The sequence below is a fragment of the Amycolatopsis tolypomycina genome (genome assembly GCF_900105945.1).
Classification (GTDB): Bacteria; Actinomycetota; Actinomycetes; order Mycobacteriales; family Pseudonocardiaceae; genus Amycolatopsis; species Amycolatopsis tolypomycina.
Genome location: NZ_FNSO01000004.1, coordinates 4432514 through 4487631 on the forward strand (window position 1 = coordinate 4432514; position 55118 = coordinate 4487631).

Here is a 55118-nt window from a genome sequence, read left to right on the forward strand (position 1 = left end):
CGGGCGGTGAGCCGGGCCGGGTAGCCGTAGCCGATGCGCAACAGCGTGTGCGGCTGCCCGGCCCCCGCGAAGAGCCGCTCGAGCGAGGCCCGGGTCCGCGGGGTCTCGAACGGCTGGGACAGGAACGACGTCGCCAGCCCGTCGGCCGTCGCGGTGAGCAGGACCCGCTGCATCGCCATCCCGGCCCGCACCTCCGCGTGCGGGCCCCGGTCCCGCGTCAGCACGGCGGCGAGCAGCGGCTCCCGCTCGTACTCGCGGGCGGGCAGGTCCTCGTTCTCGTGCGACGCGCGCAGTGAGACGACGCCGCTGCCCTGCGGCGGCGGCCCGGACGCGATCTTCGGCACCCCGTCGGGGCTGTCCGGCCCGCGGTGGGTCCAGAACGCCGCCTCCGCGCGGAACGCGTGGTCCGTCTCCTGCAGGGATTCCGCCTGCCGGACCAGGGACGCGACCGGGGTGTAGCGGCCCGAGGCGTCGAGGTATTCGATCTGCCCGCCCTCGTGCAGGGCCGCTGCCTTGAGCGCCGCCCGCGCGGCCGGCGGCACTTCCTTGTCCAGCAGCGGCCGCCGGTTCGTGTGCCGGCGGAACACGGCCTCGGCGAGCCGGCGCTCGGCCGCGGTGGACTTCTGGTTGCCGTCGAGCCGCAGCACGGCGACCAGCCCCGGCTCGGCCGGGTCGGGCAGCAGCCGCACGACCGTGGCGAACCCGTTGGCCCGCAGGCAGATCTGCAGGTTGAACGCGGCCGCGCCGCAGGCGAGCCGCGCCTCCCGAGCGTGCGGATCGGCGACGGCGAGGACACGCTCGCGGTCCAGCCGGACTTCGATCACGTCGTGCTCGAGGACGAACCGCCAGGGCTGGGTGTTGTGCGGCGAGGGCGCGCGCACGGCCGAGGCGAGGGCCTGGTCGAGCACGCTGGGCAGTGGTCGGCTCATCGTCGGGCTCCGGTATCGGGGGAACGGGCACTCGCCAGCATCACCGGAGCCCACCGGACACCGCGACGGCCACGGGTCACGTCCGGCGAGGACCAAAGGCCTCAGTGACCGGGTCGCGCGGGAACAGCTCGCCCGGTCGCCGGCGGCCGCCACCAGAAGCCCGCAGCCGACGAGCCGGGGCCGTGCAACCCCGAGGCCGGGTCGTTCCGTCCGGGAGGCACCGGAACGAAGGAGGTACCGCCCGTGCGCCGGCTGTCCGCTGTCGTGCTCCTCGTCGCCCTGGGCACCGTGGCCTGCGGCCGCAACCAGCAGGTGCCCCGGACGGCGGAGGCGCTGTGCTCGCCGTCCTACGAGCCGCGGGAACTCGTCGTCCGCGGGCCGCTGTACCCCGCGTTGCCCTCCCTCACCGGACGTGCCCCGGCCGAGGACCGCACCACCGACGTGGCCGCGATCCGGAACGTCGCCGCCGCCGCGTGCGGACTGCCGGAACCGCCCTCGAACGTGGCCTGCACCGCCGATCTCGGCCCCGGCTTCGAACTGAGGTTCCTCGACGCCCGGGGCCGGACGACCACCGTCACGGCCGCCGGCTACGGCTGCCAGTTCGTCGAAGGCCTGGGGCCGCGGCGGTTCGACGCGCGCCCGCTGTGGGCCGCACTGACCGCGGCCGGCCTGCCGGCGCCGCACCCACGCTGACCACCGTCCACAGTGGATGGGCCGGCCGGTTCCGGCAACGACGTCTACTTGACGTGCTCCGGGACCACGACGACCTTGCCGTGCACCCCGCCCGCCGCGGCGCGCGCGTGCAGCTCGGCCAGGTCGGCCAGCGGCACCCGCTCGGCGACGTCGATCCGCAGCTCGCCGCGGTCCACCTGGGCCACCAGCTGCGCCAGCTGGCCGGCGTCGCTGCGGACGAACAGGTCGATGCCGCGGACGCCGCGCTCCTCGTCGGCGGGGGCGGGCATCCACACCGTCGTGTTGACCAGGACCCCGCCCGGGCGGACCACCGTGACCAGGGCCGCGAGCTGTTCCGGCGCGACCGGGGCGAGGTTGAGCACGACGTCGACCGGCTCGGTCACCGCCGCGACCACGTCGGTGGCCGTGTGGTCGACGACCTCGTCGGCGGCTTCGAGCGCGGCGCCGCCGCGCGGGCCGGCGGTGGCGATCACGTGCGCGCCGGCGTTCTTGGCCAGCTGCACGGCGTAGCCGCCGACCGCTCCCCCGGCGCCGTTGACCAGCACGCGCTGCCCGTCCGTCAGCTTGCCGTGGTCGAACAGCGCCTGGTGCGCGGTGAGTCCCACCAGCGGCAGCGCGGCGGCGTCGGCCAGGGGGACGCTCGTCGGCGCCGTCGTGAGCGCCTCGGCCGGGGCGAGGACGTACTCCGCGGCGGCGCCGGGGCCGTCCATCGGCAGGAAGGCGACGACCGGGGTGCCGGTTTCGAACCCGGTGACGCCCTCGCCCCGGGCGTCGACCGTGCCGGCGACGTCGATGCCGGGCGTGTGCGGCAGCACGACCGGGATCGGGCCCTGCATGAAGCCGCCGCGGATGTTGCCGTCGACGGGGTTGAACGACGTCGCCGCGACCCGGATCCGGACCTGCCCGGCCCCGGGAACCGGCAGCTCCACGTCCTCGTAGCGCAGGACGCCGGGATCGCCGTACTCGTGGAACCGCACTGCCTTCATCGGGTTGCTCGCTTTCGTCCGTGATCCACTTCGCCCCCAGGATCGCGGCCGCGCGCCGGATCAGCCTGGGCCGGTTTGGCCCACCCTGACGACGGACGGCGGCCCGGCGGCGGTGACGAGCTCCCCGAGCCGGGCCGCGTCGCGTGACCCGGGTGCCGCGGTGAGGACCACCACCATCAGGCCGTCCGCCGGCACTTCCAGGAGGTTGCCGTCGAGGGCGAGGTCCGCACCGTCGGGATGCCGGAACACCGCCCGGTTCTCGTACGTGGTGACGGTTTCCGGCGTCCGCCACAGGGTGTCGAACGGCCGGCTCGTCGTCCGCAGCTCGTCGACGAGCCCCGCCAGCGACGCGTCCGCGGGGTAGCGCAGGGCCGTGCCCCGCAGCCGCGCGGCGAGCATCGCCCGGAACCCGGCGGCGCTGTCGTCGTCCCGGCTGATCCCGCGGGGTGCGTTGCGGAACGTGCGCCAGGCGACGTTCCAGTCCCGGTCGTGCCCGGCCGGGCCGCCGGTCTGCAGCGCGAGCCACGCACCGTTGACGGCGACCGCGTTCCACGCCGGGTCGGCCAGGAACGCGGGGGTGCCGCCGAACCGTTCCAGCAGCCGCAGTGCCGCCGCCCCGGGCTCGCGCGGCACCTGCCCGTCGACCGCGGCGTACCCGGCCAGCGCGCAGAGCCGCTCGTAGTCGGCCCGCCCGAGCCGGAGGGCACCGGCGATGGCGGTCACCACCCCGGCGGACGGGTGGCGGCGCCCCTGTTCGAGCCGCCGCACGTAGTCGGCGGACACCCCGGCCAGCTCGGCGAGCTCCTCCCGCCGCAGCCCGCGCGTCCGCCGCCGTCCGGCCGGCAGCCCGGCCGCGGCCGGGTCGGTGTTTTCGCGCAGCCGGCGCACCGCCGCGCCGAGTTCGTGCAGAGCCATGGCACCAGGGTGCCAGTGTTCCTCCGGCGGGCGGGCCGGGTCGCCGCGCGGCGACCCGGCCCGTCCGGCCACAGTGGACAGGCGAGCGTCAGCTCACCTGCAGGTCGATGCAGGCGTAGAAGGCGTTCGTCGTGTCCGCGATGTTCCACACCGCGAGGACCGTCTGGCGGCCCGTGCGGTTGCCGAGGTTCACCGGGTGCGCGACCGTGGCCGGCGGCTGCTGGTTGTTGCCGCTCACCTCGGCGATCTTCTGGCCACCGATGAAGTACTGGTAGTTCGACGTGCGGTGGCGGGCCGTGAACGTCCAGGTGAAGGTCACCGTGCGGCCGACGCCGGCGGCGCGCCAGCCCTTGCTGTTGTCGTTGAGCTCGGCGAACCGGGCCACGCCGCCGTTGCAGGACCGCAGGCCCTTGGGCCCTTCGACGCTCTGGGGTTCGTACTGGATCGCCCCGCACGACACGACGTGCTGGGCGCACTGCGCCTGCCGGCTGGCCGGCGAGCTGACGTAGCCGTGCGCGCTCGCGATCCCGGCGGGGTTGAGCACCACCAGTACCGGGGCCAGGAGGACACCCGCCGCGGCGGCGACCAGTTTGCGGTTCATACCAGCTCCTTCGGGGACGGGCTCACATCCCGCCGCCGGGCACGGCGAGGCCGCGGCCCCGGCCTCGCTGAAGAGGTCCGCCGCGACGGGAAGGGTTACGAGCGAAGGAAAATTGTGGTCTAGACCATACGTCTCTTCGTTACCGAGGTCAACGGATCGCCAAGTAACGAATGCTGTTGGTAAGGAGCCAACTGTCACCCGCCGTTCCGGTGAGCGGGACCGCGACCCGGGGACCGGGCGGCGACGGGCCGCCCACTGCCCCTAGGATCACGCCCGTGACCACCTACGACGACACGTTCGAGCACCTCGACCCCTCGGCCCTGCCGGAGCGGCAGCAGCGGATCCTGGTCGCGATCCGGGACTGGGTGGTCCAGCACGGCTACTCCCCCAGCACGCGCGAGATCGGCGAGGCCGTCGGCCTGCAGTCGACGTCGTCGGTGTCGAAGCACCTGGCGAGCCTGGAGGACAAGGGCTTCCTGCGCCGCGGCGCCACCGTGTCGCGCCCGATCGACGTCCGCGCGTTCCTCAACGGCTCGGCCGCCGCCGAGGACGGCGACTCGGTGCCGGTGCCCGTGGTCGGCGACATCGCGGCCGGCACGCCGATCTCGGCCGTCGAGCACACCGACGACGTCCTCAAGCTCCCCCGCGACCTCACCGGCCGCGGCACGGTGTTCGGCCTGCGCGTCCGCGGCGACTCGATGATCGACGCGGCCATCTGCGACGGCGACATCGTCGTGGTCAAGCAGCAGTCCGAGGCCCACTCGGGCCAGATCGTCGCGGCGATGATCGACGAAGAGGCGACGGTCAAGGTCTACCGCCGCCGCGACGGCCACGTGTACCTCGAGCCCCGCAACCCGGCCTACGACGTCATCGACGGCGACCGCGCGGTGATCCTCGGCGCGGTCGTGTCGGTGCTGCGGAGCGTCTGACTCACCAGGTGACGGGCAGCTCGTACACGCCGTACACCGACCCGTCGTGCTTGAACGGGACCTGCCCGACGTCGGTGGCCAGCGCCAGCGTCGGGATCCGCCGGTAGAGCGTGCTGTAGACGACCTGCAGCTCCAGCCGGGCCAGCGGCTGGCCGAGGCACTGGTGCACGCCGAACCCGAAGGCCACGTGGCGGTGCGCGTCGCGGGTCAGGTCGAGCCGGTCGCCGTCGGGGAAGACGTCCGGGTCGCGGTTGGCGATGTCGTTGGCCATGATCAGGCCCTCGCCCGCACGGATGGTCTCGCCGGCGATCTCGATGTCCTCCAGCGCGAGGCGGCGACGTCCGTTGTGCGTGATGTTCAGGTAGCGCAACAGTTCCTCGACCGCCGACGCGACCAGCGCCGGGTCGTCGCCCTCCCGCAGGAGCGCCAGCTGGTCCGGGTGCTCCAGCAGCGCCAGCGTGCCGAGCGCGATCATGTTCGCCGTCGTCTCGTGGCCGGCGATGAGCAGCAGGACGCCCATCTGCGCAGCTTCGGCCCGCGTCAGCTCCCCCGCCGCGACGCGCGCGGCCAGCCCGGACAGCAGGTCGTCGGCCGGGTTCTCGAGCTTGGCCCCCACCAGCTCGTCGAGGTAGCCGATCAGGGCCCGGTGCCCGGCCGCCCGCTCTTCCGGCCCGGCGTCGCGGCGGATGATGACCTTGCTGTTCTCCTGGAAGAAATCGTGGTCGGCGTACGGGACGCCGAGCAGCTCGCAGATCACCAGTGACGGCACCGGCAGCGCGAACGCCTCGACGAGGTCCACCGGCTTCGGTCCGGCCAGCAGCTCGTCGATCAGGTCGTCGACGATCTTCTGCACGGCCGGGCGCATCGCGGCGACCCGGCGGATGGTGAACGGCGCCGTCACCATCTTGCGCAGCCGTGCGTGCTCGGGGTTGTCCATCAGGATGAAGCTGATACCGGTGCCACCCTTCGGCAGCGGCGCGGGGCTGGGGTAGCCGGGCCGGGTGACGTCGGCGCTGACCCGCGGGTCGGCCAGCAGCGCCCGCTGGTCGGCGTGGCGGGTGACGAGCCACGGCGTGCTGCCGTCCCACAGCCGGACGCGCGCGAGCGGGGCCTCTTCCTGCAGCGCGCGGGCCGCGGGCGGCGGGTCGAACGGGCAGCCCGCGGCCCGGGGCATCGGGAACTCGGGGAGCTCGGCGGTCGTCGTCATCGTTCCTCCGCGGTGGCCATCGGTTCGTGATCAGTCAACCGAAGACTGCTACGCTAAGTCAAGCGACTGATTTAATTCGATTTCCGGAGGACCGCACGTTGCCCGAGCCATCCAGAGCCGCCGCCGAGGCGTCGCCGCGCGCGAACCTCGTCGTCGCGGTCCTCGCCCTCGCGGGCATCACCGTCTCGCTGATGCAGACGCTGGTCATCCCGCTGATCCCGGCACTGCCCGGGCTGCTGCACGCCTCCGCCGCCGACGCCACCTGGGCCATCACCGCCACCCTGCTCGCGGGCGCGGTGGCGACGCCGACCATGGGCAGGCTCGGCGACATGTACGGGAAACGGCGGATGCTGCTCATCAGCCTCGGCGCGCTGGTCGCGGGCTCGACGATCGGCGCGCTGTCGGACACGCTGGTGCCGATGGTCGCCGGCCGGACCCTGCAGGGCCTGGCCGCCGGCGTCATCCCGCTCGGGATCAGCATCATGCGCGACGAGCTGCCCGCCGAGCGGCTCGGTTCCGCCACGGCGCTGATGAGCGCGTCGCTCGGCGTCGGCGGCGCGCTGGGTCTGCCCGCGGCGGCGCTGCTGGCCGAGAACGCCGACTGGCACGCGCTGTTCTGGACCGCGGCCGGGCTCGGCGTGGTCGTCACCGCACTGGTCGTCGCGCTGGTGCCGGAGTCGCCGGTCCGCACCGGCGGCCGGTTCGACGTCCCCGGCGCGGCCGGGCTCTCGATCGCGCTGGTGTGCCTGCTGCTGGCCATTTCAAAGGGCGCCGACTGGGGCTGGGGCAGCGCGGCGACGCTGGGCCTGTTCGCCGCGGCCGCCGTCGTGCTGCTGCTGTGGGGCCGCTGGGAGCTGCGCACGGCGCGGCCGCTGGTGGACCTGCGGACGACGGCCCGGCGCCAGGTGCTGCTGACCAACATCGCCTCGGCGGTGTTCGGCTTCGCGATGTTCGCGATGTCCCTGGTCCTCCCCCAGCTGCTGCAGCTGCCGACGGCGACCGGGTACGGCCTCGGCCGGTCGATGCTCGCGGTGGGCCTGGTGATGGCACCGTCGGGTCTGGTGATGATGGCACTGGCCCCGGTGTCGGCCCGCGTTTCCCGCACCCGCGGCCCGAAGACGACCCTGATGCTCGGCGCGGTGGTGGTCGCGGCGGGCTACGCACTGGGCATCGTCCTGATGAGCGCAACGTGGCACCTGGTACTGGTGTCGAGCATCATCGGCGCGGGCATCGGCCTGGCGTACGGCGCCATGCCGGCCCTGGTGATGGGCGCGGTCCCGGTCTCCGAAACAGCGGCGGCCAACAGCCTCAACACGCTGATGCGGTCAATCGGGACATCGGTGTCCAGCGCAACGGCAGGCCTGATCCTGGCCCGCTTGACGATTTCGTTCGGCCCGGCGACATTGCCATCCCAGAACGGCTTCCGCCTCGTGCTGGGCATGGGCGCGGCGGCGGCGTTGCTGGCATTGGCGATCGCGGCATTCCTGCCCCGGCACGCGCCGGCCGCCGCGGAGGTGACCCAACCGAAGCCCGCGACAACAGCCGGCCGCTGACGACGCTGGGCTTCCCGTGTCATGAAAGAGTCGTTCATGACCTCAGACGCCATGAACGACTCTTTCATGACGTTCTCGAGCCGGCCTCGCCTGACAGGACCCAGCGCGCGCCCTTCCCCGGCGGCCGGCCGGATTACTTGCGGGCGGCCAGGCCGTCGAGGTGGAGCACGCCGCCCGCGTGGTGCTCCGCGACGTACTCCGGGCCCTTCGTCACCAGGCGGGCGATCGCCGTGGCGTGGCCGTGGCCGAGGCCGTGGTCCGCCTTCAGCCAGGCGACGATCTCCCCCGCCTTCGTCAGCTTCTTGCCCGCCGCCAGGTCCAGGAAGCCGCGTGGGGTGATGCCGGTCTGCTTCTCCGCGTTGTCGAGGTACGCCTGAAAAGACATGGTTGCTCCGGGGTTCGGCCGAACGAAGTCGGGTTCTTCGTGGATAACACCACCGTCTCACCGACAACTTTTCTTGTCAAGCCTTCGGCGCCACCACCGCCAACGTCGTGTACGGCAGCACGAAGCTGCCGCCGATCCCGTCGATCGCTGCGCCGACTTCGGCCAGCACCTCGGCCAGGGCGTCCGGCGGCAGTCGCGTCAGGCCGCCCGTTGTGGGCAGGAAGTCGAGCCACTCCTCGCGCGTGTACGTCCGCTCCCACGTGAACCGTCGGCGCTCCGGGGCGCCCAGCCCGGGGGCTTTGCCGATGGCGTCGGCGAAACCGGCGAACATCACGTCGTAGATCTCCGCCGCGGGGCGGGACTCCCCCGCGAACGGCAGGCCGGGCAGCACGCGCCGGCACGCCGCCACCAGGGCGTCCGCCACCTCCGCGGGCGGCTGGAACACGTGCGCGAACACCGCCAGCAGCCCGCCGGGGCGCAGCACCGCCGCCGCCTTGGCCGGGCCCGCGACCGGGTCGACCCAGTGCCAGGCCTGCCCGGCGACGACGGCGTCGAACGTCCGCCCGGCCGGGTCCCAGTCCTCGAACTTCGCCACCTCGACGTCGATCCCGGCGCGGCGGGCGAAGGCGGCCATCCGCGCGTCGGGGTCGACGCCGAGCACCCGGCAGCCCGCGGCGCGGAACTGCCGCGCCTCGATGCCGGTGCCGCAGCCGACGTCGAGGAAGTCGGGGCCGGGGCTTTCGGCGACGAGCCGGTCCACCAGCTCGCGCGGGTACTCGGGGCGGGCCCGGTCGTAGCGTTCGGCGTCACTACCGAAGGATTCGGCCATGGCACGGGCTTCGTGCGGTTGAGTGGGCATGCGCCCACTTTAGTGGGCACTTGCCCACTCGGGCAACCGCGCGGGCGTTCGCGCCCGGCGTGCCGGAGAATGGGCGCATGCCGACCGGGGTCCATCTGCGCGACGTGCGCAAGCAGCTCTTCCACGCGGCCGAACGGGTCCTTCTGCGCGACGGCCCGGACGCGCTGACGAGCCGCGCGGTGACCACGGAGGCGGACGTCGCGAAGGGCGTGCTGCACCGGCACTTCGCCGACTTCGACGACTTCCTGGCCGAACTCGTCCGCGACCGCATCGCCCGCCTGGCGGACCAGTCGGCACTCCTGCGGGCGGCGGCGGGAACCCGTACGGTGGCCGAAAACCTGGTGGCCGCCCTGGCCGAGTTGTTCGATCCGGTCTCGGTGGCGTTGACGAGTCTTGTTTTCTTCCGCGACGGGCTCCGCACCCGCCTCCGCCAGGAGGGCGACGGCTTACCGCTCCTGACGGAAGCCCGCGAAATGCTCACGGGCTACTTGTCCGCCGAGCGCGAACAGGGTCGCATAGCGGCGGACGCGGAGGTGAATTCCCTGGCCCTGTCCCTGATCGGCGCGGCCCACCTCCTCTACGCGGGCCGCAGAAGAGGAACCCTCCCACCGGACAGCGAAGTGAAGAAGACGGTGGACACGATCATGGCCGACCCCCTCCAACGCCGCCTGCTGTGACCAAGCAGTCCGAAGTGGATCCCCCGGGCAGCCAACACGAAAAGGCGACCACGCGCCGGGGGTCCGGGGGCTTGCCCCCGGCGGGGGTGTGGGGGCTCGGCCCCCACAGGACACAACGAGAAGAGCCCCGTTTGCGTGTTCCGCAAACAGGGCTCTCCCGCGAAGATCGTGGGCGATACTGGGATCGAACCAGTGACCTCTTCGGTGTGAACGAAGCGCTCTCCCCCTGAGCTAATCGCCCGTATACTACGTCACGAAATCCGGGGGTGGACTCGTGGTGCGCGATACTGGGATTGAACCAGTGACCTCTTCCGTGTCAGGGAAGCGCTCTCCCGCTGAGCTAATCGCGCGCTGCGGAACTTGTTGATGGCAGAAGCATATCGGATGCCCCGCGGGGCCGTGCAGGGGGTCCGCTGTACGGAAAACCGCCTGACAGGCAGGCCCGGAAACGGGCAGACTGCGAAGGACGTCCGTGTTCGGCACGGCCGTCCCGGCCGACCAGGAGAGTCCCACCCCGATGACCGAAACCGTGTCCACCCCGCCCGCCGACGTGACTCGCACTCCGGCGCGTTCGGGACTCCTCATCGGGGTTCTCGTGCTGTCCGCGTTCGTGATGATCCTCAACGAGACGATCCTGAGCGTCGCGCTGCGCGACCTGACCGTCGACCTGCGGGTCCCGACGACGACGGTGCAGTGGCTGACCAGCGGGTTCCTGCTGACGATGGCGGTCGTCATCCCCACGACCGGGTTCATGCTGGAGCGGTTCTCGGCGCGGCAGGTGTTCCTGTTCTCGCTGTCGGCGTTCAGCCTGGGCACGGTGCTGAGCGCGCTGGCGCCCGGGTTCGGGTTGCTGATGGCCGGGCGGGTGGTGCAGGCGTGCGGCACGGCGGTGATGCTGCCGTTGCTGATGACGACGGTGATGCGGCTGGTGCCGCCGGAGCGGCGTGGCGCGACGATGGGCACGATCACGATCGTGATCGCGGTGGCGCCGGCGATCGGGCCGACGATCGGCGGCGCGGTGCTGTCGTCGCTGGGCTGGCGCTGGATGTTCTGGATCGTGCTGCCGTTGTCGCTGGCCGCGCTGGTGGCCGGGGCGGTGTTGTTGCGGCTGGACGGCGAACGCCGCCGGGTGCCGCTGGACGTGCCGTCGGTGCTGTTGTCGGCGATCGGGTTCGGCGGGGTGCTGTACGGGCTGTCGTCGGGCGGCGAGCAGGCCGGGGCCGAGCCGCTGGTGCCGGGCTGGGTGCCGATCGTCGTCGGCGTGGCCGCGCTGGTCGTGTTCACCTGGCGGCAGCTGAGGCTGCAGCGCCGGGATCGGGCTCTGCTGGACCTGCGGCCGTTCACCCACCGCAGCTTCGTCGTCGCGCTGGTGCTGACGGCGTTGCTGTTCGTGTGCCTGATCGGCGCGGCGGCGATCCTGTTGCCGCTCTACCTGCAGACGGTGTTGCACACGAGCACGTTCGTCAGCGGGCTGGCCGTGCTGCCCGGCGGGTTGGTGCTGGGTTTGCTGGGCCGGCCGGTCGGCGCGCTGTTCGACAAGGTCGGCGGGCGCCCGCTGGTGATCCCGGGCGCCGCGGCGATGGCCGCTTCGCTGTGGCTGTTCGCGGTGCTGGGCCCGGATTCGCCGCTGGTGGCGGTGATCGGGATCCACGTGCTGATGATGGCCGGGCTGGGCCTGATGATGACGCCGTTGTTCACCGAGTCGCTGGGGGTGCTGCCCGAGCACCTGTACTCGCACGGCAGCGCGATCCTCTCGACGCTGCAGCAGGTGGCCGGCGCGCTCGGCACGGCGATGTTCGTCAGCGTGGCGACGCTGGGCAGCCACGACGCGGCGGCGACCGGCCCGGACGCCGCGGGCCTGCGGGCGGCGTTCCTCGTGGCCGGGGTCATCGGCCTGGTCGCCTTCGCGGGCAGCTGGCTGATCCGCCGCGGCCGCCCGGCGGCACCGTCCACTTCGGAGCACTGAGTCCTGGAACGGGCGACGCGGTCGGCGGGGGTGTCGGAGCTGTCGCGGATGCACTGAAAGAGTCGTTCATGACGTCTGACGTCATGAACGACTCTTTCATGACGTTCGAAGCCGAAGCCGGACCGGACCTCGTGTCGTCCGGTGGGGTCAGGAGGGCGGGGTCACCGGGGCGAGCAGGAGGCCCGTCAGCGCGTCGATCAGGCCCGTGCCCGCGTCGTTCCAGCTCGCGCGGGGGGTGGCCGTGCCCTCGGCCAGTGCGCGCTCACGCTCGGCCGTCATGTGGATCATCAGCTGGCGGGCCATGTCGCTGCGCTCGGCGCGGACCTCGGCGGGCAGGCCGTCGAGGCAGCGGTTGAGGCCTTCGACCGCGCGGGCGAGGGCCGGTGAGGACAGTGACTCCTCCGCGATGATCGCCCGCAGGGCCGGGTCGGTCATCACCTGGGCGCTGAACCGCGCGAACCACGTCGGCGCGCCCAGCTCGTGCAGGTAGCTCGTGCTCGGCCGGACCAGGCACGCCACCCAGTCGCGCAGGTCGCCGTCGCCGTCGATGGCCTCGACGAGTTCCTCGCGCAGCCGCTCGACCCGCGCGGAGTGCTTGCGGGCGATCGCGCGCACCAGGTCGACCTTGGTCCCGAAGTGGTAGTTGACCGCGGCGTTGTTGCCCTGCCCGGCCGCCTCGCTGATGTGCCGGTTGGACACCGCGTGCACGCCGTGCTCGGCGAACAACCGCTCCGCCGTCACGAGGATGCTCTCCCGCGTGGCACTCGCGCGATCCGCCTTGACGTTCATCCACCCACCCGGTCCACCCGACGCCTTGCCGGCCCCCACCTTACGGAGCCGGTCACCGGAGACGGCCCAGCCACGCCCGCGCCGTCTCCAGGTAGCGGCGGGAGAACCCCGTCGACGGCGCCCACGCCTCGAACCCGTGCGGCCCGCCGGGCGCGAGGTGGAACGTCGTGGCGACGCCGGCCGCGCGCAGCCGGCGGGCGTACTCGGCGGCTTCGTCGTGGAACAGGTCGATGTCGCCAACGCCGATCCACGTCTCCGGCAGCCCGGCGACGTCGTCGCGGCGGGCGGGCACCGCGTAGTGCGGCACGACCGGCGCGCCGGGTTCGGTGCCGAGGTAGGCGCGCCAGCCGAAGCGGTTGAGGCGGTTGTCCCAGACCCGGTGCCGGGCGCCGTCGAGGGCGCGCCGGGCCGCGGTGCGGTCGTCGAGCATCGGGCAGAACAGCCACTGCGCGCGCGGCCGCTCCCCCTCGTCGTGCAGGCGCTGCACGAGGGCCGCCGCGAGCCCGCCGCCGGCGCTCTGCCCGCCGACGACCACCCGCTCCGCGGCGACGTCGCCCCGCAGCCACGTCCAGGCGGCGTGGCAGTCGTCGAGCGCGGCGGGGTACGGGTGCTCCGGGGCGAGGCGGTACTCGGCCGACACGACGGTGATGCCGAGCTCGCGGGCGGTTTCGGCGCAGAACCGGTCGTCCTGGACGGCGCCCCCGATGACCAGGCCGCCGCCGTGGATCCACAGGAGCGTCAGGTCGGACCGCGGGGTCCGCGGCCGGTGGACCCGCAGGCCGGGCCGCAGCTCGACGTCGACGTCCGGCAGCGACGGCGGCCGCATCCGCGCGGTCGCCACGCGCACCAGCCGCCGTACCCAGGCCCGCTCCAGGGGCAGGCGCGGCATCCGCCGGACCCGGGCCCGCAGCTCGGGCGCCACCGCGGACAGCGTCACCGGTTCCTCGAGGGTCATAACGGACAGCGTACCCCATTTTAAGTCAAGCGCTTGAGTTAAATCGCGGGCAGGTTGGTGCGCCCCGGACGGGGGTATCCGCCGGACATGACCGCCGACGTCGAACGCGCCGCGCACGCCTACTGCCCCCGGTGCCACCCGGATCCGCGGCCCGGGGACGTGATCACGGCGCTGTGCGGCGCCCGCCACCCGTACTACGGCCGCCGCGACCGCCCGGTCAACACCTGCCCCGCCTGTGTCACGCTGGCCTCGGCCAACGTCTACGCCTGCGGGCACCCCGGAGCCTGATCACCCGCAAATCGGGTGTTCCGGAACCACCTCGGAGGCCGACCACCTACGCTGACCGGCATGAAGAGGTGGGGGATCGCCACGGCGACCGCGGCGGTCGCCGCGCTCGCGCTGGCGCTCGTCCTCGGCCTGCTGGGCGGGACACCGACCGGCGCCGGGGACAACGGGGACGGCTACCGGTTGTTCTGCGGGCCCGGGCTCACGCCCGCGACGCCGAACCACAAGGCGAGCTGGCTGGGCGGGGTCGTGCTCGACTTCGGGCGCGGGACACCGTGCCCGGATCCGCAGCCCTCCAGCGCCGCGGTGCTGTTCGGCTCGGTCGCCAACGGGCACGGTTCGTTCAGCCTCCTCGAACTCGGCTGGCTGTACGTGCTGCTGGTCTTCCTGGTCACCCTGCTCGCGGCCTGGGCGCTGCAGGCCCGCGGCCACCAGCGGCTGCTGTTCCTCGTGCCCCCGCTGCTCCCCCTGCTCGAGCCGGCCTTCGCGCGGCTGTTCCTCTCGACGTTCGCCGAGCCGGCCGGCCTGTTCGGCGCGTACACGCTGATGTGCGGGCTCGCGGTCATCGCCGCCACCAGGGCCGAAGACGGCTTCGCGCGGCTGGCCGCCCTCGTGCTCGTCGCCGTCGGCGGGGTCGTGGGCGGGCTGGCCAAGATCGGCTTCCTGCCGCTGTTCGTGCTGGCCGTGCTCGTCTGCGCGGTCACCGCCGCGCGCCCGGGCCGCGGGAAGTGGTGGACCGGCCGGTTCGTCGGGCCGGCACTCGCGATCCTGCTCGTGCTGGAGATCATCGCCCCGATCCGCGCGAACCTGGCGTGGCAGGAACGCAACTACGCCGACGTCAACGCGGTCAACGTCGTCTACACCCTCGCGCTGGCCGAGGTGCCGGGCTCGGCGTCCCGGCTCGGCCTGCCCGAAGCGGCGCAGGACAGCGCGGGGCACGCCTACTACCCGGACGGCCCCGAGGCGCTCGCCGGCTCGGACGTGCTGCTCGAAGACCCCACCGTGGTCAAGCACAAGGCGTGGGACCTGCTGCTGGAGCACCCCGGCGTGCTGCTGCACGCGATCGGCGTCGGCCTCCAGGCGACGCTGGGCCGGAGCCTGCCGTACCTGCCGGACGAGCCGTGGTCGGCGGTGAGCCGTCCCCCGGACAACTCGGCGCCGGTCAGCGGCGACATGGGCGGCGACGCGACGACGTTCCAGCAGTGGCTCGACGGGATGGGCGTGCCGTGGCTGCCCGCGCTGCTCGTCCTGCTCGGCCTGGCCGCCGCGGTGGTGGCGCTGGCGCGCCGCCGCAGCGCGACGACGCGCTACGGCATCGTCGCGGGTGTCGCGGTGACGAGCGCGCTGGGCATCGCGGCGATGTCGGTGGTCGGCGACGGGTACTTCGAGATCGCCAAGCACGTCTGGCTGGCCGCGTACCTGCTCGACGTCACGGCGCTGGCGTTGTGCGTCATGGTGGCCCCGGTGCTGCTGCGGCGGGGCCGTGAGCTGTGGAACCGCCGCCGCGCCGCGGCCGAGCCGCCGGCCCGGGAACCCGAGCCGGCGGCGCCGGTCAACTGAACACTCCTCACGCGGGCAGCGAAGACAGCGGCACCGCGAACACGGAGCGGCCGCAGACCTGGTTCTTCGCCGAGCATTCGGCCGTCGACCACTCCGCCATGGACCACACCAGGCCCGTCGAGGAGTCGTAGGTCAGGGCCTCCGGGTGCATGGCCCAGCAGGCCGTCGTCGTCCCGTTCTCGCACTTCGCCGAGGTGCTCTTCGCCGTCGTCTGGGCCCAGAGCTGGCCGTTGATCGTCGCCGAGCTGTGGGCCACGTACCAGTTGCCGTTGTTGGACAGCACCCCCTGGACGTTGCCGACGTTGCTCCGGAACGCCTCGGTCGCGGTCACCGTGCCGGACGACCCCGCCGCCAGCAGGTAGTCCTCGCCCATCGGGTAGCGGTTGAGGCGGCCGTGGAGGTTCGTCTCCTTGAAGTACTCCGACGTCACGATGCTCGCCGGGGTGGTGCTGCGGTCCAGCGACATCGACGAGAAGCACGGGACCGCGGTGTCGGAGGCCATGTTGCAGGTGCCGCCCGCATAGCTGTAGTAGCCGATCTGCATCATCGCGTACTTGTACGTCCAAGCCGCGTACCCGGACGACGTCTTGCCGATCGCGCCCGACGTCGTGTCGGTCATCTGCAGGATGTGCTTGGTGCTGAAGACCCTGATCGCGGTCGAGGTGCTGCCCACGGCCGTCACGTAGATCTTGTCGCCGTACCAGGCCATCCCGCCCATGTGCGCCTCGGCGGCGGAGAAGCTGCTGCCGGTGCTGTTGGGCACGGCCAGGTACAGCATCCGGTACGTCGGCTTGGCGGGGTCGTTGTAGTTGATCGCCTGGATCCGCGCGTCGTTGTACCGGTTCTCGTTGCTGGTGCTGAGTTCGTCGGTGCCGTGCCAGCCGGACAGGATGATCTTGTCGTCGCCCCACTTCCCGTCGTTGTCGGCGTCCCCGGAGGTCGTGATGGCCTGGGGAACCCACGCGGTCGACCCGGCGCGGTCGGCGTCCCAGCACATCGCCTTGGTGGCCACCGGCGCCTTGGGCAGCGAGGCCTTCTCCGCGGCGGTACAGCCGGTCATGGTGTAGCTGGGGTCGTTCACGACGGTGTTCATGCTGACGTTCGGCAAGGCGTTGTCGAGCGCGGTCAGCGCGGCGGCCGGCGTGGCGTGCCACACGAGGTTCTGCTTGGTGGTCGTCGTCAACGGGTCGCTGTAGGCGGCGCTCGCCGTCCCGGGCAGCGCCAGTACGCCGGCCGCCACGGCCAGCGCGAGGAGGATCGCCTTCGGAGTTCGCATGGGAGGAGTACGCCAGTGCGCAATCCAAAATTCGTACACCGGGCTTGTATGTCTCTTGTACCCGCGCGGCCGTCTACTGTGGACCCTCCTCGCGCCGCCGGCTAGTGCGTGAGCGCCTCGGCCAGGACGGTTCGCAACGACGTCGCCGGCCGACCCAGGAGGGTCTCCAAGTCCGGCCCCACCGCGGCGAACTCGCCACGGCGAGCCGCCCGGAACATGCCCAGCAGGAGTTCCGCGCGTGCCGCCGGGACGCCGTGGTCGGTCAGCCCTGCCGCCCAGGCGTCGTCGGACATCACCACCCGGCGGATCGGACGGCCGGTGAGGTCGGTCAGCAGGGCGGCCACCTCCTCGAGGTCGAGCGCCACCGGGGCCGTCAGCGGTGGCGTTGGCCCCTCGAAGCGGCCGTCGGAGGCGAGGAGGATCGCCGCCGCCTCCGCGAGGTCTGCGTGGGCGGTCCAGGACACCGGTCCGTCGGCCGGTGCGGCCAGCTCGCCGGTCTCCAGCGCGCCGCCCAGCAGCAGGGGCACCGTCGCCGCGTAGAACCCGTTGCGCAGCGCCGTGAACGGCGCACCCTCGAGCCGGCGCTCGGTCGCGGCGTGGTCGGCCATCGGCGCGAACAGCGAGCCGGCGGCCGCGGCCTGGTGGCTAGTGTAGAGCACGCGCTTGGCGCCCGCCGAGCGGGCCGCTTCGATCGCCGCGACGTGGTGGATCACGGCTTCCGGGCCCGTCTCGTCCGTGGACACGACGAGGACCTGCGCCGCGCCCTCGAACGCGGTGGCGAGCGAGGCCGGGTCGGCGAAGTCGCCGCGCCGGACCCGGACGCCCCGGGCGGCGAGGCCCACCGCCCGGGCCGGGTCGCGGACGCTGACGCCGACCTCGGCCGCCGGAACCCGGTCGAGCAGCCGGTCGACGATCGCCGACCCGAGCTTGCCGGTACCGCCGGTGATGATGATCATGGTCCACCCCTTCATGGTGTTCACGTTGATACTAACCACGTTAGCATCATCGATAACACTCTGGAGTTACCAATGAAATCAAGGAGCTCGCAGCACCGCCGCTCCGGTCACCCGGTCCGCGGCCAGGTCGGTCAGCGCCCGGTCCGCCGCGACCAGCGCGTAGGGCACCGGGCTGACCTCCAGGTGGTGCGGCCCGGCGAAGGCCAGGAACTCCCGCACGTCCGCCCGGGTGTTCGCGGTGACGCTGCGCAGCCGGCGTTCCTGGAACAGGTGCCGCTGGTAGTCCAACGGCGGCACGTCGGGCAGGTGGATCCCCGCGACGGCGAGCGTCCCGCCGCGGCCTCGCCGACGACCTCGTGCCCCGGCGTCACCCCCGGCCGGTGCACCGGCAGGTCACCTTCGGCGACGTGCAGGTCCGTCCGGCACACGCCGCACACCAGCGCGCGCACCAGCAGCTCCCCCGGCTCGGGGCGCACACCAGCACGCGCACCAGCGACTCCCCCGGCTCGGGGCGCGGCACGGGAGCCCGCACCGGGTCCACCGGCCCGGTCGCCATCGGGCCGGCCGCCGCACGCGCCAGGCGTGCATCGTCGTCGGCAGCTGTGTCACGGGCGCCCTCCTCGTTCCCCGGGTGTCACCAGCATGGCCGCACCGGGACGGCCGCGCGAGCACCGCCAAGTCGTTGACCCCTAACGGGATTGAGCTGTTCGTGCATTTTTCTTGCGTCGGCGTAACAACTTTCGGACGCCACGCGCCATACCGGACGGCGCTCGCGCCAGTCCGGTCCCCGCCGCACGAGGAGTTCGTGATGGGTTTTCGCCGTTTCCCGCTGCCCCGAAGATCGAGACGCCTGCTCGCCGCGGGCGTGGTCGTGCCCCTCGCCGGTGCCCTCGCGGTCGCCGTCGCCACCGCGGCGCCGGCCGCCGCCGTGCCCACCGGTTTCACCGACACGCTCGCCATCGGCGGGCTCAGCTCCCCGACGGCCGCCGCGTTCGCCCCCGACGGGCGGGTGTTCGTCGCGGAGAAGAGCGGCATCGTCAAGGTGTTCGACAACCTGGCCGACCCGACGGCCACCGTGTTCGCCGACCTCCGCACCCCGACCCAGGACTTCTGGGACCGCGGCCTGCTCGGGCTGGCGGTCGACCCGGCCTTCCCGGCCCGGCCGTACGTCTACGTCTCCTACACCCTCGACGCCCTGCCGGGCGGCACCGCGCCGAAGTGGGGCGACACCTGCCCGACCCCGCCGGGCGCGACCGACCAGGGCTGCGTCGTGACCGGCCGCGTCTCCCAACTGACCATGGGTCCGGCCGGGACGGCGGTCAGCGAGAAACCCCTGGTCACCGGCTGGTGCCAGCAGTACCCCAGCCACTCGGTCGGCTCGTTGGCCTTCGGCCCGGACGGCGCCCTGTACGCCGGTGGCGGCGACGGCGCCAGCTTCAACTTCGCCGACTACGGCCAGGTCGGCAACCCCTGCGCCGACCCGCCCGCACCGGCCGGCACGAACCTCAGCCCGCCGTCGGCCGAAGGCGGTGCCCTGCGGTCGCAGTCGCCGCGCCGCGCGGCCGGGCAGCCCGTGCTGCTCAACGGCGCCATCCTGCGCCTCGACCCCGACACCGGCGACGGCCTGCCCGGCAACCCGTTCGCGAGCAGCGGTGACGCCAACGCCCGCCGGGTGATCGCCTACGGCTCCCGCAACCAGTTCCGGTTCGGGTTCCGGCCCGGCACGAGCGAGCTGTGGGCCGGTGACGTCGGCTGGAACACCTGGGAGGAGATCAACCGCGTCGCGAACGCCGGCGACGGCGTGGCCGAGAACTTCGGCTGGCCCTGCTTCGAAGGCAGCGCCCGGCAGGCCGGCTACGACGGCGCCAACCTCGACCGCTGCGAGTCGCTGTACTCCGCGGGCGGGCAGACCGCGCCCTTCTACGCCTACAACCACGGCGCGAAGGTCGTGGCGACCGACCCGTGTCCGACCGGGGGCTCCTCGATCAGCGGGATCGCGTTCGAGTCCGGCAGCAACTACCCCGCCGAGTACGCCGGCGCGCTGTTCTTCGCCGACTCCTCCCGGGGCTGCATCTGGGCGATGCAGACGGTCTCCGGCCAGCCGAGCCCGAGCAAGCTGGTGCCGTTCGTGACCGGCGCGAGCACGCCGGTGCAGGTGCTCACCGGCCCCGGCGGCGACCTCTTCTACGTCGCACTGGGCGCCGGCGAACTGCGCCGGGTGAGCTACGCCGGCGGCACCAACCGGCCGCCGGTCGCGGTGGCCACGGCCACGCCGTCCAGCGGGCCGGCGCCGCTGACCGTCCAGTTCGACGGCACCGGCTCCACCGACCCGGACGCCGGCGACACGCTGTCCTACGCGTGGGACCTCGACGCCGACGGCGCCTATGACGATTCGGCGGCCCCGAAGCCCACCTGGACCTACACGACCGCGGCGGCGGTCGACGCCGGGCTGCGGGTGACCGACTCCCGCGGGGCGTCGGCGGCCACGACCGTCCGGGTGACCGTCGGGACCCCGGCCGGGCTCGACCCGGTGCCGGTCATCGACACCCCGGCCGCCACGCTGAACTGGTCGGTCGGGCAGACGGTGGGCTTCTCCGGCCGGGCCGTCGACGCCCAGGACGGCGAGCTGCCGCCTTCGGCGTTGTCGTGGCGGCTCGCCATCCGGCACTGCGCGGCCAACGGCACCTGCCACACCCACAACGTCCAGGACTTCCCGGGCGTGGCCGCGGGCTCGTTCGTCGCGCCGGACCACGAGTACCCGTCGTATCTGCAGCTGACGCTGACCGCGACGGACTCGACCGGCCGGACCGGGTCCAAGACGATCGATCTCCAGCCGAAGACGGTGACGCTGAACTTCACCTCGAGCCCGAGCCAGGCGATGCTCACCGTCGGCGGGACCCAGCAGCGCACGCCGTTCTCCCGGACGGTGATCGCCGGGTCGACCAACTCGATCAGCGCGAACAGCCCGCAGAACCTGCCCCCGCTGAACATGAAGTACGCCTTCACCAGCTGGGCGCACGGCGGCGCACGGACGCAGAACGTCGTCGCGCCGGCGACGGGGGCGACCTACCAGGCGAACTACCGGCTCTGCTGGCTGCTGCAGCCCTGCTGAGCGGGCTGACCCGGCGCCGCACGGCGCCGGGTCATTCCCCGTTCTTCTTGCTCTTCTCGGCCTTCTTCGACGCTTTCGACGATTCCTTCGCGGCCTTCGACGACTCCTTGGCCGCCTGCTTGGACGACTTCGCGGCCGGGTCGTTCCCGAGACCGTTTCCGTTGTTCCCGTTCCCGTTCCCGTTGTTCCCGTTGCCATTGCCGTTACCGGTTCCGGTTCCGGTTCCGGTTCCCGCGGCCCCCGATTCCCCGGTTTCCGCGGCGCCCCCGGTCTCGCCGGCCGGCTGCCCGCCCGTCGGTTCCACGCCCGTTCCGCCGGGAATGGCCGTGCCCGCCGCGTCCGAGGTCGGCACGACGCCGCCCGGCGGGAGACCGGCGCGGGAGCCGGCCTGCGGACCGGTGCGCACGGGCTGGGTCGTCGTGCCCTCGCCGGTGAACGGCGGCGGGGCGTCACTCGACGTGCTCGCGCCGATCGTCACCGTGGTGACCAGCGCGGCGCCCGCGGCGGCCACCTTCGCCGCCGTCGCCCACGACAGGGCGGACGCCCCCGTGCCGGTGGCGCCCGCGGCGGCACCGGAGGAGGCGATCGAGCCGGTGGTGGACAGCCACTGCGAGACGATCGGGACGCCCAGGATGAGCGGGGCCACCGTGGCGGGCAGCTCCTGGTTGAGCTGCCGGAGCCCGTCGGCCAGCTCCCGGCAGTCCGGGCAGCGCTCGAGGTGGGCGGCGATCCGGTGCGCCTTGTGGTCGGAGATGCCGTCGCGCACGAACTTGGCCAGCTGACCGGAGACGCTCTTGCAGTTGCGCCGCCGCGCCTCGGGAACGTGCTGGTCGAGGTAGGCCTGGCGCAGGCCCTCGCGGGCGCGGTAGGCCAGCGCGGCTACGCCGTTCGGCGTCATCCCGAGGTCCTCGGCGATCTTCGCGGGCGACTCGCCGTCGATCTCGGTGCGCCAGAGCACGGTGCGCCACCGCTCGGGCAGGCTCGTGAACGCGTCCGCGGCGACCGTGGCGTGCAACCGGCTGCCGACCGGCTCGTCACTGCCCGCGCTCGGCGTCACGTCCGGGACCTCGGCCACCACCGAGACGGCCGCGTCGCGCCGGCGCCAGCTGATCATCGTGTTCCGGATGGTCGTCAGCAGGTACGGCCGGAAATCCTCGTCCGGGCCCTCGCCGTTGCGCAGAATCCGGAGGACCCGGGTGAAGCCTTCGGCGATCAGGTCTTCCCGCTCCGCCGCGTCGGCCGCGATCGCGGCCGCCACCCGGCGGGCGGCGACGAGGTGCCGGTCGTAGAGCTCGCCGTAGGCCGCGACGTCGCCACCGCGGACCGCCGCGATCAAGGCCGCGTCGCTCGGGACGTCCGTCGTCCCGGCCACCGCCGGCGCCACTTCGGTCACCACTCCCCCTCGCCGTGCGCATGCACGTGCAGAACGTCCCGAGATAGTCGCGCAACGAGTGACACCTGCGCAAGGTTGCGGCGCCGAAAGGACTTTCCCGATTTCGCGCCAAACGAGTGCCTGGCGCGTTGACTTGTCACATCCCTGAGCGATCCCGGGTGGATTCTCCCCGCTTCACCGGCCCGGCGTTGCCCGGGCCTTTACCGGCGAGTAAAGAAAACGGCGGTGGCCGTCCGGTCACCACCCAGTGTCCGATGTGGACGGTACCCGAGCCGGGAGCCGCTCGGCGCACCGTCGACGACCAGAAGGGTTTCCCCATGCGCAGAGCCCTGCTCGTGCTGCTGACCGTGCTCCTGCCTTCCTTCGCGATCACCCCGGTCGCCCACGCCGGGCCGTCCGCCGCCCCGGCCGTCACGGCGGTGCCCGCGAACGCCGGGCGGGGCTGGCCGGTCAGCGGCGCCCGAGGGGTCCTCGACCTCGCCGCCCGCGGGTACGTCGAGGAGGAATACCTGCTGTCCGGCCAGGCCGACACGTTCGAGCAGGTGGGCCTGTGGACCGAAGACGGCCGCTGGGCCACCCGGGTGGCCACCACCGGCAACCCGTACACGACCCGGATGGTCGTCGTGCGGCCGCGCGATGCCGCCCGGTTCACCGGCACGGTCGTGGTCGAATGGCTCAACGTCAGCTTCGGCGTCGACATCCCGGTGGACTTCTCGCAGTCCTACGAGCACTTCGTCCGCGAGGGCCACGTCTACGTCGGCGTGACAACCCAGAAGGCCGGTGCCGACAAGCTCAAGAGCCTCGACCCCGCCCGGTACGCCGCGGTGAACCTCAGCGGTGACGCGCTTTCGTATGACGTGTTCTCGCAGGCCGCGCAGGCGGTCCGGGCGAACCCGCAGCTGCTGGGCGGGCGGACGCCGTCCGTCGTGCTCGCCACCGGGCACTCGCAGTCCGCGCTGCGGCTGACCACCTTCGCGAACGCCGTCCAGCCGGTGCGGCGGACCTACGACGGCTTCCTGATCCACGGCCGGGCCGCGCTCGCCGCGCCGATCGGCGACGGCGTCGTCGGCGCGCTGTCGGCGAAGATCCGGGCCGATCTCGGCGTCCCGGTGTTCGTGCTGCAGGCGGAGACCGACGTCATCGCGTCGGCGTCGGTCCGGCAGAACACCGCCCAGGTGCGGACCTGGGAGGTCGCCGGCACCGCGCACGCCGACCAGTACGGCCTGAACCTGTACAACGCGGCCAACGCCCGGGACAGGTCGATCAACGACGGCGCCCCGACGACCTGCGACAAGCCGGTCAACAGCATGACGTTCCGCTACGCGGAGAACGCCGCGTTCCGCCACCTGGACCGCTGGGCACGCGGCGGCGCGGCCCCGCCCACGGCGGCGCCGATCGCGATGCTGCTCAACCTCATCATCCTGCGCGACGGCGACCAGAACGCCCTCGGCGGCGTCCGGCTGCCCGACCTCGACGTCCCGGTGGCGGCCTACTCGCCCAACAACACCGGCGGCAACGTGCCGGGCGCGTGCCTGCTGCTGGGCACGACCACGCCGCTGCCGCCGGACCGGATCCGGCAGCTGTACCCGGACCACGCGACCTACGTCGCGAAGTTCACCGCGGCGGCCGACCGGGCCCTACGGGCGGGCTACCTGCTGCAGCCCGACCGCGACGAGGCCGTGGCCAGGGCACAGGCGGCGCCGGTGCCGTAACCATCCACAAAGGACCATGCGCGCCGAGGGCGGTTTTTCCGTGGATTCCACGGAATCACCGCCCTCGGGCCTCTGTCCTCGCTACCCTGGCCCTCCGATTCCGAACGAATGAGGAGGTGGCGATGCGGTTCAAGGCTGTGCGCGTCGCGGTCGCGGCGGCGGTGGCGCTGTCGCTGGCCGTGCCGGCCCAGGCCGACCCGCGGCCCGATCAACCGGTTTCGCTGGGGGGCAAGAAGGTTCTGCTGGTCAACGACGACTCGGTGCAGGCCGCGAAGCCCGACGGGTCCGACGGACGCGGCATCTACGTGCTCCGGCGGGCGCTGTGCCGGGCGGGGGCCGACGTGGCGATCGTCGGCCCGTGGGCGTCCCAGGGCGCGAAGAGCCGTTCCACGGCGGGCTCGCCCACGGCGGCCGTGGCGCCGCCACTGGCAGTGCCGGCCGAGTTCGCCGGCGACTGCGCGAACGCGCCGGGGCACGGACTGGTGCTGGGCGCGTGCCAGGGCAGCGTCCCGTGCGGCCCCGGCAGCCCGTCGATCACCCCGGCCGACGTGGTCGAACTCGCGCTGACCGGCGTCCTGCCCCAGCGACTCGGCTGGACGGCGGGCCCGGACCTGGTCGTGTCCGGCGTCAACGCGGGCCCGAACACCGACGTCTCGATCAACCTGTCCGGCACCGTCGGCGCGGCCACCGCGGCGGTCGAGCGAGGCGTGCCGACGGTGGCGGTCAGCGCGGGGACCCGCGTGGCACCCCCGCCGTCGACGGAGACGTACACGGCCGCGGCCGACGTCGTCGTCCGGCTGCTCGGGTCGCCGCGGGTCTGGACGCTCGTGCGGGACATGGTGCTGATGAACGTGAACCAGCCGGACGTCACGCCGGGCGCCGGGCCGTCGCCGCTGCGCTGGACGTCGGTCGGCCGGGTGGCCCAGGGCTGGGTGACGTACGGGCCGGCGGGCGACGGGACGTACCAGCTGTCGTACGACCCGGTGCCGGACCCGAAGCTCGAGGAAGGCAGCGACACGAAGGCCCTGTTCGACGGGTACGCGAGCGTGTCGGCGGTCGCCGTGAACCGCGGGTACACCAGGGGGTAATACTCCGGTCGTGAGTGGCAGGGCGGGTTCCAACCCGCCTTACCACGCACGACCTTCTGGAACCTGTTCCACCGCACCGCTCAGCTGACAAACCCGGCCGGATCGCCGTATCTTGTCGAGAACAGTAACGTGTTCTAGTCTGGCGCCGTGGAAGGGACCGGGATGGACGAGCAGGCGATGCGGTATCCGAACCACCTCGGCCACCTGGTCGTCTCCGCACTGAAACGGCATCGGGACAAGCCGGTCATGGTGCTGGGCGAGACCACGATGACCGGGGCCCGGACCGCCGAACAGGTCAGCCAGTACGCCCAGGCCTTCGAGGCGCTCGGGGCAGGCACCGGCGCGCCGGTCGCGCTGCTGTCGCTGAACCGGCCGGAAGTCCTGCTCATCATCGCCGCCGGTCAGCTGCAGGGTTCGCGGCGCACCGCGCTGCACCCGCTCGGGTCGCTCGACGACCACGCCTACATCCTCGCCGACGCCGGCATCACCACGCTGATCATCGACCCGGTGCCCGCCTTCGTCGACCGCGCGCTCGGCCTGCTGGACAAGGTCCCCGGCCTGACCCAGGTGCTCACCATCGGCCCGGTGCCCGAACCGCTGGCCCACGTCGGCAAGGACCTGACCGCGGCCGCCGCGACGTTCGAGCCGCGGCCCCTGGAGCCCGCGGTGCTGCCGCCGGACCAGGTCGTCTCCATCACCTACACCGGCGGGACCACCGGCAAGCCCAAGGGCGTCATGGGCACCGCGCGGGCGATGACCACGATGACGCAGATCCAGCTGGCCGAGTGGGAGTGGCCCGAGGCGCCGAAGTTCCTGATCTGCACCCCGCTTTCGCACGCCGGCGCGGCGTTCTTCGCCCCGACGCTGCTCAAGGGCGGCTCCCTGATCGTGGTGCCGAAGTTCGACCCCGCCGAAACCCTGCGGATCATCGAAGAGCAGCGGATCACCGCGACCATGCTGGTGCCGACGATGCTCTACGCGCTGATGGACCACCCGGACTCGCGCACGCGCGACCTGTCCTCGCTGCAGACGGTGTACTACGGGGCAGCGTCGATCAACCCGGTGCGCCTGCGCGAGGCGATCGACCGCTTCGGCCCGATCTTCGCCCAGTACTACGGCCAGTCCGAAGCCCCGATGGCGATCAGCTACCTCGCCAAGGGCGACCACGACGACGCCCGGCTGGCCTCCTGCGGCCGTCCGTCGGCGTTCCTGCGCACGGCGCTGCTCGGCCCGGACGGCAAACCGGTCGCCCCCGGCGAACCCGGCGAGATCTGCGTGGCCGGACCGCTGCTCGCCGGCGGCTACTGGAACCTGCCGGAGATCACCGCCGAGACCTTCCGCGACGGCTGGCTGCACACCGGCGACGTCGCCCGCGAGGACGAGGACGGCTTCTGGTTCATCGTCGACCGGGTCAAGGACATGATCGTCACCGGCGGGTTCAACGTCTTCCCCCGCGAGGTCGAGGACGTCGTGGCCGAGCACCCCGCGGTCGCGCAGGTCGGCGTGATCGGCACCCCGGACGACAAGTGGGGCGAGGCGGTCACGGCGGTCGTGGTCCTGCGCACGGACGCGGACACCGATCTCGACCAGCTCACGGCCGAGATCCAGGCGGCGGTCCGGGAACGCAAGGGCCCGGTGCACGTGCCCAAGCAGGTGATCGTCGCGGAGTCGCTGCCGATGACCGGGCTGGGCAAGCCGGACAAGAAGGCCCTGCGCGCCCAGTACGAGCGGCACGGCGCCACCGTGTAGCCCGTTATACGCCCACCCTCCGCTGTCACGAATCGGCGGGACCGGGTTGATCGGCCGAAACCTGGTGACCTGGCTGGCCGGGCACGGGCACGACGCGGTGCCCGCGGCGCCGAGCACCGGCGTGAACACCCTGACCGGCGAGGGGCTGAAGGAGGTGCTGCAGGGCGCCGGCGTCGTGGTGGACGTGTCGAACTCGCCGTCGTTCGCCGACGACGACGTCATGGCCTTCTTCCGGACCTCGACCGGCCACCTCGTCGACGCGGCGAAGGAGGCGGGCGCCGGGCACTACGTCGCGCTGTCGGTGGTGGGCACCGACCGGCAGCCCGACGTCGGGTACTTCCGGGCGAAGCTCGCCCAGGAGGAGCTGATCGCCGGGTCGGGGCTGCCGTTCTCGATCGTGCGGGCGACGCAGTTCTTCGAGTTCGCCGCCGGGATCGCGGACACTTCCACCACCGACGGCGTCGTGCGGCTGCCCGGTTCGGGCGTGCAGCCGATGGCCGCCGCCGACGTGTCCGCCGCCGTGGGCCGGGTCGCGGTCGGCGACGCGGTCGGCGGTGTCACCGAGATCGCCGGGCCGGAGGTCTTCGGGCTCGACGAGTGGGTGCGCACCGTGCTGACCGCGCGTGCCGATCCGCGCCAGGTGGTCACCGACCCGCGGGCGCCGTACTTCGGCGCGGTGCCGGGGCCGGCGGACCTCCTGCCGGGGCCGGGCGCGCGGCTCGCGGAGACCACGCTGGCCGAGTGGCTCGGCCGGTAGCCCGAGTCTCCAGCACGCCGTGACGGCCGCCGGGGTATGCTCACTCGGCATAGTCAAAAAGTTGAGTAAGAGAGGTGGGCATGGACAGCTTCCGCAAGGCCGTCGAGGCACGCGATCCCGAGGCCATGGCCGCGACGCTGGCGGAGAACGTCGTGTTCCGCAGCCCGGTCGCGTTCAAGCCGTACCCCGGCAAGCCGATCACCGCCGCGATCCTGCGCGGCGTGCTGCGCGTGTTCGAGGACTTCCGCTACGTGCGCGAGCTGAGCGGCGGCGAAGGCCGCGACCACGCGCTCGTCTTCCAGGCCCGGATCGGCGACGTGCGGGTCGAGGGGTGCGACTTCCTGCACCTCGACGAGGACGGCCTGATCGACGAGTTCACGGTGATGGTCCGGCCGCTGTCGGCGGCGCAGGCACTCGCCGAGGCGATGGCGGCGCAGTTCGACCGGATCCAGCGCGAAGCAGTCAACTAGTTGAGTAAGGCACTGCGCCACGCGCTGATGGCGGCGCTGCTCGAGGGCGAGGCGTCGGGCTACGACCTGGCGAAGGGGTTCGACGCCTCGGTGGCGAACTTCTGGGCGGCCACGCCGCAGCAGCTCTACCGGGAGCTCGACGGCATGGCGGCCGACGGCCTGGTGCAGGCCCGGCTGGTCCGCCAGGAGCGGCGCCCGGACAAGCGGCTGTTCTCGCTGACCGAGGCCGGGCAGCGGGAGCTGCACGCGTTCACCGCGCGGCCGCCCCGGCCGAGCGTGATCCGTGACGAGCTGCTGGTGCAGGTCCAGGCCGTGGACGCGGGCGACGAGCCGGCGGTCCGGCGGGCGCTGGCGGAGCGGATGACCCGGGCGGAGGCCAAGATCGCCCGGTACGAACGGCTTCGCGCGCGCCTGCTGGACGGCCGGTTCGAGGACGACTACCTCGCCGGGGCCGAGCGCATCGGCCCGTACCTCACGCTGATGCGGGGTCTGTCGTTCGAGCGGGAGAACCTGCGGTGGTGCGAGCAGTCGCTGAAGGTGCTCGACCGGCGGCGCGGGTCAGCTTAGGCCGGCGTCGTGCACCAGGATGGCCACCTGGGTCCGGTTCGCAGCCTCGACCTTCGCCATGATGTGTCCGATGTGGACCTTCACGGTGGATTCGCTGACCGCCAGGGCCCTGGCGATCTCCGCGTTGCTCAGCCCGCGTCCGATGTGGACGGCCACGTCGTGCTCGCGCGGGGTCAGCACCGACAGCTTCGCCTGCGCCCGCGCGGAGCCGCCGCCGGCGGCGAACTCGGCCAGCAGCCGCTTGGTGATCTTCGGCGACAGCATCGCCTCGCCGCGGGCCGCGACGCGCACCGCGTTGACCAGCTCGCGCGGCGGGGTGTCCTTCAGCAGGAAGCCGGCCGCGCCGTGGCGCAGCGCCGTGTGGACGTACTCGTCGACGTCGAAGGTCGTCAGCACGACCACCGCGGGGGCCGCCGGGTGGCCGGCGAGCCGCTTGACCACCTCGAGGCCACCGACCTTGGGCATCTGGACGTCGGTGAGCACGACGTCCGGCCGGTGGCGGTCGGTCAGCTCGACCGCCCGCGTGCCGTCGGTGTCCTCGGCGACCACCTCGACGTCGCCCGCCGACTCCAGGATCATCCGGATGCCGCTGCGGACGAGCTCCTCGTCCTCCAGCAGCACGACCTTGACCGTCACTGTTCCGCTCCCACCGGGAACCGCGCCAGCACCCGGAACCGGCCGTCGCCGGTCGGCCCGGTCCGCAGGTCACCGCCTGCCAGCTCGACTCGTTCGCGCATCCCGACCAGACCGTAGCCCGACCCCGGGACGGTGCTGCCGTGCGGGGTCAGCCGGTTGGTCACCTCGACCGCCAGCCGGTCACCGGTGACCTCCAGCCGGACGTCGACGGCGGCGTGCGGGGCGTGTTTCCCCGCGTTGGTCAGGGATTCCTGCACCACCCGGTAGACGGCCCGGCCGACCTGGCCCGCCACCGCGGGCAGCGGGTCCGGCAGGCTCAGCTCGACCCGCGCGCCGGTCGCGGCGACGCCGTCGACGAGGTCTTCCAGCGACGCGAGGACACCCGGGCCGGTGTCTTCGGCTTCGCCGGCCGGGGCGTCGCGCAGCACCCGCAGGATCCCGCGCAGCTCGTCGAGCGCGAGCGCGCTGGTGGCCCGGATCGTCTCGGCGGCCTGCCCGGTCGCTTCGTCCGGCGCCCGCAGCGACAGGGCCCCGGCCTGCAGCGCGACGGCGGTGACCCGGTGGGCGACGACGTCGTGCATTTCGCGGGCGATCCGCCGCCGCTCGGCGAAGACGGCCCGGTCGGCCAGCAGCGTCCGGGTGCGCTCGGCTTCGTCCGCACGTTCGCGCAGCACGCCGAGCAGGACGGCCCGCTGGTGCATCCACAGGCCGGCCAGCACCGGGCCGAGCACGAAGGTGCCGAGCACGACCACGACGAGGGTGAAGCTGCCGGGGTTCTGCAGCACGGGCACCACGTTCCCGGCGATCCCGGCGACGACGACGGCGACCCCGGTCAGGACGCTGACCCCGTGCCGCGCGGCGACGGAGTACTGGGCGACCACCAGCGGCAGCAGCGTCACCCCGGCGGGCATGCAGGCGACGGCGGCGAGCAGCACGACGAACGGCCACCGCCGCCGCGCGAGCAGCGCGACCCCGGAGAATACGACGGCGGGCACGTAGAGCGCGGGGTGCGGGTCGCGCGGATCGCCGCCGGTCAGGGACACGACGATCACGGCCACGGCGACCGCGACGTCGAGCGCCAGCAGGACGGGACGCCCGTCCCACCAGCCCAGCCATCGCTTCACCGTGCTCAGGTTAGGCCGCATCAGCCGTCCCGGCGGGCCAGGGTCCACCCCGTCGCCACCAGTGCCGCGCCGGCCAGGCCCGCGAAGACCCCGATCCCGGGCGCGGCGAACAGGGCCGTGCCGGTGAACGGCAGCGCGGTCGCCGGCACGTGGGCGAGCAGGCCGAGGGTGACCTCGACGACGAACGCCCACACCGCGAACACCCCGATCGCGAGCCCGCTGTGCCGCAGCAGCCCGCCGAGCGCCACCCCGGCGACCCCGGAAAGGACGTTCAGCAGGAGCACCGCCCCGGCTGCCCTGCCCGCCGCCCCCTCGCCGGCGGGCAGGGCACCCCCGCCCGCGACCACCCCGGCCGCGGTCAGCACCACCATGGACACCCCACCGAGCAGCCCGAGCCCGCCGGTGACCACCGCCCGCGCCCCGACGATCCGCGACGGCGACCGCAGCACGAGCCGCGTGGTGGCCAGGGTGCCGTGCTGGTGGTCCGCCCCGAACGCGCCCACCCCGACCGCGGCGACGAGCAGCGCGCCGAGCTTCCCGGCCAGGCCGAACGCCGAGGTGAACGCGTCGACGCCACCGAGGTCACGCTTGAGCCCCCAGAACAGGCCGGACGCGAACTGCAGCACCCCGGCGACGGCCAGGAGCAGCCAGGTCGACCGCAGGGAGCGGGCCCGGGCCCATTCGTACGCCAGTGCGCGCTTCACGGCAGCTCCTGTCGGGGCCGGTCGGGCGCGGCGCTCGGCGGGGTGGTGGTTGCCGCCTGGGGCGGGATCGGGGTCGCCGCGGTCGCAGACTCGGTCGGGGTCGCGGCCGGAGTCGCAGCCGCGGCCGGAGTCGCCGCGGCACCCGCGGTTGCAGCCACGGCCGGGGCCGCAGCGGCGGTCGCGGGCCCAGCCGCGGCCGGGGTCGCAGCAGCACTCGCAGCCGCGGTCGCTGCCAGGAACGCGTCCTCCAGGCCGCTCTGCCGGACGAACAGCTCGCGCACCTGCACTCCGGCGCGTCCGGCGACCGCGGCCACCCGCTCGGTGTCGGCCGTCTCCACCACCAGGTCCCTCGCCTCCTGCCGCACGCGCAGGCCGTCGCGGGCCAGAGCCACCAGCAGCGCTGCCGGGTGCTCCGTCCGTGCCACCACGTCCGCGCGGGCGTGCCGCCGGACGAATTCGTCCAAGGGCCCGGCCGAGACGAGGCGGCCGCCGGCGATGACGATCAGGTCCTCGGCGAGCAGGGCCGTCTCGGCCAACAGGTGCGAGGATGCGAACACCGTGCGCCCCTCCCCCGCCAACCGCTTGAGGAGGTCGCGGATCCAGCGGACCCCCTGCGGGTCGAGCCCGTTCGCCGGTTCGTCGAGGATCAGGTACTCCGGGTCGCCGAGCAGCGCGGTGGCCAGGCCCAGCCGCTGCTTCATGCCCAGGCTGAGGCGCCCGGCAGGTTTCCGCGCCACCGATGTCAGCCCCGTCTCCGCCAGCACCTCGCGGACCCGCCGGGACGGCACCCCGCCGCCGGCGGCGACCATGTGCAGGTGCGCGGCCGCCGTCCGGGCCGGGTGGGCCGCCGCGGCGTCGGCCAGTACGCCGACCGTCCGAAGTGGACCTGGTACCTCGGCGTAGGTCCGCCCGCCGAAGGTCGTGCGGCCGCGGCCGCGGGTGAGGCCGAGCATCAGCCGGATGGTCGTCGACTTGCCGGCGCCGTTCGGGCCGAGGAACCCGGTCACGACGCCCGGGCGCACGGTGAACGACAGGTCGCCGACACCGGCACCGTCCCGGTAGGACTTGCCCAGCCCGTCGGCGACGATCATCGCCGGACCGGGGCGACGGCGTCGCGGCGGCCCGCCACGAACCACAGCAGGCTGCCCAGGAACGGCGCGCAGAAGGCGAAGATCACCCAGACGAGCTTCATCCCGCCGGTCAGCGGGGAACGCAGGATGCCGACGAGCGCGGCCAGGAACAGCACGGCGAAGGCCAGCACGACCGCGCCGGCCACGCCCATGAAGATCCACGCCTGCGTCGTCTCGGATGCCACGGACATTCGTACTCCACTTCGGACTCGCATCGGGGTGAGTACGTCCACGATCGCCGGTCCGGCGGGCCCGCGCATCGGAAGATCGGACGTCACGGGATAGGCGGAAAGTATTAACCCGGCGGTTGTACGACTCTTGTACGCCCCCGTCCGACGATGGCTCCCATGTCACTCCACCGTCTGGCCAAGGCCGCGCTGGCCGCCGGCGTGCTGGCGGGCCTGGCGGCCGCGCCGGCGTCCGCCGCCGCGGCCGCGCCGTCCACCTTGCCCGCCGACCAGTACACCCTGACCGCCAACTACAACCAGTTCGACGCAGTGAACAGCGCCCTGGTGTCGAAGCTCGGCACCGCCGCCGTGCACACCGTGATGGAGAACGCGAACCACGACCGCACCGCGCTGCCGTCGTCGTTCTCCGTCGCCGGGCTCGAGACCGGGTTCCGGTTCGACAGCGGCGACAACTCCGACTGCACCAACTACCCGCAGGGCATCACCACCAGCCGCGACGCCGTCGGCACCGCGAACGGCGGCAACTACGACGGCCACCAGCTCATCGCGGTCAGCTGGTACACCAAGGACGGCTGCGACGGCGGCCAGCAGCGCAGCCGGATCACGCTCGTCGACTGGGACGCCGACTACCCGAACGCCTACCGCAAGATCCTGCTGGTCGAGCCGACCGGCACCGCCGACGCCCCGAACTTCAAGGACATCCCGATCCACGCCGGCGGCATGTCCTGGTACGGCGACTACCTCTACGTCGCCGACACCGGCAAGGGCATGCGCGTGTTCGACATGCGCAAGATCCTCAAGACCAACACCGGCGGCACGGCCGACCAGATCGGCCAGAGCGGCAGCACGTACTACGCCCACAACTACGCCTACGTCCTGCCGCAGGTCGGCACGATCTCCTCGAAGACGACGTCCGGGACGAACCTCGCGTGGTCGTCGATCTCCCTCGACCGCGTCAGCAAGTCGATCGTGATGACCGAGTACACCTGCTCGTCCGGCTGCACCGACTACCCGAACCGCGCGCCGCGGGCGATCCGCTACCCGTTCGCCTCCGCCGGCACCTTCGCCGCGACGACCACGGCGAGCCAGGCACTGCAGCTGCCCTGGTACAAGCTCAACGGCGTCGCCTCGCACAACGGCCGCTGGTGGTTCCAGTCGTCCGGCTCGAAGCAGCTCTACTACTGGAAGCCGTCGGCCGCGTCGCAGACCTTCTCCTGGGTCAGCAGCGGCGAGAGCATTTCCTACTGGGAGGACGACACCGCCGCCGACCTGCTGTGGACGCTGCAGGAAGGCGCGGGCAACCGCAACGTCTTCGCGGTCACCCAGGCCACCTACGGCGGCGGCTGAGGTAACCTGACCACATCGGACGAACAGGACAGCACGGCAACCCGAGGCGGCGCCACCGCCTCGGGTTGCTGCTTGCCGTCCTGTTGTGCTTCGGCGGGGCCCCCACGGTCCCCACCGCGGCGGCGACGCACGACGCCCCGGCGGTGGCCACCGCACCGTCGCACGACCTCATTTCCGGCCGCCACACCGCACCGCGCGCGCCGGCCACGATCCCGTGGGCGGTCACACCGCCCTCGTCCGGCGCGCCCGCGGCCGCGTGGCGATGGCGTGTCGAGAACCCCGGTGCCGCGCCCGCGCTCGCCGCACCGCCGACGTCCCGGTCCACCCGGGCACCCCCGTCCTTCGCGAGCTGATCCGCATCCTGCGGCGCCGATACCCGGCGTCGTGTTCCCTGCTGCGCGAAGGACCGGGAAATGCCTGTTGTGGTACTGGTTTTGCTGATCGCCACCGTGGTGGTGGCCGTCGGCCTGATGGTGAAGATGTTCCGCGACGACGAGCCGTTGTGGGGTGGAGCCGGGATCTGCGTGCTCGTCGGGCCCGGCGCCGTGTTGGCCTTCCTGCACGTGGGCCTGACCGGCTAGTGTCGCGCGTCCGAGGTTCGTTGACAGCGGCCGGGCGATGCGCCCCAATGTGGCGTTCGGTGCGTTGGACGCACCGAACGCCACATTGGGTGCGTCAGACGCAACCAACGCCACATTGGGGCGCTCGGGACACACGGCTTCGGCCACGCCGGACGGCAAACGACTTGCGACGCGCGACACTGGCTCACCCGCTCACGACTGCCCCACCGTCGCGGCCCGGGCACGGACCAGGAACGTGTCGAGGACGCCGTCGCCGACCAGGGCCTGCCTGATGCCCCAGCGGTTGGTGTTGCCGGTCTTGACCGCCTGCGCCCGCGTCACCAGGGTGTCGGCGGCCGCGGTCAGGCGCTCTGCCTGGCCGCGGTCGCCGCGGGCTGTGGCCGACAGGGCGTCGAGGCGGGTCACCGTCGCGGCTCCCCACAGGGCCGCCGCGTCCAGCCAAGGGCCCGCCTCGGTGACGAACGCGCGCTCCACCCGGCCGGCGCGGATCACCGCCGCCGCGTCGCGGATTCGGACCGCGTACGCGCGCAGGTCGTCCAGTGCGCGGTGGTCGCCCGCGGTCCAGCGCGGCCAGAACGCCGCCGTCTTCGCGGCCAGTACCGGTGCCTGCGGCTGCCACGCCGTCGGGCCGAACGTCGGCGCCAGGTGTTCGAGGTCGGCGAACACCGTCAGTGCCGCCGTCGCGCGCGGGTCGCCGCCCGCGAGCCGGGCCAGGGCCTGTGGCCAGGAGCGCTCCGGGGCGTAGCCCGCGTCGTTCCAGGCGAAGTCCGCGGCCCCGAACTCGGCGACCTCGCTCGCCGCCTCCTGGTTCATCGGGTTGGCGACGATTCCGTTGAGGTAGCGCGAAAGCCCGGCCTGCCGCTGGGCGTAGGGCGCGAGCAGCAGCCGCCCGGCCGACTGCTCGTAGTCGTTGACCGGGTAGTTGTCCCAGAGGAACACCTTGCGTCCGTACACTGTGGACACCTGGGCGGCCTCGTCCGTGGTCACGCTCGGCGGGACGACGTCGGTGCCGGTCCACTGCACCACCACCGACGGGTCGAGGTGCTCGCGCAGCTCCGTCTTGTACGGCGAGTCCTTCAGGTCGCTGTACTCGGTCGGCACGGTCTGCAGCGGCCGGACGCCGTCGTGGGTCCGCACGAAGTCCTCGGTGATCGTGTTGAGCAGCGAGACCTGCGCCGTGCCCGCGGCGGCCTGCCCGGGCGCGCCGAAGGCCGCCTGGTCGGCGGCGCAGTTCCACCGGGTGTAGGAGATGTCGTCGAACGGCAGCGAGAACGACCGCACACCCAGGTCGTACACCGCCTGGAACTTCGCCATCACCGCGGCGACGTCGGCCGCCGAGGAGAAGCAGATCGAGACGCCGGGCGAGAGCGCGTAGGTGAAGTCGACGTGGTGCGCGGTCGCCGCGCGCACCAGCTGCCCGAGCGTGGCCAGCTCGCCGGCCGGGTACGGATCACGCCACCGGGCGCGCAGGTAGGTGTCGTCCTTGGCGCTGTAGACGTAGGTGTTGGCCTTCACCTCGCCCAGGAAGGCGAGCTGCCGCAGCCGGTCCGCGGTCGTCCACGGTGGACCGTAGAAGCCTTCGATCGATCCGCGCAGCGCCATGTCCGGCCAGTCGCGCACGGTCGCGCCGCGCACCACCCACCCCCGCCCCGACCGGGCGACCAGCTGCCGCAGCGTCTGCACGCCGTAGTACTGCCCGGCGCCGTCGCGCCCGCCGATCGTGATCCCGGCACGGGACACGCTCAGCGCGTACCCCTCGGCCTGCTCGGGAATGTCCTCGCCGGTGCTGCCGAGCCGAATGACCAGGCCGCGACCGCCGACGGTGACGCCGTGGCCGCGCAGCAACGACGTCAGCAGCTCCCTGGCCGCCGGGTCGGTGCCGGGTTCGGTGACGAGCGCGACCGACGACGGCAGCGGCACGTCCGCCGACGTGCGGCTGATCTGCTGCGGGGTCGGGGAAACCGGGGGCAACGCGCCGCTCGCGGTGGCGGGTCCGGCGGCAGTCAGGGTGGCGGCCACCGTGACGGCGGCGGCGAACAGGGCACGGCGGCGGGCGGTCATGGCTCCCTTTCAGGCGGCGGTGCGGTACAGGGCGAAAGTGGCCAGGTACGGCGTGGCGCGCGACTGCGTGACGACGACGCGAACCCGGCCGGCGGTCACCGGCGCGGGCAGGGTGACCAGGCGGGTGTAGCCGATCGTGGTGACCGTGGCGAGGGTCTGCCAGGTGCCGCCGATCTCGGCCTGGACGAGCGCGCCTTCCACGTGCTGGCCGCGCGTGATGTCCTCGCCGAGCCGGATCTGGTCGAACGTGACCGGCCCGGGCAGCCGGACGTCGAGCGGGCGGTCCAGCGGTTCCGCCGTGGTGAGCGAGGAATCCGTGACGGCCGCGGGACCCCCTTGGGCGAGGTTGCGGGCCTGCGTCCGGGCGATGGCCCGGCCGAAGCCGGCGAGCGCGGCGGTGTCGGCGGCGGCGATCCGGCCGTCCGGACCCGGTGGCACGTTGAGCAGCAGCGAGGAGTTCCGCCCGACGGTGCAGCGGTAGATGTCGACGAGCTGCGCGGGCGGTTTCGGTTGTTCGTCCGGGTGGAAGAACCAGCCCGGCCGGATCGACACGTCGGACTCCGCGGGCGCCCACTGCAGGTAGCGCACCGACGGGTCGGCCAGGACCGGCCGCGAGCCGAGGTCTCCGGCGGTCGCCCCGCCGACGAAGAGCTCTTCGTTGTGCGCGGTGGCCGGGTCGCCGGTCGTGGGCAGCGGGCTCCACTCCGTCTCGCGCGCCTGCCCGGCCTCGTTGCCGACCCAGCGCACGCCCGCGGGCCCGGCGAAGGTGACGGTGTCCGGGGACAGCGCGTGGATCACCCGGAACCACGTGGTGAAGTCGTAGGTTTCGCCGATCCCGTGGTCACGCCAGGGGTTCGCGCCGTCGAGCCACAGCTCGTCGATCTGGCCGTACTGGGTGAACAGCTCGTAGATCTGGTTGAGGTAGTAGGCGTTGTAGTCGTCCGCCTCGACGGCGAACTCCGGCAGCTTCCCGGCCGCCAGCGCGGCGGCGCGGTCGTCGTGCGGCACCAGCGTCGGAATCGTCCGGCGGGTGACGGCGCTGTTCGTGCCGTAGCGGCCCTGCCCCTGCGGCGCGCTCGCCCGGTCTTCGCAGGTGGCTTGCTCTTCGATGCTCAACGGCTGCCCGGCGGCGACTTTCGCGGCGATCCGCCGCACTTCGGCGTCGAAGAACTGCTTCGGCAGCTCGGCGCCGTCGGCGGGCGAGAGGTACACGCCGACCTTGAGCCCGGCCGCGCGCGCCGCATCGACGTAGTCGCGCAGGATGTCCCCGCGGGGGTTGGCGCACACGGTGTTCCGGGTCTGCCAGTACGCGGACGGGTCCTGGGCCCGGTTCGCCTGCGCCGCATCCCGGCCCGGGTCGGTGCAGCCCGGCGTGAGCCACCACGGGCTCGCGACGACCGAGTGGTTGGTGTACCGGGTCGGGTAGAGGACGAAACCGTCGTGGTGTTTCGCGGTGAGCATCACCTGCGTGACACCGGCGGCCTTCAACGCCCGCATCCACTGGGCGGTGTCGACGGCCGGCGGCGCGAAGACCGACTCCTTTTCCGCGCCGGAGCCCCATTCGCGGTCGGTGAAGGTGTTCATCCCGAAGTGGGTGAACGCGGTGACCGGCCGCTGCTGCCAGGCCAGCTGCCCGGCGCGCGGGACGACCGCCGCGGCCTTCGCGACGATCCGGGCCGGGCTGTCACAGGCTCGGACGGTCATGACGGCCGCGGGCCGGATCGGCCCGCCGCACCCGTCCTCCGCGACGGCAGGCGAGGCCGCGGTCAGGACGCCGGCCGCGCCGAGGGCGAGGACCAGGCCGAGCGGGGTCCGGATCGGCATGGCGCTCAGCCTAGGTCGGTCAGCCATCGGATGTCTAGACCTGACGAGATGACAGAAATGTCGTGGGAGATTGTCCGGAATCGCCTTCGTCCCGGGCGGTGAACTTGTCGAATGCCCGAACGGAGCCGAGTTCGCGACAGTCTGGCCCACCATTGATCCGATGGGTCGACGCTGAAGCGTCAAGCCGGCCCGAGATCGGCCGACAGCCAGTGCTCCGGGCGCATGACCAGGACGATGTGCTCGCCGAGCTGCTCGCGCTCGTAGGCCACGAAACCGTCGACCTTGTCCGGCGGCAGGTAGCGCGCCGCCATCTCGCGGGCCCGTTCGGGGTCGTCAGGGCCGGTGGCCACCAGCGGACCCTCCACCGAGACGTACCGGGCCGTCGGCTGCGTCCGCTGCACCAGCAGGCTGAACCGGCCGGCCGTCTCGATCGCCCGCGTCTTCCGCGCACCGGGCGCGCTGCGCACCCACAGCTGCCCGCCCGGCGTGTACTGGTACCAGATGGGCACCGTGAGCGGGCCACGCCCGGGCCGCTCGACCACCGACAGCGCACCGACGTGCGGTTGCGCCAGGAACTCTTCGCGTTCTTCCTTCGACAGCACCATGCGGCCGAAGCTACTCCGGGGGTCCGACAAAACACCCACCTCCGCAGGTCGCCCTGCGTTCCACAGTGGACCTGTGCCATCCTGGGGCCGGCCAAAGATGCGGAGCGAAAGGACACCCCGTGGGCATCATCGCCTGGATCGTGCTGGGACTCATCGCCGGGGTGATCGCGAAAGCCCTCATGCCGGGCAAGGACCCGGGCGGCTGCATCATCACCGTGCTGCTGGGCATCGCCGGCGCGTTCGTCGGCGGCTGGATCGGCAAGACGCTGTTCCACACCGAGCTCGGCACGTTCTTCGACCTGCGCACCTGGGGCCTGGCGATCCTGGGCGCGCTGATCATCCTGGCCGGCTACCGGCTCGTCTTCAACCGCCGCGACTGACGCGACCGGTGGGGGCACCGGCGTGGCGCCCCCACCGGCGGCGGCTCAGTTCAGCGTGACGCCGTAGGCGCTCAGCGCCTCGCCGACCGGCTGGAAGTAGGAGCTCCCCCCGCCCTTGCCGGAGGTGATACCCAGTCCGACGCTGCCGGCGAACAGGCAGCCGCCGGAGTCGCCGGGGTTGACCAGCGCGTTGGTCTGGATCAGCTGGTACACCGAGCCTTCGGCGTAGTTCACCGTCACGTTGGTCCGCTGCACCGAACCCGAGGTGAGGCGGGTGGTGCTGCCGCTCTTGCTGATCCGCTGCCCGACGGTGGCGGTGCCGGCGGAGGTGATCCGCTGGGTGGAGCCGTTCCACAGGGTGACCGCGCCGGGCGCGCTGCCGGTGGTGTTGCGGATCAGCCCGTAGTCGTTGGTCGGGAAGCTGGCGCCCTGCGACGGGCCGACGTTCCACTGCGACACCGCACGCGTGCAGTGGCCGGCGTCGATGATGTAGTTCTGGCCGCCGCGGTTGGTGTTGAAGCCGGCCGAGCAGCGGGTGCCGCCGCCGGTGATGGCTTCGCCGTTGTAGATCGCGGTGTGCATCTCGCCGGCGACCCGTTCGACGCGGACGCGGTCGCCGAGCGACGCCGCCGCCGTCAGCAGGGCTTCGGTGCCCTTGGCCGCGTCGGCCAGTGTCAGCACGACCTGATTGGTCTTCGGGTCGAGCCCGATCGCGGTGTGCGCCACCGCGGGCAGTGCCTGCAGGGCGTCCTGCGCGCTCGCCAGTGCGGCACTGGAGTGCTTGACCAGCCGGGCCTGCGCGCCGGCCTGCTCGACCTGCTCGGCGGCGGTCTGGTCCAGGACGTTGACCACGGGCTTGGCGGCCGCGTCGAGGTAGCCGTCGGCCGCGCGCGAGCCAAGGGAAGCGGTGACGCGCTGCAGGGTGCCGACGCTCGCCGCCTGGGTGCGCAGCAGCGCGACGGCGGCGGACTCGCTGATCCCGGCTTCCGCGGCGAGGGAAGCGACGGCTTCCTGCTGCACGGTCGCGGAATAGCCGTCGATGGTGGTGGCGGTGGCGGAGACGGGGGTGAAGAAGCCGATGGCCGCGGCGGCGGCCACGAGGGTGGTGGCGGAGCGGGCGAGGAGGTGGTGTCCCGGGGACGTTCTGCGCATGCCGGTAACTCACTTTCGCGATCGCGGGCGAAGCCGGCGCGAGGGGGTGGTCGCGCCGGACGAGCCGGCCCATGGGGCCGGCACCGGGTGATCCGGTGGGTCGAGGGTGATCCGCGGCCGGGACCGGCGGTACCGACTTTCGTCGGACAGGACAAAAGATAGGTACCGGGCATTTCGCCCACCGGTGTTCCGCCCACAGCAACCCGGCCCCGTCACGGTGCGCCACTGAGGCGTACGAGTGGTTCCGGCGCCACCGGGCCGTCCACGGCGTACCGTTCGAAGCACGGGCACGGCGTACTCTCCTCCCCCTCGGAGCACGCCGTGTCCGCTAGCGGAGATGTTGCCCTGCAGTGGTTCTTGAGCTGACGTGAACGAGAAATCCGCTGTTCGCACGAAGGTGTTCGCCGCTTCGCCTGGCTATGCTGGACCGCGGCAGGACTTTCGGTTCCGGGAAGACGCGCGACATGAACGACCAGCGGCAAGTACTCGTCCGGGCGGAATCCCGCCACGTCGTCGTTTCCGACGGCGACGGCAGCCACGAGACGTTCACCTACCCGGGTGTCACGCTCACCCGCGTCATCGCCGGCATCCCGGACTCGGGCACCTGGCTGCCGATGGGCGAGCGCCCCAGCGAAGTCGACGACGAAGCCCTCATCGAGGCGCTGCGCGCGGCGTTCCGGTGGCGGATCGGGCTTCCGTAGCGGTCCTTCTCCCGCGAACCGCCGGGGCGGGCAGCGAAATCCGCCCCCTCGGCCGGCCCCTCCCTCGTTACGCTGAGCAGCAGTCGATCAAGGGGGCACTGTGCGACTGCTGCTGACCGGGCTGCCGATTCCGTCCCACCTGCGGCCCGTCCTCGTCCCGCTCGCGCGCGCCGCACGCGAAGCGGGGCACGAAGCCGCCATCGCCACCGGGGCCGCGATGGCCGGCGAGATCGAGCGGCTCGGCGTGCCCGTCGTGGTCCTGCCGGACGTGCTCGCGCCCGGGGAACTCGGGCGGCGGCCGGAGCTCGTCGACCCGGCTCTGGTCCGGCAACTGGGGAAGTGGCGGCCGGAAGTCTCCGGCCCGCTCGACGTGCCGCTCTTCCACCCCACCATGACCGCGGAGTTCGCCGCGAACGTCGTCGGCGCCGGGTGGCGCCCGGACGTGATCGTGCGGGAGACCAACGCCTTCGGCGCGCTCGTGGCCGCCGAGGTGCTCGGGGTCCCGTCCGCCGTCGTCGACATCGCGCCGCTGGTGCCGCCGCTGGTGCCCGGGCTCGCCGGGCAGCTCGACCTGCTGCGGCAGGGCTTCGGGCTCGCACCGTCCGGTGCCGCGGCCGACCGGCTGACCGCCGGCCTGCTGCCGGAACCGTGGTACCCGGCCGGCCTGCGCACCCCGGGGCACGGGTACTACCGCGTGCCGGAACCGCCGGTGACGGCGTCGGCGGACGGGCCGGTCGTGTTCGCCGCGTTCGGCTCGAACGTCCGGTCCCTGCTCGCCCCGGACTCGCGGCTGCTCGCGATCACCGTGGCAGCACTGGGTTTGCTGGGCGTGCCGGCCGTCGTCGCGCTCGGGAGCGACGACGCGGTGGCGTCGTGGACAGGTCCCCGTCCGGGCAATGTCGAGCTGGCTGGGTTCCCGCCGCAACGCGCGTTGCTGGCCGCGAGCGACGTCTTCGTGACGCACGCGGGGTTCAGCAGCGTGCGGGAGTCGTTGTCGGCCGGGGTGCCGATGGTGGCGGTGCCGTTGTTCGCCGACCAGCCGGCCAACGCCGCGCGCGTGCAGGAACTGGGCGCCGGGGTGCGGCTCGACGCCGCCGGGTTGACGGCGGAGGCACTGGCCGCCGCCGTGGAGCGCGTGCTCGGCGATCCGGCCTGCCGCACGGCCGCGCGCGGCTTCCGCGACGGCATCGCCGCGCTGCCGCCGATCACCGATTTCCCGCGGCTCCTCGAAGCCTGAGCCGGGATGTGGTGCGCGTCACGGAATGCGCGGCGATCTTCGGCGCTACACACAGGAGAACCGTTCGTCCACAAGGGAGGGCCATGTCCGCCACCGCAGAAGAGTCCGTCGCCGTGCCCGAGCTGGAGGACTTCGACTTCCCGCTCACCGACGGTGCCGCCTGCCGCATCGACGACCCGGACTGCGAAGCCTGCCAGTGAGATCAGGCTCCGGCCACGGCGCATCCCGCGTGGCCGGAGCCTGAAGACCTAGACGTGCATGGCGAGCCACAACGCCATCCAGGCGAGGCACGCCAGCGCCCCGCCGACGCCGAAGGCGAGCAGGACGCGCCGCAGCCCCGCGATGACCCCGGGCCGGCCCGACATTTCGGTGATTCCCGCTTCAGTCATGGCCTCCAGGTGCCCGCCTCCCGAGGCGCCAAACATCCGGCGCCCACGGGAAGCGTCCCGATCGGGTGGCGCTCGTCTTGCAACGTGGCATGCCACGTTGCAAGCGGTACGCTGCCGCAGTGCACCCGAAACTGCGTGACGTGGCCGAGCACGCCGGCGTCTCGGTGCGCACGGTGTCCAACGTGGTCAACGGGTTCCGGTACGTCGCCCCGGCGACCCGGGAGCGCGTGCAGGCGAGCATCGACGCCCTCGGCTACCGGCCCAACCTGGCCGCCCGCACGCTGCGGCAAGGCCGGACCGGGCTGGTGGCCCTGGTGGTCCCGGAGATCGACTCGCCGTACTTCGCCGAACTCGCCGCGCGGACCGTCCGGATCGCCGGCGCCCGGGGCCTGACCGTGCTCATCGACCAGACCGACGGCGACGCCGAGCGCGAGAAGGAGCTGCTGCACGGCCGGCGCGGCCAGCTGGTCGACGGCGTCCTGTTCAGCCCGTGGGCGGTGGCGCCCGCGGAGCTGGCCGCGCGCACGGACCCGGTGCCGCTGGTGCTGCTCGGCGAGCACGACGGCACGGCCGGCGTCGACCACGTCGCCATCGACAACGTCGCCGCCGCGCGCGAGGCCACCGCGCACCTGCTGGGCTCGGGCCGCCGCCGCGTCGCGGCACTCGGCATCCAGCCGCGCTCGCTCAACGCGACCGCGCGGCAGCGGCTCGCCGGCTACCGGCAGGCGCTGGCCGAGGCGGGCCTGCCCGCCGAGCCGGAGCTGGCGGTGCCGGTGCGGCGCCTGCACCGGGCCGACGGCCACCAGGCGATGCTGCGGCTGCTGGACCTGGCGCAGCCCCCCGACGCCGTCTTCTGCTTCACCGACGAACTGGCGCTGGGCGCACTGCGGGCGGCGGCCGACCGGCGTGTCCCGGTGCCGGAAGCCCTGGCCGTGGTGGGTTTCGACGACATCGAAGACGGCCGGTACAGCGTGCCGGCCCTGACGACGGTGTCGCCGGACAAGGACCGCATCGCCGAACTCGCCCTCGACCGCCTCACCGCCGCCCCGGGTCCCCCGCGGTCGATCGTCGCGCCGCACCACCTGGAAGTGCGCGAGACGAGCTGAGCGTGTGGGGCGGCGCCGCCGGGGTAACCGCGCGCGAAGGGGCATCAACGCGATGCCCCTTCAATCACGCGTGTCGCCCCTCCAATCACGCGTGTCGCCCCTCCAATCACGCGAGATACCCCTCCAATCACGCGAGATACCCCTCCAATCACGATCGCGGCGACGTCGCTGGACGTGGAGCCCGCCGAAAGCGTGGTCACGGCCGAAGCGACGCTGTCCCACCGACGATCTCTACGACGCGGTGACCCGCGAAGCGCCGCGGCTGTGTCCCTGGTCGGCACCGAGGTGCCGGTGAGCTTCGACCACGACCGGGGCCGCGCGCTCCAGCACCACCGCGGCTCGGCCGATCCCGGCCAGAACTGACCGGCTTCAGCGTCCGGCGACCGCCACCCGGTCCCGGCCCGCCTTCTTGCCCGCATACAGCGCGTCGTCGGCCGCGCGGATCATCTCGTCCAGCCCCGCGCCCGGCTCCCGGGGATGCAGGGCCGCGCCGATCGTCGCCGACAGCGTCACCGGCTCGCCCGTCGGCGCCGTGATGCGCAGCGCCCGGATGCGGACGCGGATCCGCTCGGCGATCGCGCGGACCTCGGCTTCGTCGACGTCCGGCAGCAGCACGGCGAACTCCTCGCCGCCGTAGCGGCCGACCGTGTCCCCGCGGCGGACGGCGCGGGTCAGCACCGTGGCCACCTCGGCGAGGACGTCGTCGCCCACCGGGTGGCCGTGGGTGTCGTTGATGCGCTTGAACCAGTCGAGGTCGATCATCAGCACGCCGATCCGGCCGCGGGTGCGCTCGAGCACGTGCTCGGCCTCGTCGTGCCAGGCGATCGCGTTGAGCAGCCCGGTGCGCTGGTCGGTGCGGGCGGCGAGCTTGAGCTGGTCGAGCTGGACGCACTGGTGCAGCGCGAACGTCGGGATGATCATCAGCAGCGCGGCGGGCGGCCACCACAGCAGGGCGACCGCGACGAACACGCCGAGCGCCAGCTGGCTGACCTCCAGCAGGTTGTCCGAGGCGCTGCCCAGCAGCCGCCGGGGGTGGTCGACGGTGACCGTCCAGGCGATGGCCGTGGCGACGAGCCCGGTGTTGACCGCCCACTGCACCGCGGCCGCGGCGACCACGGCGACCAGGTCGGCCCAGCCGGGCCGGGCCCCGCCGGCGAGGTGCTCCTGGACGCCGGTGGCCTGCAGCACGGCGGCCGCGGCGGCCGCGGCCAGTGCGAGCGTGGCGGCGGTGAACACGGTGCGGTGCGCCGGCCGGACCGCGTCGAACCGGTTGACCAGTGCCCAGCGGTGGACGTAGATCACCGCCACCAGCACCAGTTCGAGCACCAGGGGCAGCACGATGACCCCGGCGAAGATCCAGACGCTGCACAGGTCGACGTACGGCGTGCCCGCGCGGTCGCGGCGGCGCCGCTCGATCAGGTGCGAAGCGTGCAGGTGCGGCAGGGCCGCGGCCGCGAGCCAGCCCGCCGTCACCCATTGCTCCGCCGTCGGCGCCGCGCGGGCCGCGACCGCCAGCACGCCGGCGGCCAGCAGGCTCACGCCCAGCACGAGGACCCGCACCCGTGTCGGCAACGACCACAGCTTCCACGAGGCCCAGTCGGCTTTTTCCCCCATCGCAGCGCCTCCCCGCGCCGGTGACTCCCCGATCGCCCAGGGTAGTCGCGTCACGGCCGGATGTCAGGTGTTTCCCGCCATCGCAACCCGACCGGGCGGCTGGGACGATTCCGGGGTATCCGGGACCGGACGAACCGCACGGAAAGGCGAGCGATGCGCGACAAGGGCTGGTGAACTCGATGTCCCCACTCCCCTGCCACCGGGAAAGGAGCCCGCGATGAGCGACAAAGGCTGGTGAGACCTCAGGCCTCGGCCGGGAGCGCGGCCGAAACGACGTCCGGGCGGCGACGTGCCCAGGCCGCGGCCGCGGCGAGCGCGACGAGCGCTCCCGCGGTGCCCGCCAAGGCGATCGCCGCCGCCGGCCCGACCAGCTGGGCGAGGACGCCGCCGGCGACGACGCCGAGGCCCTGCCCGGCGATCATGCCGGTCCGCGCGAAGCCGAGGGTCCGCCCGCGCACCCGCGGCGGGGACAGCTGGACGAACGTCGCGCCCGCCGTGACCTGGTAGGCCGAGCACAACCCGGACACGAACAGCAGCGCCAGCGCGGCACCCAGGGTCGGCCCGCCCCAGAACGCCACGAGCGGCGCCGACGTCCCGACGGCCAGCACGCCGAGCGCGCGCACCCGCACCGGCCGGGCGACCCGCCGCAACAGCAGCGCGCCGGCGACCGCACCCGCCGGTTCGGCGGCGAGCAGCACCCCGATCCACTCGCCACCCGCGCCGACCTGGTAGGCGAACGGGACCGCGAGCCCCTCGGGGACGACGGTGAACAACGCGAGCCAGCCCAGCCAGACCAGGGTGCCCAGCGTCCGGTCCCGGCGCACGGCCACCGCGCCCGCGGCGATCCGCCGCCACCACGCCGTCCCGCGTTCGCTTTCCGCCGTGGCCGGCGGCGGGTGGCTGCCGAGACCGGCGCGGATGAGCAGGGCGGAGAAGGCGAACGTGGCGGCATCGATGGCGAGGGCGGCGTGCGCGCCTACGCCGGTGACCACGAACGCGGCCGCGGCGAACCCGAGCACCAGGCACAGCTGCGTGGTGACCTGCTGAACCGCTTGTCCCGCTTCGTACCGGCCGCCCAGCAGCTCGGGCAGGACCGCGCCCTGCGCGGCCGAGAACGGCGCTTCGGCCAGCTGCACGAGCACGAGCAGCGCGGCCATCAGCGGCAACGGCACCGCGGGCACGGCCATCACGGCGACCAGCGCCGCCCGGACGACGTCGCAGGCCACCATCACCCGGCGGCGCGGGTACCGGTCGGCCAGCCACGAAAGCAGCGCGCCGGACACGAGCGCGGGCAGCATCGACAGCGCGTAGGTCGCCGCGCTCAGTGCGGCGGACCCGGTGCGCTGGAAGACGAGTATCGACAAGGCGACCCGGGCCAGCTGGTCGCCTGCCACCGACAGCAGGCCCGCCAGCCAGAGCGCCCGGAACCCGCGCACCGCGAACGCGGACCACGTCGCAGCCATCCCCACCCCCCAGGCCGGCACTGTCACGCAGAGCGTTGCCCAAGACGCTCACGGTAGCGCGTGTGCCGGCCGTCCACCATCGCCGTGGGCGGGGCGGGCCGGTTCGCGCCGGTCAGGGGCGCGGGAAAACGGTGCCGTCGAACAGCTTCCGGGCCGTGCGGAGCACGGTCGACCGGCTGACGCGGGGCGGGGTGACCGTGGTGTCGAGCTCGATGCCGACCGCGAGCTTGCCGCTCGGGTGCTCGACCTCGACGGGCTCGCCCGCGGGCGGGGCGACGAGCAGCTCCCGGCCGGCCGCGCCGTCGAGCAGCAACGCCGTCACGACGCTCACCGCGCCGAGCACGCCGATCGACGGGTGCGGCTTGACCGGGATGAACGTGCGGGTGCAGATGGCGCCGCCGTCGCGGGGGGCCGCGACCAGGGTCGTCTTCGGCACGGAGCTGCCGGCGACGTCGCCGAGCCCCATCAGCTTGCCGGCTTCGGTGCGCAGCGCGTCGATCCGGCGGGCGAGCGCGGTGTCGGCGGCCAGTTCTTCCACCGGTTCGTACCCGGTGACGCCGAAGTCGCGCGCGCGGGCCACCACGACCGGCATCCCGTTGTCCACACAGGACACTTCGACGCCGCCGACCTCGTCGCGGACGTGGCCGGTGGGCAGCAGGCTGCCGCACACGGACCCTTCGGTGTCAGCGAAGCCGAGCTCGACCGGCGCCGCGGTGCCGGGCACGCCGGAGATGGCCGTGCCGCCGCGGTAGCCGACCTCGCCGCCCGGGGTGGCGAAGGCCGCGACCGCGATCGAGCCCGTGTTGAGCAGCCGCACGCGGACGGTCGTGCGCTCGGGCCCGGCGGCCACGAGCCCGCGTTCGACGGCGAACTGCCCGACGCCGGCGAGGAGGTTGCCGCAGGTCTGGCGGTCCGAGACGGTCGGCTCCGCGACGCCGAGCTGCAGGAACAGGTAGTCGACGTCGTGGCCGGCGTCGGCCGCCTTCGACACGATCGCGACCTTGCTGGTGACCGGTTGCGCGCCGCCGAGGCCGTCGAGCTGGCGGGGGTCGGGGGTGCCCATGATCCGCAGCAGCAGGTCGTCGCGGGCGGCCGGGTCGGCGGGCAGGTCTTCGGCGAGGAAGTACGCACCCTTCGAGGTGCCCCCGCGCATGAGCATGCAGCGCACGCCGGTCATGCCTGCTCCTTCGCGTACTCCTCGGCGGTGAGGTACCGGACGCCGAGGGCGCCGAGCTTCTCGCGCAGGCCGTAGCGGTCGAGGCCGAGCTGGCCGCCGGCGAACGCTTCCCGTGCCGCGGCTTCCTTTTCCAGCCTGGCCCGCGCCTTTTCGATTCCACTGTGGACATCTTCGCGGCGGACGCACAGGACACCGTCGTCGTCGGCGAGGACGGCATCGCCGGGGCGCACGAGCTGCCCGCCGACGACGACGGGCACGTTCACGGCACCCGCGGTCGCCTTGACGGTGCCCTGCGCGCTCACCGCGGCCGACCAGACGGGGAAGCCGAGCGCCCGCAGGTCGGCGACGTCGCGGACGCCGGTGGTGGTGACCAGGCCCCGGACCCCCCGGCGGCGCAGCGCGGTGGCGAAGAGCTCACCGAAGAGGCCGTCCCGGCACGGCGAGGTGGTGGTGACGACCAGCAGGTCACCCTCCCGGCACTGCTCGACGGCGGCGTGGATCATCAGGTTGTCCCCGGGCCAGCACAGGGCGGTGACGGCGGTGCCGCCGATCCGGGCGCCGTCCTGGATCGGCCGGAGACCGGCATCGAGCAGGCCGGAGCGCCCGAGAGCTTCGTGCACGGTGGCGACGCCGTAGTCCGCCAGCCGGGCCACCTGCTCGAGGTCGGCACGCGGCGGATCGGTGACGATGACGGGCTTCATGTCGCCACCGTACGATCCGGGCGACGAAATTGTCAACAATTTTGGCGGGCAAGCGGAGTGGGCGGCTCGCGCGCAGGGAGGCTTGCGTGCCGGGAGGCTTGCGTGCCGGGAAGGTCGGCCCGCGCGCCCGGAGAGCCGGCCCGCGTGCCCGGCGGGCCGGCTAGGCGTGCAGCGGTGAGACCTCCGCCTCGGCCGACTTCAGTGCCTCGATCACGCTCGTCAGGTGGACGCGCGCGGCCTCGGCCGCCTCGGCCGGGTGGTGGGCGCAGATCGCGTCGATGATCGCCAGGTGCTCGGGAAGCGACACCTGCGGGCGGCCCGGGCGCATCGCCAGGCGGAACTGGTGGCGGACACTCTGGCCGCGCAGCCGCTCCAGCACCTGGGCCGCCGTCCGCTGGCCGCCGATCTCGCGGATCCGGCGGTGCAACTGCTGGTTGAGGCCCGAATACCCGACCACGTCGCCGCCCGCCACGGCCGCTCGCATCCGGTCCCCCAGCTCGCGCAGCTCGTCCACTTCGGCGTCCGAGATCCGCTCCGCTGCCTTCGCCGCGCACAGCGACTCCAGCATCATGCGCACCTCGGAGATCTCGACGGCCTCCTCCAGCGACACCGCGCGCACCCGGGCGCCGCGGTTCTGCACCCGCTCGACGAGCCCCTCGTTGGTCAGCTCGATCAGCGCCGCCCGCACGGTGGCGCGGCTCGCCGCGAACTGGTCGGACAGGTCCGCCTCGACCAGCCGCTGGTTGGGCACGAACTCGCCGCGGACGATCGCGTCGCGGATGGCCGCCACCACGGAACGCTCCCCCGGCTGCCGGTCCGCAGCACTCTCCGTCATACGCTCGGCTCCGTTTGTTGACAATTTTGTCGAGCACATCGTGTACTCGATCGTAGCTGGCGAGGAGGATTCTGCTATGACCGGAACCATCGCGGTACTCGGACTGGGCGAAGCAGGCGGTGCACTGGCCCGCGCCCTGGTGACGGCCGGTGCCGTCGTGCGCGGCTACGACCCGGCCGTCCCCACCGCGGAAGGAATCGTCAGCACCGGTTCCGAAGCCGAAGCCACCCAGGGGGCCGATCTCGTCCTCAGCGTCAACAGCGCGTCGGCCGCCCTGGACGCGCTCGAAGCCGGGTTGGCCGGGCTGCGTGACGGCGCCGTCTGGGCCGACCTGAACACCGCCTCCCCCGGCACCAAGCGACAGCTCGCCGCCCTCGCCGCCGGGCGCGGCGTTCCCTTCGCCGACGTGGCGATCATGGCGCCCGTCCCCGGCCGGGGACTGCGGGTGCCGATGCTCGCCAGCGGGCCGGCCGCCGACGCCGTCGCCGCCCTGCTGAACCCGCTCGGCGCGGACGTCGCCACGCTGCCCGGCGCGGCCGGGCTCGCCGCCGAACGCAAGCTGCTGCGCAGCGTCTTCTTCAAGGGGATGTCCGCCGCCGTGGTCGAGGCCCTGCAGGCTGCCCGGGCCGCGGGCTGCGAGGACTGGCTGCGCGAGGTGGTCGTCGCCGAGCTCACCGCCGCGGACGCGTCCACTGTGGACCGGCTGGTCGGCGGCTCGTACCGGCACGCCGTCCGCCGCACCGCCGAGATGGCGGCCGCCGCGCGGATGCTGGGCGAGCTCGGCGTGCGGGCCGACGTCGCCGCCGCGGCCCGCGACCAGCTCGGGCAGCTCGCCGCCGGTACACTCGGAAGCCCCGAGACCGCGCAGGTGAACCTTCCGTGACAGACGCCGCCCTCGAGCGGGAGAAGCTGCTGGCGCCGTCACGCATCTACGTCGAGCCCGCCGCCGCCGAGCTCCCCCGCGGGCGCCAGGTGCTCGACCGCTTCCCCGGCGCCACCGTCGTCGAAGTCGACAGCCACTGGCGCATCCCCGAACTCCACGGCGACGAGACGAACGTCCGCCGCTGGGTGCGCATCAAGCGCGAAGCCCTCGTCCTGGGCGTCAAGAAGTCGCTGACGGCCCGGCCCAACGGCCGCTCCGCCGACTTCATCGCCCCGTCGACGGCCAACGGCTGCGCGATGGCGTGCGCCTACTGCTACGTGCCCCGCCGCAAGGGCTACTCCAACCCGATCACCGTCTTCGCCAACATCGAGCAGATCACCGGATACCTGACCCGCCACATCGCCCGGCGGGGTCCCAAGACCGAGCCGAACCAGTGCGACCCGGCCGCGTGGGTCTACGACCTCGGCGAAAACTCCGACTGCTCGGTCGACGCCCTCGTCAGCGACAACGTCGCGGACCTGATCGGCCTGTTCGCCGGGCAGCCGACGGCGAAGGCGTCCTTCGCCACGAAGTACGTCAACCGCGGGTTGCTGGACCTCGCCCCGCGAGGACGCGCGCGCGTCCGCTTCTCGCTGATGCCCGAACGCCCCGCCAAGCTGCTGGACCTGCGGACCAGCCCGATCCCCGACCGGCTGCGCGCGCTCGACGACTTCGTCGCCGCCGGGTACGAGGTGCACGTCAACTTCAGCCCCGTCGTCGTCCACGACGGGTGGCAGGCCGACTGGACCCGGCTGCTGCAGGACCTCGGCGACGCCACGAACGACGTCACCAAGGCCCAGCTGGCCGCGGAGGTGATCATGCTGACGCACCACCGCGGCCTGCACGAGGTCAACCTCGGCTGGCACCCGAAGGCGGAGCAGGTCCTGTGGCGGCCGGACCTGCAGGAGACCAAGCGCAGCGAGAGCGGCGGCGTGAACATCCGCTACCGCGCCGGGTACAAGCGGGCCCGGCTCGACGAGCTGCTGGAGCTGATCGCCCGCCACGCCCCCTACCTGCGCGTCCGGTACGCGTTCTAGACCCCGGCCCGCGCCACGGCCGCCCGCCCCAGCCGCGCCTGCCGGGTCCGCGGCCCGAACACCGCCAGCACCACCGCGCCCACCAGCCACGTGCCCGCGATGAAGAAGAACACGCTCCGGTACCCGCTGCCGTTGTACAGCGCGGCCACGATCAGAGGGCCCGCCGCGTTCGACAGCCGGCCCAGGCCGTACGACACGCCGGTGCCCAGTGACCGGCCCCGGGTGTCGAACAGCTCCGGGGAATACGCATACCCCAACGCCGTGTAGCCTCGCTCGAACATGTTGACCAGGAAGCCGAACACCACGATCAGGACCGGGTCGAACGTCAGCCCGTAGAACAGCCCGCACAGCGCGATCACCGTGCCGAACGCGACCAGGCACCACTTGCGCTCGAAGCGGTCGGTGACCAGGGCGGCCAGGTAGGAACCCAGCGGCGCGCCGACCGTCGTGAGCGCCACGTAGAACACCGATTTCTCGACGCTGAAGCCTTCCTTCGCCAGCAGCGTCGGCGCCCAGCTGGAATAGCCGAAGAACCCGATCGTCTGCGTCACCCACAGGACCGTGAGCAGCAGCGTCGGCAGCAGGTACTTCTTCTTCAGCAGCAGCCGCAGCGGGGCCCTGGCCACCGGGGCCTCCTCGATCGGCGGCGCCGGCTCCGGCAGCGGGCCCTTCTCCGCCGCGACCTGGGCCTCGATCTCCCGCAGCACCGCGTCGGCCTTCGCGTGCTCGCCGCGGCTTTCGTACCAGCGGGGCGACTCCTGCAGGCGCCGGGTGAACAGCACCAGCAGGACGCCGAGCGCGCCCCACAGGTAGACCAGCCGCCACGCCCAGTCGCCGAGCGGGACGACGACGCTGGCGATCAGGTTCGTCACCGGCGTGCCGCAGATGCCGATCACGATCGCGTACGCCTGGTACTTGCCGCGGTTGGCCGCCGGGTACAGCTCGTTGACGTAGATGACCGCGACGACCGTCATCGCCGACAGGCCCGCCGAGGTCAGCACGCGGAACACGCCGAGGGACACGATGTCCCAGGAGAACACCGCCGCGAACGAGAAGACGCCGAACCACACGGTCGTCAGCACGAGCGCGTTCTTGCGGCCCCAGCGGTCGGCGATCGTGCTCGCGATGACCGACCCGAAGAACATGCCGACGAACGACAGCGACGTCACGTACGCGACCTGGTCGACCGTGACGCCCCAGAGCTTGATCAGCTTGGGCGCGGTGGTGGCGAAGCTGTTGATGTCGGCGAATTCGAAGAAGTAGGCGAACGAGACGGCGAACAGGGTGAACTTGTGGAACCGCGCGATCGGCAGGCGGTTCAGCCGGTTGAGCGCGTTGGCGTGCTGCATTGCATGCCCTTCAGGGGGTTCAGGCGGTTTCGCCGGGCCAGTAGAGGCGCATCGGGTTGTCGACGAGCAGCTTCCGCTGCGCTTCGGGGGTGTCCGCGATCCGCGGGACGTGGTCGACGAGCAGGCCGTCGTCGGGCATGTGGTGCTTCAGGTTCGGGTGCGGCCAGTCGGTCCCCCACAGCACCCGGTCTCCGAACTCGGCGACGACGCGGCGGGCGAACGGCACGACGTCGGCGTAGGCCGGGGGCCCGGTGACGGTCAGCCGCTCGGGGCAGCTCACCTTGACCCAGACGTCGTGGCGGCCGGCGAAGCGCAGGAACCGGTCGAACTCCGCGCCGTGCACCGGTTTCGTGACGTCCGGCCGTCCCATGTGGTCGATCACCAGCGGCACGGGCAGCGTGCCGAAGAAGCCTTCCAGCTCGGGCAGGTCGGCGGCCTCGAAGTAGAGGACGACGTGCCAGCCGAGCGGGGCGATCCGCCGCGCGATCGCCGCCAGCTCCTCCCGGGGCGACGCGTCGACCAGCCGCTTGACGAAGTTGAACCGCACACCCCGGACGCCGGCCGCGTCCAGCTCGCGCAGCTCGGCGTCCCCGATGCCGGACCGGACCGTGGCGACCCCGCGCGCCCGGCCGCCGGCCGCGCGGACGGCGTCGACCATCGCGGAGTTGTCCGCGCCGTGGCAGGTGGCCTGCACGATCACGTTCCGGGTGACGCCGAGGTGGTCGCGCAGGGCGAAGAGCTGGTCCTTGCTCGCGTCACAGGGGGTGTACTTGCGCTCGGGCGCGAACGGGAACTCCCCCTGCGGGCCGAACACGTGGCAGTGGGCGTCGACCGCGCCGGGCGGCAGCCGGAAGTCCGGTGTGGACGGTGTCGCGCACCAGTCCAGCCAGCCGGGCGTCTTCGGCGCGGTCACCGGCCCTGGCCCGTCAGCAGCGCGTCCAGGCGCGGGTAGACGGCGCGCGCGTTGTGCTCCCGGATCGCCGCCCAGTCCGCTTCGGACAGGTTCGCGGCCTCGGCGTAGCGGCGGGTGTCGTCGAAGTGGTGGCCGGTCCGCGGGTCGACGCTGCGGACGGCCCCGATCATCTCCGAGGCGAACAGGATGTTGCGCGCCGGGACGACGTCGAAGAGCAGGTCCGAACCCGGCTGGTGGTAGACGCAGGTGTCGAAGAAGACGTTGTTCAGCACGTGCTCCTCCAGCTCGGGCTTGCCCAGCGCCATCGCCAGCCCGCGGAACCGGCCCCAGTGGTAGGGCACCGCGCCGCCGCCGTGCGGGATGATCAGCCGCAGCGTCGGGAAGTCGGCGAAGAGGTCGCCCTGCACGAGCTGCATGAAGGCGGTCGTGTCGGCGTTGAGGTAGTGCGCGCCGGTGGTGTGGAAGGCGGGGTTGACGCTGGTGCTGACGTGCACCATCGCCGGGACGTCGTACTCCACCATCTTCTCGTAGATCGGGTACCAGGACCGGTCGGTGAGCGGCGGGGCCGTCCAGTGGCCGCCGCTGGGGTCGGGGTTGAGGTTGAGCGCGACGGCGCCGTACTCCTCGACGCAGCGCGCCAGCTCCGGGAGGCAGGTGGCCGGGTCGGTGCCCGGGGACTGCGGGAGCATCGCGGCGGGCGCGAACCGCTCGGGGTAGAGCGTGGCGACGCGGTGGCAGAGCTCGTTGCAGATCGCCGCCCACGCCGCCGACGTCTCGAAGCCGCCGACGTGGTGGGCCATGAAAGAGGCCCGCGGCGAGAAGATCGTCAGGTCGATGCCGCGGTCGTCCATCAGCCGCAGCTGGTTGCCTTCGATGCTCTCGCGGATCTCGTCGTCGCTGATCCGCAGGTCGGCGCGGGCGGGCGCGGCACCGGAGCCGGTCAGGGCGGCGACCTGCCGGTCGCGCCACGCCGCGAGGGCCGGCGGCGCGGTGGTGTAGTGGCCGTGGCAGTCGATGATCAAGGTGCTTCCTCGCTTCGGGTTCCGATGGTCGCACAGTAATCGTCGATGACATTGTTAACAATATCTACGACGAAGTTTCTCCCGGACGTGCTCCACGGTCGGCGGGACCACCCGGACCTAGACTCTGCGCATGGGTGCCCGTTCCCGACGAAGCGCCGGCAACCTGCCCGCCGAGCTGACCAGCTTCGTCGGCAGGCGGCAGGAGACGGCGGAAGCGAAACGGCTGCTGGCGGCGGCCCGGCTGGTCACACTGACCGGCGCCGCCGGGGTGGGCAAGACGCGGCTGGCGCTGCGGGTCGCCGCCGACGTGCGCCGGGCCTTCCCGGACGGCGTGTGGCTCGTCGAGCTCGCCGACCTCGGTGACCCGCACCTGGTGCCGAACACCGTGGCGACGGCGTTCGGCCTGCGCGGCACCAGCGACCAGGCGGCCGGGCTCGCCGAGTACCTCGAAGACAAGCAGCTGCTGCTGGTGCTCGACAACTGCGAGCACGTCGGGGACGAGTGCGCGATGCTGGCCGCGAAGCTGCTCGCGGCCTCCGGCGGGCTGCGGG

55 protein-coding genes, 2 tRNA genes and 1 pseudogene (2 of these 58 running past the window's edge) are annotated in these 55118 nt (G+C 72.9%); 24 read left to right on the forward strand and 34 right to left on the reverse strand.

Features of this window, described 5'->3' with window-relative positions:
* Positions 1 to 929, reverse strand: partial view of an Acg family FMN-binding oxidoreductase gene (locus BLW76_RS30225; RefSeq protein ID WP_091313745.1) — the 5' portion only. It extends 46 nt beyond the left edge of the window; only the first 929 of its 975 coding nucleotides appear in the window; the start codon lies at positions 927 to 929; its stop codon lies off the left edge, out of view.
* 243 nt (positions 930 to 1172) lie between these two features.
* On the opposite strand from BLW76_RS30225, the gene BLW76_RS30230 reads away from it, so the two are divergent.
* Complete coding sequence (locus tag BLW76_RS30230; protein WP_091313747.1) at positions 1173 to 1622, forward strand: hypothetical protein; 450 nt, start codon at positions 1173 to 1175, stop codon at positions 1620 to 1622.
* Between the two features lie 44 nt (positions 1623 to 1666).
* Here BLW76_RS30230 and BLW76_RS30235 read toward each other — a convergent pair whose 3' ends face one another.
* The 3 genes from BLW76_RS30235 to BLW76_RS30245 form a co-directional block, all read right to left on the reverse strand.
* A complete protein-coding gene (locus BLW76_RS30235; RefSeq protein ID WP_091313750.1) occupies positions 1667 to 2608 on the reverse strand; it encodes an NADP-dependent oxidoreductase in 942 nt (313 codons plus the stop codon).
* A 60-nt stretch (positions 2609 to 2668) separates the two neighbouring features.
* A complete protein-coding gene (locus tag BLW76_RS30240) occupies positions 2669 to 3523 on the reverse strand; it encodes a helix-turn-helix domain-containing protein (RefSeq protein ID WP_091313752.1) in 855 nt (284 codons plus the stop codon).
* Positions 3524 to 3611: 88 nt separating this feature from the next.
* On the reverse strand, positions 3612 to 4124 hold the full coding sequence (locus tag BLW76_RS30245) for a lytic polysaccharide monooxygenase auxiliary activity family 9 protein (protein WP_091313755.1): 513 nt from the start codon (positions 4122 to 4124) through the stop codon (positions 3612 to 3614).
* A gap of 275 nt (positions 4125 to 4399) precedes the next feature.
* Between BLW76_RS30245 and lexA the strand changes: the two genes are divergently transcribed.
* Complete coding sequence (gene lexA / locus BLW76_RS30250; protein WP_091313757.1) at positions 4400 to 5053, forward strand: transcriptional repressor LexA; 654 nt, start codon at positions 4400 to 4402, stop codon at positions 5051 to 5053.
* Position 5054: 1 nt separating this feature from the next.
* Here the strand turns inward: lexA and BLW76_RS30255 are convergent, their stop codons facing one another.
* The gene (locus BLW76_RS30255) at positions 5055 to 6260 is read right to left on the reverse strand and encodes a cytochrome P450 (protein WP_091313759.1); all 1206 of its coding nucleotides are present in this window, start codon (positions 6258 to 6260) and stop codon (positions 5055 to 5057) included.
* Positions 6261 to 6358: 98 nt separating this feature from the next.
* On the opposite strand from BLW76_RS30255, the gene BLW76_RS30260 reads away from it, so the two are divergent.
* On the forward strand, positions 6359 to 7813 hold the full coding sequence (locus BLW76_RS30260; protein ID WP_091313761.1) for an MFS transporter: 1455 nt from the start codon (positions 6359 to 6361) through the stop codon (positions 7811 to 7813).
* A 133-nt stretch (positions 7814 to 7946) separates the two neighbouring features.
* Here the strand turns inward: BLW76_RS30260 and BLW76_RS30265 are convergent, their stop codons facing one another.
* Together BLW76_RS30265 and BLW76_RS30270 are read right to left on the reverse strand one after the other, a co-directional pair.
* Positions 7947 to 8198, reverse strand: coding sequence for a DUF4287 domain-containing protein (locus BLW76_RS30265; protein WP_091313763.1), 252 nt, complete (start codon positions 8196 to 8198; stop codon positions 7947 to 7949).
* A 76-nt stretch (positions 8199 to 8274) separates the two neighbouring features.
* Positions 8275 to 9027 (reverse strand): class I SAM-dependent methyltransferase, encoded by a 753-nt coding sequence (locus BLW76_RS30270; protein WP_091313766.1) that lies wholly within the window; start codon positions 9025 to 9027, stop codon positions 8275 to 8277.
* A gap of 107 nt (positions 9028 to 9134) precedes the next feature.
* On the opposite strand from BLW76_RS30270, the gene BLW76_RS30275 reads away from it, so the two are divergent.
* Positions 9135 to 9734 carry a TetR/AcrR family transcriptional regulator gene (locus tag BLW76_RS30275; RefSeq protein ID WP_091313769.1) on the forward strand — a complete coding sequence of 200 codons (600 nt, stop codon included), beginning with the start codon at positions 9135 to 9137 and terminating at the stop codon, positions 9732 to 9734.
* Positions 9735 to 9903: 169 nt separating this feature from the next.
* Here BLW76_RS30275 and BLW76_RS30280 read toward each other — a convergent pair.
* Positions 9904 to 9975, reverse strand: a tRNA-Val gene (locus tag BLW76_RS30280).
* 34 nt (positions 9976 to 10009) lie between these two features.
* Positions 10010 to 10084: transfer RNA gene (locus BLW76_RS30285), tRNA-Val, on the reverse strand.
* Positions 10085 to 10251: 167 nt separating this feature from the next.
* On the opposite strand from BLW76_RS30285, the gene BLW76_RS30290 reads away from it, so the two are divergent.
* Positions 10252 to 11700, forward strand: a complete 1449-nt coding sequence (locus BLW76_RS30290) for a DHA2 family efflux MFS transporter permease subunit (RefSeq protein ID WP_091320036.1) — start codon at positions 10252 to 10254, stop codon at positions 11698 to 11700.
* 147 nt (positions 11701 to 11847) lie between these two features.
* On the opposite strand, the gene BLW76_RS30295 is transcribed toward BLW76_RS30290, so the two are convergent.
* Together BLW76_RS30295 and BLW76_RS30300 are read right to left on the reverse strand one after the other, a co-directional pair.
* Positions 11848 to 12489: a TetR/AcrR family transcriptional regulator gene (locus BLW76_RS30295; protein WP_091313771.1), complete on the reverse strand. Its 642-nt coding sequence runs from the start codon at positions 12487 to 12489 to the stop codon at positions 11848 to 11850.
* Between the two features lie 52 nt (positions 12490 to 12541).
* Positions 12542 to 13444: an alpha/beta hydrolase gene (locus BLW76_RS30300; RefSeq protein WP_208613415.1), complete on the reverse strand. Its 903-nt coding sequence runs from the start codon at positions 13442 to 13444 to the stop codon at positions 12542 to 12544.
* 87 nt (positions 13445 to 13531) lie between these two features.
* Here BLW76_RS30300 and BLW76_RS30305 point away from each other — a divergent pair, with 87 nt between their 5' ends.
* Positions 13532 to 13732 (forward strand): hypothetical protein, encoded by a 201-nt coding sequence (locus tag BLW76_RS30305; protein WP_091313773.1) that lies wholly within the window; start codon positions 13532 to 13534, stop codon positions 13730 to 13732.
* Positions 13733 to 13792: 60 nt separating this feature from the next.
* A complete protein-coding gene (wsfD, locus tag BLW76_RS30310) occupies positions 13793 to 15289 on the forward strand; it encodes a glycan biosynthesis hexose transferase WsfD (RefSeq protein ID WP_091313775.1) in 1497 nt (498 codons plus the stop codon).
* Positions 15290 to 15296: 7 nt separating this feature from the next.
* On the opposite strand, the gene BLW76_RS30315 is transcribed toward wsfD, so the two are convergent.
* From BLW76_RS30315 to BLW76_RS50690, 4 genes and pseudogenes are all read right to left on the reverse strand, one after another.
* Positions 15297 to 16565, reverse strand: a complete 1269-nt coding sequence (locus BLW76_RS30315; RefSeq protein WP_091313777.1) for a hypothetical protein — start codon at positions 16563 to 16565, stop codon at positions 15297 to 15299.
* Positions 16566 to 16666: 101 nt separating this feature from the next.
* Positions 16667 to 17536, reverse strand: a complete 870-nt coding sequence (locus tag BLW76_RS30320; protein ID WP_425266031.1) for an NmrA family NAD(P)-binding protein — start codon at positions 17534 to 17536, stop codon at positions 16667 to 16669.
* A gap of 63 nt (positions 17537 to 17599) precedes the next feature.
* Positions 17600 to 17818, reverse strand: coding sequence for an MDR/zinc-dependent alcohol dehydrogenase-like family protein (locus BLW76_RS49950; RefSeq protein ID WP_244170737.1), 219 nt, complete (start codon positions 17816 to 17818; stop codon positions 17600 to 17602).
* Between the two features lie 95 nt (positions 17819 to 17913).
* A pseudogene (locus BLW76_RS50690) lies at positions 17914 to 17997 on the reverse strand (hypothetical protein); the annotation flags it as partial.
* Between the two features lie 332 nt (positions 17998 to 18329).
* Between BLW76_RS50690 and BLW76_RS30330 the strand changes: the two are divergent.
* On the forward strand, positions 18330 to 20633 hold the full coding sequence (locus tag BLW76_RS30330) for a PQQ-dependent sugar dehydrogenase (protein WP_244170378.1): 2304 nt from the start codon (positions 18330 to 18332) through the stop codon (positions 20631 to 20633).
* Between the two features lie 31 nt (positions 20634 to 20664).
* On the opposite strand, the gene BLW76_RS30335 is transcribed toward BLW76_RS30330, so the two are convergent.
* Complete coding sequence (locus BLW76_RS30335) at positions 20665 to 22026, reverse strand: sigma-70 family RNA polymerase sigma factor (protein WP_244170379.1); 1362 nt, start codon at positions 22024 to 22026, stop codon at positions 20665 to 20667.
* A 317-nt stretch (positions 22027 to 22343) separates the two neighbouring features.
* Between BLW76_RS30335 and BLW76_RS30340 the strand changes: the two genes are divergently transcribed.
* The 6 genes from BLW76_RS30340 to BLW76_RS30365 all read left to right on the forward strand — a co-directional run bounded on the left by BLW76_RS30340 (position 22344) and on the right by BLW76_RS30365 (position 28369).
* Positions 22344 to 23738, forward strand: a complete 1395-nt coding sequence (locus BLW76_RS30340; protein WP_208613416.1) for an alpha/beta hydrolase domain-containing protein — start codon at positions 22344 to 22346, stop codon at positions 23736 to 23738.
* Between the two features lie 122 nt (positions 23739 to 23860).
* Positions 23861 to 24826 carry a 5'/3'-nucleotidase SurE gene (surE, locus tag BLW76_RS30345; protein WP_091313787.1) on the forward strand — a complete coding sequence of 322 codons (966 nt, stop codon included), beginning with the start codon at positions 23861 to 23863 and terminating at the stop codon, positions 24824 to 24826.
* A 147-nt stretch (positions 24827 to 24973) separates the two neighbouring features.
* Positions 24974 to 26575: a fatty-acid--CoA ligase FadD8 gene (fadD8, locus tag BLW76_RS30350; RefSeq protein ID WP_244170380.1), complete on the forward strand. Its 1602-nt coding sequence runs from the start codon at positions 24974 to 24976 to the stop codon at positions 26573 to 26575.
* A gap of 46 nt (positions 26576 to 26621) precedes the next feature.
* Positions 26622 to 27332: an SDR family oxidoreductase gene (locus BLW76_RS30355; protein WP_244170381.1), complete on the forward strand. Its 711-nt coding sequence runs from the start codon at positions 26622 to 26624 to the stop codon at positions 27330 to 27332.
* Between the two features lie 80 nt (positions 27333 to 27412).
* On the forward strand, positions 27413 to 27802 hold the full coding sequence (locus BLW76_RS30360; RefSeq protein ID WP_091313795.1) for a nuclear transport factor 2 family protein: 390 nt from the start codon (positions 27413 to 27415) through the stop codon (positions 27800 to 27802).
* A 27-nt stretch (positions 27803 to 27829) separates the two neighbouring features.
* Positions 27830 to 28369 (forward strand): PadR family transcriptional regulator, encoded by a 540-nt coding sequence (locus BLW76_RS30365; RefSeq protein ID WP_091313798.1) that lies wholly within the window; start codon positions 27830 to 27832, stop codon positions 28367 to 28369.
* On the opposite strand, the gene BLW76_RS30370 is transcribed toward BLW76_RS30365, so the two are convergent.
* The 5 genes from BLW76_RS30370 to BLW76_RS30390 are packed head-to-tail and all read right to left on the reverse strand — an operon-like array spanning position 28361 to position 32154.
* Entirely contained in the window at positions 28361 to 29005 is a 645-nt protein-coding gene (locus BLW76_RS30370; protein WP_091313801.1) for a response regulator, read from the reverse strand. The genes BLW76_RS30365 and BLW76_RS30370 overlap by 9 nt on opposite strands.
* Positions 29002 to 30129: a sensor histidine kinase gene (locus BLW76_RS30375; protein ID WP_091313805.1), complete on the reverse strand. Its 1128-nt coding sequence runs from the start codon at positions 30127 to 30129 to the stop codon at positions 29002 to 29004. Before BLW76_RS30375 ends, BLW76_RS30370 begins: the two co-directional genes overlap by 4 nt.
* Positions 30130 to 30149: 20 nt before the next feature.
* Positions 30150 to 30833 (reverse strand): hypothetical protein, encoded by a 684-nt coding sequence (locus BLW76_RS30380; RefSeq protein WP_091313808.1) that lies wholly within the window; start codon positions 30831 to 30833, stop codon positions 30150 to 30152.
* Positions 30830 to 31924, reverse strand: a complete 1095-nt coding sequence (locus BLW76_RS30385) for an ABC transporter ATP-binding protein (protein WP_091313811.1) — start codon at positions 31922 to 31924, stop codon at positions 30830 to 30832. Before BLW76_RS30385 ends, BLW76_RS30380 begins: the two co-directional genes overlap by 4 nt.
* Positions 31921 to 32154: a PLD nuclease N-terminal domain-containing protein gene (locus BLW76_RS30390; RefSeq protein WP_208613417.1), complete on the reverse strand. Its 234-nt coding sequence runs from the start codon at positions 32152 to 32154 to the stop codon at positions 31921 to 31923. The genes BLW76_RS30385 and BLW76_RS30390 overlap by 4 nt, the downstream gene beginning before the upstream one ends.
* Before the next feature lie 156 nt (positions 32155 to 32310).
* Here BLW76_RS30390 and BLW76_RS30395 point away from each other — a divergent pair, with 156 nt between their 5' ends.
* The 3 genes from BLW76_RS30395 (at position 32311) to BLW76_RS48800 (ending at position 34079) form a co-directional block, all read left to right on the forward strand.
* Positions 32311 to 33498, forward strand: a complete 1188-nt coding sequence (locus BLW76_RS30395; protein WP_091313814.1) for a hypothetical protein — start codon at positions 32311 to 32313, stop codon at positions 33496 to 33498.
* A 65-nt stretch (positions 33499 to 33563) separates the two neighbouring features.
* Positions 33564 to 33851 (forward strand): hypothetical protein, encoded by a 288-nt coding sequence (locus BLW76_RS30400; protein ID WP_091313817.1) that lies wholly within the window; start codon positions 33564 to 33566, stop codon positions 33849 to 33851.
* Between the two features lie 60 nt (positions 33852 to 33911).
* Positions 33912 to 34079 carry a hypothetical protein gene (locus tag BLW76_RS48800; RefSeq protein WP_167384779.1) on the forward strand — a complete coding sequence of 56 codons (168 nt, stop codon included), beginning with the start codon at positions 33912 to 33914 and terminating at the stop codon, positions 34077 to 34079.
* A gap of 192 nt (positions 34080 to 34271) precedes the next feature.
* Here BLW76_RS48800 and BLW76_RS30405 read toward each other — a convergent pair whose 3' ends face one another.
* From BLW76_RS30405 to BLW76_RS30415, 3 genes are all read right to left on the reverse strand, one after another.
* The gene (locus BLW76_RS30405; RefSeq protein WP_091313820.1) at positions 34272 to 36140 is read right to left on the reverse strand and encodes a glycoside hydrolase family 84 protein; all 1869 of its coding nucleotides are present in this window, start codon (positions 36138 to 36140) and stop codon (positions 34272 to 34274) included.
* A 9-nt stretch (positions 36141 to 36149) separates the two neighbouring features.
* Entirely contained in the window at positions 36150 to 37964 is a 1815-nt protein-coding gene (locus BLW76_RS30410) for an alpha-L-fucosidase (protein WP_091313823.1), read from the reverse strand.
* Positions 37965 to 38143: 179 nt separating this feature from the next.
* Complete coding sequence (locus BLW76_RS30415; protein ID WP_091313826.1) at positions 38144 to 38569, reverse strand: pyridoxamine 5'-phosphate oxidase family protein; 426 nt, start codon at positions 38567 to 38569, stop codon at positions 38144 to 38146.
* A gap of 119 nt (positions 38570 to 38688) precedes the next feature.
* On the opposite strand from BLW76_RS30415, the gene BLW76_RS30420 reads away from it, so the two are divergent.
* Positions 38689 to 38949 carry a GlsB/YeaQ/YmgE family stress response membrane protein gene (locus tag BLW76_RS30420; RefSeq protein WP_091313831.1) on the forward strand — a complete coding sequence of 87 codons (261 nt, stop codon included), beginning with the start codon at positions 38689 to 38691 and terminating at the stop codon, positions 38947 to 38949.
* 45 nt (positions 38950 to 38994) lie between these two features.
* On the opposite strand, the gene BLW76_RS30425 is transcribed toward BLW76_RS30420, so the two are convergent.
* Complete coding sequence (locus BLW76_RS30425; protein ID WP_091313833.1) at positions 38995 to 40101, reverse strand: S1 family peptidase; 1107 nt, start codon at positions 40099 to 40101, stop codon at positions 38995 to 38997.
* A 464-nt stretch (positions 40102 to 40565) separates the two neighbouring features.
* Between BLW76_RS30425 and BLW76_RS30430 the strand changes: the two genes are divergently transcribed.
* Both BLW76_RS30430 and BLW76_RS30435 read left to right on the forward strand, forming a co-directional pair.
* On the forward strand, positions 40566 to 40802 hold the full coding sequence (locus BLW76_RS30430) for a hypothetical protein (protein ID WP_244170382.1): 237 nt from the start codon (positions 40566 to 40568) through the stop codon (positions 40800 to 40802).
* 100 nt (positions 40803 to 40902) lie between these two features.
* Positions 40903 to 42039: a glycosyltransferase gene (locus tag BLW76_RS30435; protein WP_091313839.1), complete on the forward strand. Its 1137-nt coding sequence runs from the start codon at positions 40903 to 40905 to the stop codon at positions 42037 to 42039.
* 248 nt (positions 42040 to 42287) lie between these two features.
* Here BLW76_RS30435 and BLW76_RS48805 read toward each other — a convergent pair whose 3' ends face one another.
* Positions 42288 to 42428 (reverse strand): hypothetical protein, encoded by a 141-nt coding sequence (locus BLW76_RS48805; RefSeq protein WP_167384780.1) that lies wholly within the window; start codon positions 42426 to 42428, stop codon positions 42288 to 42290.
* Between the two features lie 119 nt (positions 42429 to 42547).
* Here BLW76_RS48805 and BLW76_RS30440 point away from each other — a divergent pair, with 119 nt between their 5' ends.
* Positions 42548 to 43534 (forward strand): LacI family DNA-binding transcriptional regulator, encoded by a 987-nt coding sequence (locus tag BLW76_RS30440; RefSeq protein WP_091313842.1) that lies wholly within the window; start codon positions 42548 to 42550, stop codon positions 43532 to 43534.
* A 369-nt stretch (positions 43535 to 43903) separates the two neighbouring features.
* Here BLW76_RS30440 and BLW76_RS30445 read toward each other — a convergent pair whose 3' ends face one another.
* From BLW76_RS30445 to BLW76_RS30465, 5 genes are all read right to left on the reverse strand, one after another.
* The gene (locus BLW76_RS30445; RefSeq protein WP_244170383.1) at positions 43904 to 45148 is read right to left on the reverse strand and encodes a GGDEF domain-containing protein; all 1245 of its coding nucleotides are present in this window, start codon (positions 45146 to 45148) and stop codon (positions 43904 to 43906) included.
* A gap of 242 nt (positions 45149 to 45390) precedes the next feature.
* Entirely contained in the window at positions 45391 to 46611 is a 1221-nt protein-coding gene (locus BLW76_RS30450) for an MFS transporter (RefSeq protein WP_091313845.1), read from the reverse strand.
* A 112-nt stretch (positions 46612 to 46723) separates the two neighbouring features.
* Positions 46724 to 47788, reverse strand: a complete 1065-nt coding sequence (locus tag BLW76_RS30455; protein WP_091313848.1) for a 4-oxalomesaconate tautomerase — start codon at positions 47786 to 47788, stop codon at positions 46724 to 46726.
* Positions 47785 to 48489, reverse strand: a complete 705-nt coding sequence (locus tag BLW76_RS30460) for a 4-carboxy-4-hydroxy-2-oxoadipate aldolase/oxaloacetate decarboxylase (RefSeq protein WP_091313851.1) — start codon at positions 48487 to 48489, stop codon at positions 47785 to 47787. The genes BLW76_RS30455 and BLW76_RS30460 overlap by 4 nt, the downstream gene beginning before the upstream one ends.
* A gap of 160 nt (positions 48490 to 48649) precedes the next feature.
* Entirely contained in the window at positions 48650 to 49324 is a 675-nt protein-coding gene (locus BLW76_RS30465; RefSeq protein WP_091313854.1) for a GntR family transcriptional regulator, read from the reverse strand.
* A 76-nt stretch (positions 49325 to 49400) separates the two neighbouring features.
* On the opposite strand from BLW76_RS30465, the gene BLW76_RS30470 reads away from it, so the two are divergent.
* Both BLW76_RS30470 and BLW76_RS30475 read left to right on the forward strand, forming a co-directional pair.
* Entirely contained in the window at positions 49401 to 50207 is an 807-nt protein-coding gene (locus BLW76_RS30470; protein WP_091313857.1) for an NAD(P)-dependent oxidoreductase, read from the forward strand.
* Positions 50204 to 51283 carry a spore photoproduct lyase family protein gene (locus tag BLW76_RS30475; RefSeq protein WP_091313860.1) on the forward strand — a complete coding sequence of 360 codons (1080 nt, stop codon included), beginning with the start codon at positions 50204 to 50206 and terminating at the stop codon, positions 51281 to 51283. Before BLW76_RS30470 ends, BLW76_RS30475 begins: the two co-directional genes overlap by 4 nt.
* Here BLW76_RS30475 and BLW76_RS30480 read toward each other — a convergent pair.
* From BLW76_RS30480 to BLW76_RS30490, 3 genes are read right to left on the reverse strand one after another with little or no spacing between them, the layout of a single operon-like run.
* Positions 51280 to 52632, reverse strand: coding sequence for an MFS transporter (locus tag BLW76_RS30480; RefSeq protein WP_091313863.1), 1353 nt, complete (start codon positions 52630 to 52632; stop codon positions 51280 to 51282). The two genes, BLW76_RS30475 and BLW76_RS30480, sit on opposite strands and share 4 nt — an antisense overlap.
* Positions 52633 to 52651: 19 nt before the next feature.
* Positions 52652 to 53545 carry an amidohydrolase family protein gene (locus BLW76_RS30485; protein ID WP_091313865.1) on the reverse strand — a complete coding sequence of 298 codons (894 nt, stop codon included), beginning with the start codon at positions 53543 to 53545 and terminating at the stop codon, positions 52652 to 52654.
* Positions 53542 to 54567: an amidohydrolase family protein gene (locus BLW76_RS30490; protein ID WP_091313867.1), complete on the reverse strand. Its 1026-nt coding sequence runs from the start codon at positions 54565 to 54567 to the stop codon at positions 53542 to 53544. The genes BLW76_RS30485 and BLW76_RS30490 overlap by 4 nt, the downstream gene beginning before the upstream one ends.
* 130 nt (positions 54568 to 54697) lie before the next feature.
* Here BLW76_RS30490 and BLW76_RS30495 point away from each other — a divergent pair, with 130 nt between their 5' ends.
* On the forward strand, positions 54698 to 55118 hold the 5' portion of the coding sequence (locus BLW76_RS30495) for an ATP-binding protein (RefSeq protein ID WP_091313870.1). 1868 nt of this gene lie beyond the right edge of the window; 421 of the gene's 2289 nt are visible here — the first part of the coding sequence; its start codon is at positions 54698 to 54700; its stop codon lies off the right edge, out of view.

Excerpts from the sequence above, each read along its gene's own strand:
- BLW76_RS30425 (WP_091313833.1), bottom strand. The coding sequence starts at position 40,101 with ATGCGCAGAACGTCCCCGGGACACCACCTCCTCGCCCGCTCCGCCACC.
- BLW76_RS30290 (WP_091320036.1), top strand. The coding sequence starts at position 10,252 with ATGACCGAAACCGTGTCCACCCCGCCCGCCGACGTGACTCGCACTCCG.
- BLW76_RS30470 (WP_091313857.1), top strand. The coding sequence starts at position 49,401 with ATGACCGGAACCATCGCGGTACTCGGACTGGGCGAAGCAGGCGGTGCA.
- BLW76_RS30265 (WP_091313763.1), bottom strand. The coding sequence starts at position 8,198 with ATGTCTTTTCAGGCGTACCTCGACAACGCGGAGAAGCAGACCGGCATC.
- BLW76_RS30315 (WP_091313777.1), bottom strand. The coding sequence starts at position 16,565 with ATGCGAACTCCGAAGGCGATCCTCCTCGCGCTGGCCGTGGCGGCCGGC.
- BLW76_RS30240 (WP_091313752.1), bottom strand. The coding sequence starts at position 3,523 with ATGGCTCTGCACGAACTCGGCGCGGCGGTGCGCCGGCTGCGCGAAAAC.
- surE (WP_091313787.1), top strand. The coding sequence starts at position 23,861 with ATGCGGTTCAAGGCTGTGCGCGTCGCGGTCGCGGCGGCGGTGGCGCTG.
- wsfD (WP_091313775.1), top strand. The coding sequence starts at position 13,793 with ATGAAGAGGTGGGGGATCGCCACGGCGACCGCGGCGGTCGCCGCGCTC.
- BLW76_RS30320 (WP_425266031.1), bottom strand. The coding sequence starts at position 17,536 with ATGAAGGGGTGGACCATGATCATCATCACCGGCGGTACCGGCAAGCTC.
- BLW76_RS30300 (WP_208613415.1), bottom strand. The coding sequence starts at position 13,444 with ATGACCCTCGAGGAACCGGTGACGCTGTCCGCGGTGGCGCCCGAGCTG.
- BLW76_RS30295 (WP_091313771.1), bottom strand. The coding sequence starts at position 12,489 with ATGAACGTCAAGGCGGATCGCGCGAGTGCCACGCGGGAGAGCATCCTC.
- BLW76_RS30480 (WP_091313863.1), bottom strand. The coding sequence starts at position 52,632 with ATGCAGCACGCCAACGCGCTCAACCGGCTGAACCGCCTGCCGATCGCG.
- BLW76_RS30330 (WP_244170378.1), top strand. The coding sequence starts at position 18,330 with ATGGGTTTTCGCCGTTTCCCGCTGCCCCGAAGATCGAGACGCCTGCTC.
- BLW76_RS30360 (WP_091313795.1), top strand. The coding sequence starts at position 27,413 with ATGGACAGCTTCCGCAAGGCCGTCGAGGCACGCGATCCCGAGGCCATG.
- BLW76_RS30275 (WP_091313769.1), top strand. The coding sequence starts at position 9,135 with ATGCCGACCGGGGTCCATCTGCGCGACGTGCGCAAGCAGCTCTTCCAC.
- BLW76_RS30450 (WP_091313845.1), bottom strand. The coding sequence starts at position 46,611 with ATGGCTGCGACGTGGTCCGCGTTCGCGGTGCGCGGGTTCCGGGCGCTC.
- BLW76_RS48800 (WP_167384779.1), top strand. The coding sequence starts at position 33,912 with ATGCCTGTTGTGGTACTGGTTTTGCTGATCGCCACCGTGGTGGTGGCC.
- BLW76_RS30270 (WP_091313766.1), bottom strand. The coding sequence starts at position 9,027 with ATGGCCGAATCCTTCGGTAGTGACGCCGAACGCTACGACCGGGCCCGC.
- BLW76_RS30410 (WP_091313823.1), bottom strand. The coding sequence starts at position 37,964 with ATGCCGATCCGGACCCCGCTCGGCCTGGTCCTCGCCCTCGGCGCGGCC.
- BLW76_RS30245 (WP_091313755.1), bottom strand. The coding sequence starts at position 4,124 with ATGAACCGCAAACTGGTCGCCGCCGCGGCGGGTGTCCTCCTGGCCCCG.
- BLW76_RS48805 (WP_167384780.1), bottom strand. The coding sequence starts at position 42,428 with ATGACTGAAGCGGGAATCACCGAAATGTCGGGCCGGCCCGGGGTCATC.
- BLW76_RS30365 (WP_091313798.1), top strand. The coding sequence starts at position 27,830 with ATGGCGGCGCTGCTCGAGGGCGAGGCGTCGGGCTACGACCTGGCGAAG.
- BLW76_RS30255 (WP_091313759.1), bottom strand. The coding sequence starts at position 6,260 with ATGACGACGACCGCCGAGCTCCCCGAGTTCCCGATGCCCCGGGCCGCG.
- BLW76_RS30305 (WP_091313773.1), top strand. The coding sequence starts at position 13,532 with ATGACCGCCGACGTCGAACGCGCCGCGCACGCCTACTGCCCCCGGTGC.
- BLW76_RS30415 (WP_091313826.1), bottom strand. The coding sequence starts at position 38,569 with ATGGTGCTGTCGAAGGAAGAACGCGAAGAGTTCCTGGCGCAACCGCAC.
- BLW76_RS30405 (WP_091313820.1), bottom strand. The coding sequence starts at position 36,140 with ATGACCGCCCGCCGCCGTGCCCTGTTCGCCGCCGCCGTCACGGTGGCC.
- BLW76_RS30385 (WP_091313811.1), bottom strand. The coding sequence starts at position 31,924 with ATGATCGTCGCCGACGGGCTGGGCAAGTCCTACCGGGACGGTGCCGGT.
- BLW76_RS30460 (WP_091313851.1), bottom strand. The coding sequence starts at position 48,489 with ATGAAGCCCGTCATCGTCACCGATCCGCCGCGTGCCGACCTCGAGCAG.
- BLW76_RS30390 (WP_208613417.1), bottom strand. The coding sequence starts at position 32,154 with ATGTCCGTGGCATCCGAGACGACGCAGGCGTGGATCTTCATGGGCGTG.
- BLW76_RS30395 (WP_091313814.1), top strand. The coding sequence starts at position 32,311 with ATGTCACTCCACCGTCTGGCCAAGGCCGCGCTGGCCGCCGGCGTGCTG.
- BLW76_RS30235 (WP_091313750.1), bottom strand. The coding sequence starts at position 2,608 with ATGAAGGCAGTGCGGTTCCACGAGTACGGCGATCCCGGCGTCCTGCGC.
- BLW76_RS30430 (WP_244170382.1), top strand. The coding sequence starts at position 40,566 with ATGAACGACCAGCGGCAAGTACTCGTCCGGGCGGAATCCCGCCACGTC.
- BLW76_RS30340 (WP_208613416.1), top strand. The coding sequence starts at position 22,344 with ATGCGCAGAGCCCTGCTCGTGCTGCTGACCGTGCTCCTGCCTTCCTTC.
- BLW76_RS30455 (WP_091313848.1), bottom strand. The coding sequence starts at position 47,788 with ATGACCGGCGTGCGCTGCATGCTCATGCGCGGGGGCACCTCGAAGGGT.
- BLW76_RS30465 (WP_091313854.1), bottom strand. The coding sequence starts at position 49,324 with ATGACGGAGAGTGCTGCGGACCGGCAGCCGGGGGAGCGTTCCGTGGTG.
- BLW76_RS30445 (WP_244170383.1), bottom strand. The coding sequence starts at position 45,148 with ATGGGGGAAAAAGCCGACTGGGCCTCGTGGAAGCTGTGGTCGTTGCCG.